Origin of the sequence: Caballeronia grimmiae (genome assembly GCF_000698555.1) — a bacterium.
Lineage (GTDB): Bacteria > Pseudomonadota > Gammaproteobacteria > Burkholderiales > Burkholderiaceae > Caballeronia > Caballeronia grimmiae.
The window spans coordinates 1-57,671 of record NZ_JFHE01000010.1 but is presented as its reverse complement, the minus strand read 5'-3'; the positions used below and the strand labels follow the sequence as shown (position 1 = coordinate 57,671).

Here is a 57,671-nt window from a genome sequence, read left to right as displayed (position 1 = left end):
CGCCAATGCGGACGGACAATTCACGATCCTGCGCGAATCGAAGTTCGCCGTCGGCCCCGACCCGTACATGACGCGTCAGACGCTCGGCGACTGGGTCACGAAGTTGAGCACGCGAGACTACTGACGTGAGCGCGCGCACGGACAGAGGCCAGCGAAGCCTCACGAGCTCCATCCTCGAGCGCAATGCGCGGGTGGTCGTCTTTCATCCGGACGACGACGACGGGCTGACGCTCACCAATCACCTGAGACGCATGGGTTTCGACGTCGAGCGATGCTGGCCGCCGACGGACACGCTGCCCGAGAAAACCGATCTCGTGTTCCGCGCATTGCTGCCCGAGGAACGGGCGCCGAAGGGCGAATGGTCCGGGCCGGATGCGCCGCCCGTCATTTGCGTGGTGGCCTACGAGAATCCGACTTTCATCGATCAGGCCATCAAGATGGGCTCCGACGGCATCGTCACGACGCCGATCCGCGCATCCGGGCTGCTGTCCACGGTGGTGATGGCGCTCTATCACGCGAAGCGCGCCCGCCAGCACGTGCAGCGCATCGCGAAACTCGAACAGAAGCTGCTCGACAGCCGGCACTTGCAGGAAGCCAAGAACATTTTGATGACGATGCATCGCGTGAGCGAGCGCGAAGCGTATGACATGTTGCGCGCGCAGGCGATGGAAAAGCGCGTGACCATCGACGATATCTGTCACTCGGTCATCCAGGCGGGGGAAGTACTGCAGATTGCACGCGGCATGCCGCCGGAGGATGGCCGCGAGAAGGGATGAGCGCCGCCGCGCGGCCGCGTTTTCGAATCATCGACATACAACGGAGCAACGGACATGGACCTGCAACTGAAGGGCTTGAAGGCGATCGTGACCGGCGGAACGAAGGGCATCGGCCTCGCGATCGCGCGGACACTGGCGGCAGAAGGCGCGGACGTGGCCATCTGCGCACGCGACGAAGCGGCTGTCCGGTCGACCGCGAGCGCACTGGCGCAATTGAGCGGCGCGCGGGCGTCGGGTGAGCGCGTCGATGTCTCGGATGGCGCTGCGTTGAAGGCGTGGGTCGGGCGCGTCGGGGCGGAGTGGGGCGGGCTGGATATCGTCGTGGCCAACGTCAGCGCGCTCGCGATCGGCAACGACATCGAATCGTGGCGCAAGGAGTTCGAAACGGATCTGCTCGGCACGGTCAATCTCGTCGATGCCGCCATGCCGTATCTCACATCGAGCAAGGCCGCTTCCATCGTCGCGATCTCCAGCGTCTCGGGCCGCGAGATCGACTTCGCGGCCGGACCTTATGGCGTATTCAAGGCGGCGCTCGTGCATTACATGCAGGGGCTCGCGAATCAACTGGCGTCGAAGGGCATTCGCGCGAACACGGTCTCGCCGGGCAACGTGTATTTCGAAGGCGGCGTGTGGGACTGGATCGAGCACAACGATGCGGCGCTGTTCGAACGGGCGCTGGCATTGAACCCGACGGGCCGCATGGGCACGCCGCAGGAGATCGCCAATGCGGTGGCCTTCGTCGCGAGTCCGGCGGCGAGCTTCGTGAGCGGCGCGAACATCGTCGTCGATGGTGCGCTCACGCGCGGCGTACAGCTTTGAGGAACAGGTCAACTCGACAAGGGGCATCGAATGAATACTGGCAGTGCAATGGACATCGATCTCGCGGAACTCACGGTCGAAGCCGTGCAGGAAGGCTTTCGGACCGGCAGCTTCACGGCGGAGCAATTGGCGCGCGCGTGCTTCGAGCGGATCGAGCGCTACAACGCGAAGTACAACGCGCTGATCTTCTTGAATCCGGCCGCCATCGACGATGCGCGCAGGATCGACGAGCGGCGCGCAGCCGGTGAAACGCTGGGGCCGCTCGCGGGCGTGCCGGTCGTCATCAAGGATCCGATGGACATGGTCGGCTTCCCGACCACTGCGGGATGGGCGAAGCTGTACAGCAAGACAGGCGGCGTCGATTTGATGCCCGAGCGCGATGCGCCGGTCGTCGCACGGATGCGGCGGGCGGGCGCGATCCTGCTCGGCAAGACGAACGTTCCCATCCTGAGCCATACCGGTTCGCACGCGAACGACAGTTGGGCGGGTCCCACGATCAACGTCGCGATGCCGGACCGCGTGCCGGGCGGCAGCAGCGCGGGGACGGCCTCGGCGGTGGCAGCAGGCATGGCCGTGCTCGGACTCGCGGAAGAGACGGGCGGCTCGATTCAGAACCCCGCATCGGCGCAGGATCTGGTCGGCATCAAGCCGACGATAGGGCTGGTGCCGAACGCGGGTGTGGTGCCGTTGTCGGCCAATCGCGATGTCGTCGGACCGATCGCCCGCAACGTGCGCGATGCCGCGCTATGCCTCGACGCGCTGGCAGGCTATACGAGCGAAGATCCCAAGACGCTCGCGAGCGTCGGCCGGCAACCGGAAGGCGGCTATGCGGCCGCGCTGGACCGCAACGCACTGAACGGCAAGCGCATCGGCCTGTATGGCCCGGGGTGGCGCGCACAGCCGCTCTCCGATGAAGCGGCGGCGCTCTATGAGCGCGTCAAAGGCGAACTGATCGCGCTCGGTGCGACGCTCGTCGACGATCCGTTCGAGGGGTCGGGATTTGCCGAACTGCGCGAGCCGACTCCGCCTTTGAAGAATTTCGATGCGCGCGGTCTCGAATCCATTCCTTACGATCTCGAGAAGTACCTTCAGCGGCTCGGCAAGCACGCTGCGCTCAAGACCTTTGCCGAGTTCGCCGAGGCAACACGGGACGAAGACGCATTCGCACCGCAAGGCGTGCTGCGCTACATGCATAGCTTGCGGGACTTCGGGGCGGCGCTTGCCAATCCGTCGCTGCCGCCGGAGATGCCCGAGTTCGTGGAACTGAAAGCGCGCTATCTGCGAATCTTCGAGCAGGTGTTCGATGAGCAGCGGCTCGATGCGCTGGTCTTTCCGCAGATGCGGTGCGAGCTTCCGCCGCTGCACGGCAACGACACGATCCAGGAGACGACGGTAGGCGAGATCAACATCGCGGGGCTGCCAGGCATCGCGGTGCCGGCGGGATATTACGAGTCGGGAGCGCCGTTCGGACTGATCTTCGTGGGCCGGCAGTGGGATGAAGCGGCCTTGCTCGGGTTGGCTTTCGCGTATGAAAGTGGCGCTGGCAGGCGGAAGGCGCCGGCGCTGGATTGAATTTCGTGTGGCACTCGGGGGCTCGTCTCGGAGCAAGTCGTATGTAGACGAGCGGGCCCGACGTACGCGGGTTGCGGCACGCGACGCGACGCGCTCGGCCGCTCGCCGACGCATTCGCCGTTCTTCGACGAAGCGACGCGAGCGCGATGAGGATGTCGAGATGGGCAGGAAGAAGCAACTGGTGGACGTTCTCTGCGCCGCCGACGTCTAACATGAGGCGTCGGCGCGCCGGGCTGGCGTCGTCCCCGGCGCCTGCTTGAACATGATTTCGATGGCGGCACAAGGACAGAAGCTGGTCTCGTCGTAACGCTGGCTTCGTGCTTCGGTTCGGTGTTAAGAGTGACGCGGGCAAGCGATGGCAAGTCAGGCGTTATTCGATGTCAAGGCGAGGTTGTGGGGAGGCGTTGGCGCGGTCGGAGATTTACAGCCGCATGGGCACATCGCGTAGTTGACATAACGCAAATTAGCGATAATTTTTGTTGTTAGAGCTTTTTAGTAATGTCCGGATTGGGCTCATTAGAAATGTCCGCTTTTGGCCAAGTTCAAACGTCGCGCTCGCCGAACGCAATGGTAACGCCAAGGCCGGCAAACGCATCGCCGGCCCGAGGCACCTCAGCCTAAGCCTTCCTCCAAGGCCCAGCCGGCGCACGCACCGTGATAACCGGCTGCGGCGCTGGCGCATACGTCTCCTTGCAGACGCTCTCGCACAACGCAATCACTCGCGCAGAACTCGCTGGATTGAACAGCGAATGATCGATATCGCCGAAGGTCATCACACGCACGCTCTTGTAACGCGCGAGCCGCGTGCCGAGCTTGCCGCAATGTGCCGCAAGCACATCCAGACCCGCGTCATAGCTCCCATAGACAAGCACCGTTTTCACCCCTTTAGCGTCCAGCGCCCGGGCGATGCTTTGAGGCGTCGTCGCCTGTTCCGGCGGCGTATGACTCAGACTGTCGAGCCTGAATGCATCAGCGATACGCGAACGCGCACGCGTCGTCACATAGTTGCCGATAAAGCCAAGCACGCGCAAAAGGTTCTTGTCGCCGCGCAGGATCGCTTTCCATTTATCGAGTTCGAACATCGACGCTGCATAACCGGCCATTGAGTTGCGCGTCGATTCACGCATCGCTTCAGCAGTCTTGTTTTCTGGCTGCTTGAACGTGGGGATATTCACTGCGACCACGCCGGTGATAGCCGTTTCGATCACCGCGGCTTTGAGCGCGTGATAGCCGCCGGAGCAAATGCCGAACGAAACGATCGACTTGTAGCCCTGGCGCGATAACCATCGTGCTGCAGCAGCCGTGTCTTGCGTCGCTACCGGGTTATATATGCGTTGATACGGCGTGTCCGATTGCTCGATACCCGGCACAGCGGGACTGTCGCCACGGCCACGCGCATCGAAACGCAATGAAGCGATGCCGCGTCTTGCCAGGTCCCGCGCAATACGCACGGACAATCTACTGTCGCCGACTCGCGAGCTCGACGATGTATTCGCAAGCAAGTACACCGAGTTGCGCGACGCTGCCAGGCGCGGCTCACACAGAATGCCAAAGATGCCCTCCTCGCCGATGCAAACCGGCCGCTCGATCGCTTCGGGCGTTTCAATGCGCAAGTCCTCTTCAGGCCACGGCGAAAATGCCTTGACCGGTTGGCGAGGCTGATCCTCCGCGATCCATTCGACCACTTTGGCAAACGCCGCATGAGGTGTCACCGTGAACGCGGATTCCTGAATGAAGCCCGTCATGTCATCGAAGACTTGCGACTGTGCATCGACGCCCGCTTGGACGAGCGCATCGCGCAGCGGATCTTTCGAGCCGATCCGTCCGTGCATCAGCAACGCGCGGCGCGCCGGTGCAACGCCCGCGCGCTTGACGCTCGCCGGCAGATCGATGGATTCGAGCGAACGCTTGAGATCGTCGCCGTACGCCTGACCGAGCACATTGAGCGGTCCGTCCTGCGGCTGTATTTCACGAAGCGGCGCAGCGAGCTGGTCGAGCCACGTCTTGCGCGTCACGCTCAGTTCACGCATGTAAGTGCGTCCGCTGACGACAGGCGCAAGCAGCACGAGATCATCGACGGGACGCTTTAGCGCCGCCTCCACCGCGAACGCGGTGCCGACGCGAAAGCCGCATAGCGTGACGTGCTCGATGCCCGTTTGCGCCTTGAGAAAATCGACGGCGGCGCCGATATCGTCGATCGAGGATTCATACTGTCCGGGCGCTGCATCTTCACCGCTCGAGTCTCCGGTGCCGCGATAGTCGAAACGCAACACCCAAACGCCACGCGCTGCGAGCGCTTCCGCAAGCACACGCATGCCGCTATAGGTCCATACATATTCGTGGCCGTATGTATTGCACAGCACCACGCCGCGCTTGCTGGCCCCCGCATGCAGCCATCCGAAACGACTGCCGAATACCACCGGTTTCATTGTTATGTCCTCGTCTCTGGCGGCGTACAAAGTAAGGGATGCCCCCGCTCCCTCTGCCTTGACTTTGCGCGCAATCGGGAATGACGCGATGCATTCCCGACGCCTAACCCGCCTTCCGAAATGAAAACGATCGGCGGGCTATTCCGTACAATGATAGGAATCGAGACGGCCTTTCAAAGTCGCCTTGCCAACATAGCGGCATAAACGACGATTGAATCGTTGATGAAGCGACCCGTTTTTTCTGGTTGATTCGTGCAACACCGATACGCAGGCGCGTACTTGCAAGCGCGTATGTGCGCTTGCCAACGCGCCACGCAGCGAAGCAGAAGCGCAATTGTCGCAGGCAAATGCAAAGCTCGGATTGAGCAGGACGGAAGTGGCGTACGCAACGCGGCCAAGGCCCGTCGCAGTTACGCGGCGATGCTTACCGTCGCAGGTTGCTCGTCGGCTGTGCGGGCGTGCGCGTAGACACGCGCCCGCTCACTCGCCACGAGGGCCTTCTTGCGGGCGAGTGTCTGTGGTTGATATTTGGGATCGCCCATCGTCTGAACGTATTCGCTGTGACGATAACGAAGATAACGCTGGAAAAACTCTGTGCCGGGTAGTCCGCTATCGAGCGCGAGAAGCACGCCATAATCAATATCACGCAAATCACCTAGCGTTTGCACGGCGGTTTCAAGTGCGGCATACCTTTGTACCAGTGGCACGCCCTTGTCACATAATGAATGAAAACGCTGATAGGTCAGCAATTGCCGATGAGACGCACAGCGTCGCAATGCTTTCGCAAGCCGTTGGCTCAGTTCCGTTTGCACGTTTCCTCCGCAAGGTCTCGGATTACAAGCGCAAAGCTTCCTCGCGTCATTCGCCATTCGAACGACGTCACTGTATATGTATGACACCTGCAAGAAGCCAGGAATAACGGCGACCCTGACCGTGCCCGTCGCCTGTGAAAAACCAAGCAAGAGGTCAGGATCAGTGGGCGTGTTGTACACAATGCACGCCAGGCGCATTGCATCGGGGAGCGGTTGTTCCGCGCGAAAGGCGAGGTTCGAAACCGTTTGCGCGCCGCTGTTATGACTACATGCTAGCAAACATACAGCATCAAACCAAGAAATGTTTGCTGTGTGACACTCCCGCAGCTTTCAGGCGTTTGAACAAGCGGAAGTTATTTCCGGCGAGCAACTCTGTCGGATCAGGTGAGCCAGACCGGCGCTGGAAAAAGAAGAGTAACGTGCGGGCGCAGTGCGCTGAAGACGGCTAGACGAAATGGGCGGATATATATTCCGCATCAATGACCGCGCCGCTTAAGCCTGGTTTAAGCGACAGTATCTAAAACTATATGGACGGTTATTTCGATTTCGAATTTGTCCACGCGGATGATCAGACCGGGCAACGCCTTTAGCGCACGCAACGGCGTTTGAGGCGCAGGCGACGATCATCCCCTTTTGGCCCGGCAGTTCTGCCGGGCCTTTTTTATATAGCGTTAAGCACTGACAGCCGTCGACGTGCAGTGCAACTCAATGCCCAAAATAGACAGACTGATTGCTGTCGTTCATCGGGCGCATCGAACGCATGCCGGCTGCCGAGCTTCCGCCGTTGGCGCCGCCGTACTCGCTTTCGTCGCCTCTCATCGCCCCGTTCTGCTGAGAAGCGCGGCGCTCGGCGGCTTGTACATCGTTCGGGTAGGTGGTGCGGTCCGACTGTGCAGGGTTATAGCCCGCGGCTTCCACCTGCCGCAGGTCCTGCTGCACTTGCGCACGCGTTATCGACGAATTGTCCTGAGCGAAACTCATTGCCGGCGCCACCAGAACGGCAGCGGCGGCCACAGCTTTCACGAATGACTTCATGGCGAAGCTCCGGTTTGTAAGGCAGCACGTCTTAAATACGTGCTTGCCCCAAAACTTCAGCATCGCCCGTGCCCAGCCTTAGCGTTTCTCGCGTTCGGCTTCCAGTAGCTTGACGAGCACATGCAGCATGCGATTAGCCGGCGTCGGCACGCCTAGCGCCTCTCCGCGGCGCACGATCAATCCATTCAAGTGATCAATCTCACTGCGTTTGCCGCGCGCCATGTCCTGAGCAGTCGACGAATACTGATTGGGCATCGTCTGTGCGATCCCGCGCACTGCTGCATCCACGTCGCCGGGAATGGTGACGCCATCGGCGTTCGCCACAGCGAGGCATTCGTCGACGATGTCGCGCATCACCCGAGTGACGCCCTCTCCCTGAACCAGGCGTCCATACGGTGTCTGTGCAATCGCCGATAGCGCGTTGTAAGCGCAGTTGAGGACGAGCTTGGCCCAAAGCGCGCCGCGCACATTATCGGAGATTTCAGTGGGAACCGAGGCGGCCGACAGCGTGCGAGCTACTTCCTCACTCATGCTCGAAGGCTCGATCACGAGTTCACCCCTGCCGTGATGCCGGACATGCCCCGGCCCCGCCAGTTCCGTCGCTACATAAACGACGGCCGCGGCGACTTCCTGCGGCAACAGTTCACGCAAGCGTTCCGCGTTCTCGACGCCGTTTTGCAGCGACACCACGAGCGTGCGTTCATTCAGATACGGTTTGAGCGCAAGCGCCGCGCTGTCGGTATCCGTCGACTTCACGCAAAACAGCACGACATCCGCGCCTTCTGCAGCCGAAGGTTCGGTGCTTGCGGACAGACGTACGTGCTCGTCGAATGACTTGGTGTCGAGCCTCAGACCATCCCGTTGAATGGCCTCTACATGTTGCCGCCGTGCGATCAGCACGACATCGTGACCCGCGCGGGCCAGCATGCCGCCGTAATAGCAGCCCACCGCGCCCGCACCCATTACCGCAAATTTCATAGCCTGTTCCTCGTAGCTTTGTGACTGCATCGGCGGCATCAACAATCGATGCCTTCATCCATGCGACGAGAAAATAACATAACGTTTGCCTCGGCACGTGTTGCGACGCCTGTCAGGCGCAAACGCTTGCGCAACCGACGATGCCCTTGCTTTGTGGGCGGACGCACGATAGTCAGTCGAATTCGCCGTGAACCATATTGTTAAACCGTAGCGCGGGACGATACGCTTGCTTCAGCGGATCGACGGGTGGTTTCCAACAATGGCCGACCGCTATGGGGCATGTGCTGCGCCGGTCCGATATTGGCAACGATTGTCGAACGGCGATCGCGGCACTGGAGACCAACTCTCGACGCACCGAGGCGTCACATCAGGAAAAACAAAATGCGGCGCGGCCTGTCGACGGGCAACGCGCAGCCGAAGCGTGGGCGTTTTCACGAGAACAAAAAATGAACCATGGATATGAAGCATCGCTCGTCAAGCGCGTGGTCAATCAGCTTGTCGCGAGCATCGTCAACGGAGAATACAAAGACAATGTCCTGCCCCCACAAGTAATCCTCTCGAAGAAGCATGGCGTGTCCCGCACCATCATGCGCGAAGCATTGAGCGTCCTCATCTCGCGACGCATGCTCGATGTACGACCCAAGACAGGCACACGAATCAGGCCGGCAAGCGAGTGGCTGATCATCGATGCCGAAGTCGCCGAATGGCGCCTGCGCGCCCTGCCCGAGCCCGACTGCATGCGCCGGCTCATTCACTTCCGTTCACTTGTCGATCCTCCCGCCGCCGAACTTGCCGCGACGCGTGCGAACCGGCATCAGCGCATCGGCATCAATGCAGCTTTTCAGCGGCTCGTGCACGCCTCGCCGTCCGAGGACTTGCAGTCGCAGGCAGAGGATGCATTGCTGACGACCATCATCGATGCAAGCGGCGATGAAATCTTGCGGCAGATGGGAAGCGTCGTACGCGTGGGCCTCAGGGCGATGAAAGCGTCCTTGCGCGTGCAGCCGCATGCCCTTGCGCGCGTCTCCGAATCGCAACTGAGCGACTATGGCCGCGTCGTGCGTGCAATCGATACAGCCGATGGCGGCGGCGCTCGTCTTGCGATGTGGCAAGTGCTCGGGCGTGCGTCGATGTGGGTGGAAGAACCGGTTTGAGCGCGTCGAGCGCGCCAAGTGAAATCAATGACTACAATGTTCGAGTGTCCTGACTGGCCGTAACGCGCTTTGCAACGCAATGACGGAGGCAACGATGGCGGAACTCGACAAGGAAGAGGTCGTTGGCGTATTGAACCGGATTCTCGAATCCGAACTCGCTGGCGTCGTGCGCTATACGCATTATTCGTTTCTCGTGTTCGGCTTCGGCCGCATTCCGATCGTGTCATGGCTGCGCGCGCAGGCGGACGAATCGCTGATGCATGCGCATCAGGCGGGCGAATGGATCACGACGCTAGGCGCTTATCCGTCGCTGGAAATCGGCCCGCTTCTCGACAATCACACGTTTGACATCGCGACGATTTTGCGCGAATCACTGCAAGCGGAAAACGTTGCGCTCGACCTGTATCGCCAATTGCTTAAACTCGTCGAGGATCGTTCGGTGGCGCTGGAGGAGTACGCGCGACAGATGATTCAGACCGAAGAAATGCATGCCGGCGAGGTCGACAAGATGCTGCGCCGCCCCGGCGAAGTCGAAACGTCGCCCGAGAGACGAAACGGGCATGTGTAAAAGAAAGCGCGCAGCCCTTGGACGGACAGCGCGCTCTCAGAAACACAACGAGCTTACTTGGGCTGCGCCACCGTGCGGAGATAAGGCTTGAGCGTCTTGAAGCCTTCCGGATACTTCTTCTTTGCGTCTTCGTCGGATACGGACGTCGGAATGATCACGTCTTCGCCCGGCTTCCAGTTCACGGGCGTCGCCACCGTATGCTTCGCGTTCAGTTGCAGCGCATCGAGCAGGCGCAGCACTTCGTCGAAATTGCGGCCGGCGCTCATCGGATAAGTGAAGGTCGCCTTGATCTTCTTGTCCGGGCCGATGATGAACACCGCGCGAATGGTCGCATTGTCGACAGCGGTACGCGGGCCGCCGCCGCTCGCGTTCGGATGGATCATGTCGTAAAGCTTGGCCACGTTAAGGTCCGCATCGCCGATCATCGGATAGTTCACGGCTGCGCCCTGCGTTTCCTCGATGTCCTTCGCCCACTTCGAATGGTTATCCACGGGATCGATGGACAGCCCGATGACCTTCGTATTGCGCTTGTCGAACTCCGGCTTCAGCTTCGCCATGTAACCGAGTTCCGTGGTGCAGACGGGCGTGAAGTCCTTGGGATGCGAGAAAAGAATCGCCCATTGGTCGCCGATCCATTCATGAAACCGGATCTGGCCTTGCGTGGTCTCTGCGGTGAAATCGGGGGCTTCGTCACCAATACGGATGGACATATTTGATCTCCACGTTGAAATGTAATCGGAGAGCGTTCCGCGCCGTTGCGAAACGGATTCCGGCTGTGAGAGCGCAACAGACAAGCCGATTATAGTGCGCCGCGACCGCCCGGCGGACCGGCTTGCGAATTCCCCCGCTGGCGAGAGGGTCAGGGGCATAAGAAATGCTGGCGCGAACGGGCGTTCAGCGCAGACGCCTCGTGCAAACTCGTATTCCTCGGGGAAATCTGCTATCACGGAACAGCGTTTATCTCGACAGCCAGCGGCTGTCACCCAGGAGGCGATCGTGACCGTCATGCGAAAGAAATCCGTTGCTGCGCTGCAAAGCGAGGCGGCAGAAACCGATGAGGTGCTCCAGGAAACGCATGGCGGACATGCACTGAAACGTTCGCTGTCTTCGCTCGATGTCACCTTGCTCGGCATCGGGTGCATCATCGGCGCGGGGATTTTCGTGCTGACGGGTCATGCGGCGGCGACGAATGCGGGCCCCGCGATCAGTATTTCGTTCGTGCTCGGCGCAATCGTATGCGCGCTCGCCGGGCTCTGCTACGCGGAGATGGCATCGACGGTGCCGGTGTCCGGCAGTGCCTATACCTATGCGTATGCCACGATGGGCGAACTGATCGCCTGGCTCATCGGCTGGGATCTGATACTCGAATATGCCGTTGGCGCAACGACGGTCGCGATCGGCTGGTCGGGCTACGTGGTGAGCTTTCTACATTCTTTGCATATCGATATACCCCCGCAATTGTCTCAGGCCCCCTTCGCTTACGAACCGGGCAAGGGATGGAGTCATGCGGGCGCAATTCTCAACGTGCCAGCAATGGTGATCGTCGGGCTCATCACGATGTTGCTAGTCATAGGCATTCGCGAATCGGCGCGCGTCAACAGCATCATCGTAGTGATCAAAGTGCTGATCGTGCTCGCGTTCATCGCGGCGGGCATCGGTTATGTCGATACGAGTCACTGGGTGACGGCCAGCAATCCGACTGGCGCATTCATTCCACCGAATACGGGCGAATCCGGTGTGTTCGGCCTGAGCGGCGTCTTGCGCGGCGCGGCGGTGGTTTTCTTCGCGTACATCGGTTTCGATTCCGTGTCTTGCGTGGCGCAGGAAACACGCAATCCAAGGCGCGACATGCCTATCGGCCTGCTTGGTTCGCTTACGATCTGCACGATCCTGTATGTGCTCGTCTCATACGTGCTGACCGGCATCGTGTCCTACGACAAGCTGAACGTCGCCGACCCCATCGCCGTCGGCGTCGATGCAATCGGCATGCGCTGGCTTTCGCCCATCGTGAAGCTCGGCGCCATTTTCGGCCTGACTTCGGTGATTCTCGTACTGCTGCTCAGCCAGCCGCGCATCTTTTATTCGATGGCGAGAGACGGCTTGCTCCCGCCGTTTGCATCGAAAATTCATCCGCGTTTTCATACGCCGTACATCACCACGGTCGTGACCGGACTCATCGTGATGGTTCTGGCGGGCTTGCTGCCGATCGGTCTCGTCGGCGAACTCGTCAGCATCGGCACGCTGTTCGCATTTGCGGTCGTCTGCATCGGCGTGCTTGTCCTGCGCATCACACAGCCGGAACTCAAGCGCGCATTCAAGACGCCTGCCGTATTCATCGTCGCTCCGCTCGGCGCGCTTTCATCGGTCTTTCTGATGACGGGACTGCCTGCCGATACGTGGATACGTCTCATCATATGGATGGCCATCGGCATCGTCATTTACTTCGTCTACGGCATCCGCCACAGCAGGCTGCGCGACGCGCGACAGACGCCGCCGGGCCACACTGCGAGAAACTGACGATAGATAGCCTCAGCCGGAGCGTCGCGTGCTGTGCTCGCGCGCTTCTTGCGCGCTTTCATAGATGTACGGCGCGACGCCCCGTTGCTTGAGCGCATCGCCGAGTTTCATGCGCAGAAAACTGCTGGTGGTATAGCGTGTAACGCCGTCGTATAGGCCGCTGACGAGTCCCGTGACCATTTCCGAATAGGCATCGAGCATCTCGGGGCGAATCGAAAAGTTGTCGTAGTTGACGATGACATGCGGCTTCGTGTTCACGTCCGCGAGTTGCTTCTCCACTTCGCGGCGTATGTCTTCCACGTCTTGCAGTGTGGCGACCTCGTGCCCTTCGAAGTTGATGAAGAATAGATTCTTCTCCGCGTCATAACTGAAGCGTTCGGCCAGGCCGAGGCCGAGCAGCACGTCGCGCAGGCCCATCGGCGTATCGTGGAAAATGCGCTCGTTCATCAGGCGCGGCGCCGACTTGATCACGGGCCTGAAGCCCATTTGCGCGACGATATCCCGCTCGATATCGATGCCCGGCGCGACTTCGGTCAGCACGAGCCCTTCTTCAGTCAGTTCGAACACACAGCGTTCGGTGACATACAGCACCGTCTGCCCGCGCTCGACAGCATAGCGGCCGCTAAAGGTGCGATGCTCGACGGCATCGACGAACTTGCGGCAATCGCCGTCGCGACGAATGTTCAGCTTGCCGGCGTCGATCGCTATATCGAGCTTGCCCGCGTTGAACGTGCCGACGAATACGACTTTTTTCGCGGACTGACTGATATTGATAAAACCGCCGGCGCCCGCGAGTTTGGGCCCGAACTTACTGACGTTCAGATTGCCTTCGCGGTCCGCTTGCGCAAGCCCGAGAAAAGCAATGTCGAGGCCGCCGCCATCGTAGAAGTCGAACTGATACGGCTGATCGATGATGGCCTGCGTATTCGTCGCCGCACCGAAATTGAGTCCGCCCGCGGGAATGCCGCCGATCACGCCGGGCTCGGTCGTCATCGTGAACAGGTCGATCACCTGTTCCTCGTTCGCCACACTCGCAATTCCTTCTGGCATGCCGATGCCGAGATTCACGACGCTATTCGCCATCAATTCAAACGCGGCGCGGCGTGCTATGACCTTGCGTTCATTGAGCGGCATCGGCTGCACGGAACTCGCGGCGACACGCAATTCACTGGAAAACGCCGCACTGTATTGTTCGCCGAACGTCTGCCAGTGATTCTCCGGACGCGCGACAACGACGCAATCGACCATCACGCCGGGAACCTTCACTTGTCTTGCACTGAGTGTGTTGGATTCCGCAAGCCGTTCCACTTGCGCGATGACGATGCCGCCTGAATTGCGCGCGGCCATCGCGATGGAAAGTGCTTCGAGCGTAAGCGCCTCCTTCTCCATCGTGACGTTTCCGTTGAGGTCGGCAGTCGTGCCTCTCACGATCGCGACATCGATTGGGAAAGCCTTGTAATACAGATATTCGACGCCGTCGATCTGCATGAGCCGAACGATATCCTCGGTCGTGCGCGCATTGAGTTTGCCGCCGCCATTGCGCGGATCGACGAACGTGCCGAGGCCCACGCTCGATAGCTGTCCGGGCCGATGCGCGGCGATATCGCGAAAGAGTTGAGAAATGACGCCCTGAGGCAGGTTATACGCCTCGATGCGGTTCTCCATCGCGAGCTTTTGCAAGCCCGGCACGAGTCCCCAATGTCCGCCAACGACTCGCTTGACCAGTCCTTCATGCGCGAAGTGGTTCAGCCCTTTGCTGCGGCCATCGCCCTGCCCTGCGGCATAAACGATCGTGAGATTTTCGACTGGCTCGTGTGGATCGGATGACGCCTTGTCTTTGCTTTCGAGGAACCGTGCTTCGAGCGCAATGGCCACTTCTTCAGCGAAGCCGACACCGACGAAGCCGCTCGTCGCGATGGTGTCGCCTGAACGAATCAACCGGACGGCCTCACTCGCGGAAACGATCTTGCCGCGTTCCACGAGGCGCGCCGACGATGGAAACGGATGACGAGGCGTGGCGGTCATGGTGTCTCCTTTATTCGATGCTCGTGATGGTCACGCTCACGATGCTTCGCATCACGGTATCACCAAATTGCAATCAATGACTCGCGCCGAGATACGCCGCCTTGACCGAAGGATCGTTGCGCAACTGCTCCGCTGGCCCATGCGTCGCGACGCGACCGTTTTCGAGCACATAGCCGTAATCGGCGACATTCAGCGCAGCAGCGGCGAACTGTTCGACGAGCAGCATCGTCACGCCGTCCTGCTTGAGGCGCTCGATGATACGAAAGACTTCTTCGACGAGGATCGGCGCAAGACCCATGGATGGCTCATCCAGCAGCACGAGATCGGGATTGAGCATGATGGCGCGCGCCATCGCGAGCATTTGCTGTTCGCCGCCGCTAAGCGTCCCGGCGAGCTGGTGCCGGCGCTCCTTGAGTCGCGGAAACAGCTCGATCGCCCGTTCGAGATCGGCAGCGACGTCGCCTTTGGGACGCGCCCACGTCAGGCGCGGAAATGCGCCCAGCAGCAGATTGTCCGTGACGGACATCGTCGCGAATACGCGTCGTCCTTCGGGCGAATGCGCCAAACCCAGACGCGCGATCTTGTGAGAATCCAGTGCGTCGATACGTTTTGCCGCAGTGCCGACGCCCATGGTTATCTCGCCGTCAGTCGGCTTGATCATGCCGGAGATCGCGCGCATGGTCGTCGTCTTTCCCGCGCCGTTCGAGCCGATCAGCGTGACGACTTTCGCCTTCGGCACGTTGAGCGATATGCCGTGCAGCACTTTGACCTTGCCATAGCCCGCGTGGAGGTTATTGATCGTTAGCATCGGTGATCCTTCTCGTGGCGTTGCTCTGCGATTGCCTGAGCGTATTCATCAAGCCGTTTCCGCGGCCTTGCCGCCCAGATACGCTTCAATCACTTTCTCGTTAGCCTGAATGTCGGCAGGCTTGCCTTCCGCGATCTTTTGCCCGAAGTCGAGCACCGACACGGTATCGCACACGCTCATCACCACATCCATATGATGCTCGATCAGCACCAGCGTAATGCCATGATTGCGCACCTTGCGAATGATCGCAACGAGCTCGCGAATATCCGGCGCAGTGAGTCCGGCGGCAGGCTCATCGAGCAGAAGCAATTGCGGATCGAGCGCGAGTGCCCGCGCGATTTCGAGCAGACGCTGCTTGCCATAAGGAAGATTGCGCGCCTCTTCGCCCGCGACGTGCTCCAGCCCCACGAAACGCAGCATGTTGAATGCGCGCTCGCGTGCGGCCTGCTCTTCCCGCCGATAACGCGGGCTCATTGCACCGACATCCGCGAAATTCGAGCGAAACGTATGATGCAGACCCACGAGCACGTTCTCGAGTGCGGTCATCTCGCCGAATAGCTGCACGTTCTGGAAAGTGCGCGCGATCCCCGACAGCGCGATCTTCGATGAAGTACGGCCGCCCAGCGACTCGCCCTGATATTCGATGACGCCCGAGGTCGGCACATAGATGCCCGTCAGGACGTTCATCATCGTGCTCTTGCCCGATCCGTTCGGTCCGATCAGGCCGTGAATCGTGCCGCGTTTTACCGTCAGGCTGACGTTGTTCAGCGCTTTGAGGCCGCTGAACTGCATCAGTACGCCGCGCACATCGAGAATGGCATCCGCGCCTTCGCGTGCGACGGCGGCGACTGCATCGTCTTCGCGTGTATCGCTTGCAAGGGCGTCGGTATCGACCTTGGTGACGCGCACGCGCCCGAGGTGCAGCGTCTTTCGCACGAAGCCGACGATGCCGTCCTGCAAGTAATAGACGACGAGCAGAATCATCAGGCCGAAGATCGTGAGACGCCAGTCGGTCAGCGCATCGATCCAGAACGAGAATGCGGCAAGGCCCGCAGTTCCGATCACCGGGATCGCCACGCGTTGCGGCGTCGTTGTCTTGCGTGCCAGCGCAAGCGCGGCTCCTGCAACGACGAGCACGGCAAGTGCGGTAGCGACGATCCGAAAGTTCGCTATGTCGTCGAGCAGCTTGGGCAACAACACGATGACCGTCGAACCGATGATCGCGCCCGTGCGAGTCTTGCGGCCGCCCATGATGATCGCGAGCAAGAAGAGAATCGTCAGCTCGAAGTTATAGGTATTGGGCGAAATGTATTGCTCGGAATAGGAATAGAGACAGCCAGCCAGTCCGGCAAAGCCCGCACTAATCACGAACGCATACACCTTGTAGCGATAAACCGACACGCCCATGCAATCCGACGCGATGGGGCTATCGCGCAAGGCTTCGAAAGCACGCCCGAGATGCGACTTCAACACGCGATGCACTACGATCAGCGATGCCACCAATAGCGCGGCAACAAGCCAGTAATACTCGACTTCATCGAGCTTGTGACCCGCCAGCGTAGGCTTGGGAATCTTGAGTCCCATCGGGCCGTTCGTCAGGAAGTCCATCTCGTTGATGAGAATCTGGATGATCGTGCCGAACGCGAGCGTGACCATCGCGAGATAAGGACCGGACACGCGCAGCGCGGGCAACGCGAGTATGGCGCCGAATGCGGCAGTCACGGCGATCGCGAGCGGCGCGGTCACATAGAACGGCATGCCGAGCTTCGCAAACAGAACCCCCGCCGTATAAGCGCCGACGCCAAAGAGGCCCGCGTGACCGAGCGATACCTGACCGGTGTAACCCACCACGATATCGAGCCCGAACAACAGGATCGCGTAAATCATGATGGTTTCGACGAGATGGATGTAATACGGATTTCCCGACACGACCGGGAACGTCGCAAGCGCCGCGAGGCCGATCAGGGCCGCAATCCAGTTCTTTGCTTTGTTCATGGCCGCCTCAGACTTTCTTGATCGCTGTCTTGCCGAACAGACCCGCAGGCTTGACCGCAAGCACGATCAAAAGCAGCACGAGGCCGGGCACATCCTTGTAGCCGGTGGAGATATAAAAGCCCGTTGTCGTCTCCGCGATGCCGAGAATCATGCCGCCGACGATGATGCCCATGCCGCTCGACAAGCCGCCGATGATCGCCACCGCGAAAGCCTTGAGGCCGAGCACCGCGCCCATCGTCGCGCCTGTCAGCGTAAGCGGCGCAATGAGGACGCCCGCGAACGCCGCCGTCAGCGACGACAACGCATACGAGAACGTGATGACGAGTCCCGTATTGATGCCCATGAGTGCCGCGGCATCGCGATCGTTCGCGGTTGCCACGACGGCCTTGCCGAAGATCGTTTTGCGATTGAAGAATTCCACTGCCAGCATCATCACGAGCGCACCCGCCACGACAAGCAGTTCCATCGGCAATACATTCGCGCCGAACACGTGAAGCGGCGATTCGGGCAGCGGTGAAGGAAAGCGCAGATCGTCACGCCCCCACACGTTTTCCGCGACGTTCTTGAAGATGATGCCAAGCGCAATCGTCGACATGATCCAGCCGAATTCCGACTTGATCTTGATCGCCGGCCGCACGCCGATTCGCTCGACCAACGAGCCTTGCAGAAGCCCGAACAGGCACACGAGCGGAATCATCAGCCAGTAGTTGACGCCTGCCGATACGAGCGTCAGGCCCACGAGTGCGCCGAGCATGAGCGCATCGCCCTGACCGAAGTTCAGCGTGCCGGACGTCGCGAAAGTGAGCTGATAGCCGAATGCGATCACCGCGTAGATCATGCCAAGCGCGATGCCGCTGTAAATGAGCTGAAGAAGAATCATCGTCTGGACGCCTTTGGATCGGAACACCAAGCGCATGCGTCAAGCCGCGCCCGCCATCTGCGGCGGGCGCGGCTCTTACCCTCGGAATGGAACTCGTGCCTCAGTTCGAAGCGGTCGTCGTCTGCTTGGTGCGCAGCGTGCTGCCGCCTTTCTTGTCCGCGTCGTATGCGTAGACGACCCGCCCGGCCTTCACTTCGCCGATCACAGGCACGTTCGGGCTGATCGCTTCGTGGTCTGCCTTGGTAAAGGGCTTGTCGTAGGACATCACCACGCCGTCCACCTTGGTGCTCAGGTTTTCGAGCGCTTCCTTCACCTTCGGGCCATCGGTGGAACCGGCTTGCTTGATGGCCGCTGCAAGCAGATAAACCGAGTCATAGCCTTGCGCCGCCGACACCGGCGAATCGATGCGATCGTTCTTCGGCTTGAATTCCTTCAGATACGCTTCGATAAAGGCTTTACGCTTCGGCGTATTCGCGTCCTGAATGAAGGTCTGCGGCATGCGCGCGCCTTCGCCATTCGCGCCGGCGTTGTCGATATAGTTCGCCATGGAAAGCGTCCAGCTGCCGATCAAAGGCACTTTCCAGCCGAGCTTCGCCATGCCGTTCGCAATCTGCGCAAGCTCGGGCCCGATGCCATAAGTAAGGACGGCTTCCGCGCCCGCCGCCTTTGCCTTGAGCAATTGAGCGGTCATGTCGACGTCCTTGATATTGAATTTCTCGACTGCCACAGGCTTGATGCCCTTCGACGAGAGCGCCTTTTCAAGGTCTTCGCGGCCAAGCTGGCCGTAGTTCGTCGAATCGGCGAGAATCGCGACCTTCTTGAAGCCGCGCTTGGTGATGGCTTCCTCGACGATCATCGGCGCCTGAATGCGGTCGGCTGCGGCGTTGCGGAAGACATAGTTGTCGGGCTGATCGTCGAACTGTTTGGTGACGACCGAACCCGTCGCGACATTGTTGAAGACGGGAATCTTCGCTTCCTGGAAGAAGCGTTGGGAGGCGAGCGCGACGCCGGTATTGATATAACCGACCACGGCTACGACCTTCTCCTTGTTGATCAGCTCTTGCGCGATCTGCACGCCGCGTTCGTTCTTGGCTTCGTCATCGCGTTCGACGAGCACGATCTGCCGCCCGAGCACGCCGCCCGACTTGTTGATTTCCGCAGTCGCGAGCCGCACGCCGTCGCGCATGCTGACGCCCATCGACGACGAGCCTCCCGTGAACGGGCCGTCGACGCCGATCTTGATCGGATCAGCCGCATAGGCCGACGAAAAAACGCCGAACGCGAGCATGCCCGCGATGAGCTTCATCTGCATTCCCATTTCTGTCTCCGTCGCTTGAACCGCTTTGTGAAAGCCTGACCGCCCGATTCTTTTAGCTGTCGCTCTAATTAGGCGCTTGGTGACCGAGTTTAGAAAAATGTAAGGATCAGACCATATTCGGACATACCCGAACGGCACGAGCGTTAGCGCACATCGGGACGCAAAACGGCGGCATCCCGAAGCGGCCGCTTCGGGATGCAAAGGAACAGAGAAGGTACGATGCACTGTTTTAGCGCGGCGTGCCCTGCTCGACGGCGTGCGTGAACTGGCGCAAGACCGAGGCGGAAGCGTCAGTCACGGCCCAGAACGTCATGCCGTCGCGATTCCAGCGGGCAAGCGCATAGCCATCGTCGGACTGAGTGACGACGATCTGTCCATCCTTAAGCGGCGGCTTCTCAGGAAACACATAAACGTCGATGGGATGCTTCAGGTATCGATAAACAACGACGGCGACCGGCCGATGCCCGACGTAATCGAGCCGTCCGCCAACGAGCGCGAAGCCGGGTCCAGCCGGATCGACTACAGGCGGCGCATAGTCGATGCGGCCGTTGAACCACGGCTTGACCGTGTGCTTGTCGCTCGACAATACATCGATGGGCCGATCCGACATCAACGCGCGCACGTGGCTCGACACGATCTCCTGCGCGAGCGGTGCATCGCTTGCAGGACGCGGCGCGGTCTGGAACCACAGCATCGCGCCCAGCACCATCGCGGAGAGTGTCGCGCCCGTGAATGCGCCGCCGAAGAACGGCCCCGGTAAAGCAAGCCCCAGACGCCAGGGACGGCGACCTTGCTCAGGCTTTTGCGAGCGCTGACTTTCCTCGCGCACGCGCGCCAGCACTTGCGCGCGCAAATGCACCGGCGCGTGCTGATAAAGCGAGCCATCGTTGAGCCTCGTATCGAGCGAAGCGGCTTCGTTATTGTCCATTGCCCGACTCCTCGGAATGACCCGGCCCCGACTTGCGCACGAGCCTGACGCTCGGTCTGTCGCATTGCGCCGCGCGCACGGCCCCGGCCAGCATCTTGCGGCCTCGCGCAAGCCGCGACATCACCGTTCCTATCGGCACGCCCGTGATGGCGGCGACTTCCTTGTAACTCATGTCTTCCAGTTCACGCAGCACCAGCACCTCGCGAAAGGCGAGCGGCAACGCCTCCAGTGCGCGATGCACGAGGTGGACTTCGTCCTTACGCACTGCAAGCGTCTCGGGGTTCACGCCGGCTTCATCGGACCAGCCAGGCAAGGTTTCATCCCCGGCGATGTCTTCATCGTAGGGCGTCCCATCGGCCATGTGCACGCGCTTGCGCCACTCGGTGAACCAGGTGTTGCGCACGATAGCCAGAAGCCATGCACGCGCATTCGCTTCTTCGCCGCCTTCGAAGCCGCTAAAGAAGCGGAATGCGCGTAAATAGGCTTCCTGGACGACATCATCCGCGTCGCTCGCGCTGCCGGATAGCCAGCGCGCAAGGTTGTATGCGGCGTCGATATGCGGCATCACGGTCGCCTCGAAGCGCGCATGCGGGGACTTCTCTGCTCTCGACCTGCTGGGCCACATCGCGCGGGTCTCCTCAAGGCGGATCAACGCACGCCCGGTGTCGCGCGTGCACATCCTCCTTTACTTGTTGCAGGACCGCTTTATTCCCTTCCCCTGAAGAAATTTTCCAGGAATATCGCGCCGCGTAAGCCGGTTCGATGGACGGATGCCCGCTGCGTCATTCATTCCCTCTTACATCACTCGCAAAGGAACCGTCATGAATACCAAACCCACGGACTTGCCGCCCGCGTCCGAACTGGACGATCACGGCAAGCGCCGGCGCACCGCTCTGTCCTGCATGGCGTGGGCGGGCGCAGGTGTGCTGTGGACGATCAGCGGCGGCGTGCCGCGCTCGAGCCTGATTTCCTCGGCTCATGCCGACGAAAGCGCGCATTCCTTCAGCTTCGTGCAGATCAGCGATAGCCATATCGGATTCAACAAGGACCCGAACACGGAACCGGCGAGCACGCTCGAAGCAGCCATCGGCCAGGTGCGAAAGATGCCTCAGCGCCCCGCTTTCATGATTCATACCGGCGACATTACACATCTCTCGACGCCGTCCCAGTTCGATACTGCGACGCAGATCATCGGCAATGCGGGCATGCCGGTGCATTACGTTCCCGGCGAACATGACGTGCTTGTCGATAACGGCGACCCGTTCTTTGCGCGCTTTTCCGTGCAGTATGGACGCGGCAGTATGCGTCACTGGTACAGCTTCGACGAAGGCGGCGTGCATTTCATCGGCTTGACCAATGTAATTGACCTGAAGGGCGGCGGCCTCGGCTTTTTAGGCGATGAGCAACTCGCATGGCTCAAGCAAGACTTGCAGGGAAGGACGAGCAGTACGCCCATCGTCGTATTCGCGCATATACCGTTATGGGCGCTGTATCCGGCATGGGGCTGGGGCACCGACGACAGCGCACAAGCACTCGCTCTACTGAATCGCTTCGGTTCGGTGACGGTCCTGAATGGACATGTGCATCAGGTCGCGCAGAAAGTAGAAGGCGACATGCGGTTTTATTCGGCGATGTCGACCGCGTTTCCGCAACCCGCGCCGGGCGCAGCAACCGGCCCCGGACCGATGAAAGTCGGCGCGGACCGCTTGCGATCGATGCTCGGCTTGCGCGCCGTGACGCACGTTGCGGGACGCGAGCAGTTGGCTATCGTCGATACCTCGCTGGCGGAGGCAGGAGCATGAACATCACGCTCATTCGACAATGCGCCCGGCAGCTTGCAATCGCACTCGCGATCAAGGGCCTCGTTGGCGCGATGCCATCCGCTTGCGCCGAAGAACCTGCACAGCAAGTGGCCGCCGTGAGCGCGCCCGTCGTGTCCATCGACAATTTCGCGTTCAACAAGGACACGCTGACGGTCCCTGCCGGCACGAAGGTGACATGGACGAATCACGATGACATGCTGCATACGATCGTCGACGAGACAAAATCATTCAAGTCCGATCCGCTCGACAGTGGCGACAGCTTCTCGCATGTATTCGATAAGCCGGGAACCTATAAGTATTTCTGTTCGCTGCATCCGCACATGACAGGAACGATTATCGTGCAATGAACGCGCGACGCCACGGCGCGGTCTGTCAGCTTCGCGCTTTGGCGATCGCATCGAGATTGCCTTCGCCGAAGCCATGATGTCCGCGCCGCTCGACGATTTCGAAGAACATGTCGCCCGGCTCGCGTTCGATGAAGGTCTGCAAGAAGAGTTGCGGCGTGCCGTCGGGAAGAATCTCGCCATCGACCAGAATTCCGCGCGTGCGCAGCTTGTCGATATCGAGGCCATGACCGGGCAGGCGGGCGTCGATCTCATCGTAATAGCGTTGCGGCGGCATCAGGAAGCGCACGCCCCGCGCGCTGAGGGCGTCGACGGAAGCGAAGATATCGGCGGATGCCAGCGCGATGTGCTGCACGCCCTCGCCTTCATGATCGGGCAAATATTGCTGCATCAAGTCCGTGCGATACGTGCCCTTCTCGTAGACCGTAATGCGAATGGAGCCGCATGGCGAGACCGTAACAGCGGAATCCTGCGACACGTGCCAGTCCGGATGCACTTGATGAATTTCGCGGAAATGCAGCACGTCGTCATAGAAATCGAGCCATTCGCGAATGCGGCCAGCGCCGACCGTCTGCGTGAAGTGATCGACTTCGAGCAGGCCCGCGCCCTTGAGATCGGCATTCGCATCGGGAATCGCGCGGAAATCGATGTCGTATATTGATGTTTCGCCGCTATTCTTGCCCGGCCAATGATCGACGAAATAGATATGTGAATCGCCAATGCCTTGAATGGCCGGTATTGCCAGTTCGTTGGGGCCGATCTTCTCGCCTTCGAAATCCCATGCGCCGTAATCGACGGCGCGTTCATGCGCCGTTTGCGCATCCAGCACGCGAATGCCGATGGCCGCGATGCCGACGCCATGCGTCTGGGCGAACCGCGTCGCGAATGAATCCGGCTCGGCGTTCAGCAAAAAATTCATGCTGCCCTGCCGATACAGCGTGACCGCCTTGCTGACGTGCTGCGCAACCGGCGTGAAGCCCAGCCGCTCGAATAATGCGGCGAGCCCTTGCGGATAGGGACTCGAAAACTCTACGAACTCCAGCCCCGCAATGCCGAGCGGATTCTCGCCGATCTGAGATTCGGCGGCCGTGCTGGCGGACGGAGAAAAGTCAGCGGAGTCAGGCTGGGTCATCGGCAATACCTCGAATTGTACGAACTGGTTCACGGATGCGAAAACTACCATGACTGCCGCATCGCGTGCCACCATCGCGTTTGCGTGGCACATCTTTGCAGCTAGAGTAGCGGCAGCGTGTCGTTCGTGTCAAAGCGGGGCCCGCCCGCGCCTCAGGCGGCCAGCCGCGCGGGACTCATCGAGAGACGCCTGACCTGCGGCGGAAATACATTCCAGGTGCCATCTTCGTGGCGGAAAAAGATGATCGCAATGGAGCCGCCCGCATGCCACGCCTCGATGCGAACAAAGCGCATGCCCGTGAGATGCGAACGGCACAGTTGCACGACGCGTGCCGGATGCGCCGGCGATGGTGCGAGCCATTTATCGACGGCCCAGTGAAGCGAATTTTCGGGGGTGTCCATGATGGTCTCCTCACATGGCTAAAGACGTATTCAGTCCGCTATTTGCAAACGCGCTTGCACGGCGGCGCCGTTCGGCCGAAACATAGGCCTTCAGCAGTCCCTTGAGTGCATCGAGCGCGACGCCTGGATGAACGAGGCACGCGCGCACCTGACTGCTGCGGGCTTCACCGAACAGGCACCATGAAACGAAGTGCTCGCAGTTATTGGTCAACAGGCGGTAACGATCCTCGCCGAGCCTGCTGCGCGCGCGCCGCACCGCTTCCATGCCGATAAAACGCGCAGCCGCATGCTGGCGCATCGTCACGCCATAGCCGCCCGCAAACTGCGCGAGCGTCACTTCCTCGATGGGGCCGCGATGCAGTGACTTGGCGAAGCCGGCATAGTGGATAACCATGCCGTTACCCGCATATATTCCGTGATGCTCGTACCCGGAGCGGCGCGTGACGACTTCGGCGCCGAGGGAAAAGCCGTGCTCGGCGGCTGTTTCATCGAACGATCCGGACGTTTCGCTGCTTGACATGACTCGCTCCGCTATGAGTTCTTAGGCTGGCGCTGGGTGTTTGTACGGCGCCTGGTTGCGATGTCATTTGCAGCTTTCTTGCCAGTTTTATAATCCCTTGATTCGATTGAGTTTATTGATTTTTGTCGACTCGGAGTAATGGCGTAGTGTTCGGGTCCAACAAACGGCGTTGGTCCGTTTCTGTTGGGGTTTGGCCATCTGGCGGTAAGCGCCCCGCGTGTCGGTAGGAAACTGACTGCCGGATCGCGAATGTCGGTGCGCGCCCAACGCCATTCGACGTAAGCCCGCGTCGAATGGGCCTCGAGCGCCCGCCACGACGTCGGCATACGACTTGCATTGGCTCACGCGTCCCTCAAAGCGCTTTGCGGAGAATGAATATGAGCGTCCTGTCCGTCACCGATCTCGAATGCAGTCGCGAACTCGACGACGCGGCGATGTCGGCCATCAGTGGCGGCGGCGGCGCGCTGTGGATCTTTGGCTGGATCACGCCGTACATCTCGGGGCGTCAGGAAGGCTTTGGCGGCGTCGTGAATATCTACGACATCACGAACAACTTCACTGCGGACCAGATGATCAATCAGTTCCAGTCGGTCAATGTCCATAATTCCGGCAACGGCGCGAATCTCAATGTCAGTCCGAACGCAGCGTCGGCAAACAGCGCGGGATAGCGCCCATCGCGTTTAGCGCGCGCATTCTGGCGCACAATCGGCGGATTGCGTGCGCGCTTCAGGACCAAGGGAGGTTGTCGTGACCTTCACGGCTGAATTTAGATGGACATCGGCTGCCCGCTCCGATGTCGGATGCGTTCGGCAAATCAACGAAGACGCCCTGCTCGATTCACCCGAGCGCGGTCTGTGGGCCGTCGCCGATGGCATGGGCGGACACGCTGTCGGCGATCTGGCGAGCCGTATGGTCATCGAGAGCCTGTCGGCTATCTCGTCGAATGGCGGGCTTGCCAGTGTCATCGCGGATGCGCGCGAACGTCTCATCGACGTCAACGGCAAGCTGCGCGTGGAGGCCGCCAGACGGCTGGTATCGCGCATCGGCAGCACAGTGGTCGTGCTTGCCGCTCGGAATGGTGCATGCGCTTATCTCTGGGCCGGCGACAGTCGAATCTATCTTTTCCGGAACGGAAAGCTCGTGCAATTGACGCGCGATCATAGCCACGTCGAAGAACTTAAAGCACGCGGGCAGTTGACCGCGGAAGAAGCGCTGCATCATCCGGCGCAGCATTTGATTACACGCGCAGTGGGCGCGCTCGACGTTCTCGATCTGGATGAAAGCACCGTCGCGCTGAACGACGGCGATACCTTTCTCCTGTGCAGCGATGGCTTGTCGAACGAGATCAGCGAAGCGGAAATGGCAAGCGAACTCACTGCGGGCAACTGCGAGCTTGCCGCGCAAAGACTGCTTGAAAAAGCGCTGGAACGCGGCGGGCGAGACAATATCTCACTGGTCGTCGCGCATGCGGAAGACGTGATGGCGATGGACAGGACTCAGGTCAATCCGTCGATCTAGCGTCTCTCGCCTTTTGCGCTGCAAGCCGGAAATCCTTCGAGTGCAGCCCGTGCTTTTTCAGTAGCATCTGCAGGTGCGACCGGTTCATCTCGTAGCGCCGCGCGAGTTCCGCTACCGTGCCGCCCACTTCCTGCAAGCCGCGTTCAAGAAAGGCGCGCTCGGCTTCGTCGCTCGCGACGCGCTTGGCTTCGCTCAGGGAACTCGCTGTAGCAATTCCGTCGCCGCTTGCCGATGCTCCGCCAATGGCGAGTGACAGCGACGACTTCGGCCTGATATCCAGCGGAAGATGCTCGATATCCGCCATTTCGCCGGCCAGACAAGCAAGCCGGTACACCACGTTGCGCAGTTCGCGGATGTTGCCGGGATACTCGTAGTGGCGCAGAAAATCGCGCAGCCGGGGCGACATTTTCACGGGCCGGCGTTTGAGCGTGGCCGCAGCTTCATCGCCGAAATAAGCAAGCAGAAGCGGTATCTCGTCGCGACGCTCACGCAGTGCCGGCAAGGTCACGTGTATCACACTCAGGCGATAGTACAAGTCTTCGCGAAAGCGCCCTTCATCGCAAAAGCGCCGCAAGTTGCGGTTGGTCGCGGCGACGATGCGCGTGTCGACCGCTATCGGCTCGTCGGAACCTACGCGCTGAATCTCATGCGCTTCCAGCACACGCAGTAACTTCACCTGGCCTGACAGCGGAAGCTCCCCAATCTCGTCGAGGAAGATAGTGCCCGTATGTGCGCTTTCGAATTTCCCTTTGCGGTCGTTCGTTGCGCCCGTAAAAGCGCCTCTGCGATGCCCGAACAACTCCGATTCGAGAAGATTGTCCGGAATCGCGCCGCAGTTGACGGAGATATAAGGCTTGTCCGCACGCGAGCCGTTGGCGTGAATGACTTTAGCCATCAGTTCCTTGCCGGTGCCGCTTTCGCCATCGATCAGAACGGGAAGATCCGTCGGCGCAGCTTTCTCCGCAATTTCCAGTGCTTCCAGCAGTTTCGGGTTGTCGCCGAACGTGCCTTCGAAAACGAAGCTGCGTTCGATCAGCGCCTGCCGCCGGGCCGCAGCCGATAGCTCGCGCTTGGGCTCCGAGGCTGCGGCTTGCACGAAGCGCTCCTTGTGCGAAAGCTGCATGACTTCGTCGCGCAATGCGCTCGCCTGACGCAACAGCTTTTCGATTTCCGGACGCTCGAGGCGGGAAGTCCATCGCAGCGTCGAACGCAATATCTCGATCTTCTCGATGATTCCCGCATACGAGATCGCCGATGCGGGCACGCTGTCGCTTTCAGGCTGGTCGAGTATTTTCATGCTGCGCTCAGTTGCTTCTGCACGAGTTGGTAATACATGCCCTTTCTTGCGACGAGTTCGTCATGCTTGCCTTGTTCGACGATGCCGCCTTCATAGAGCACAAGAATCTTGTCGGCGCGCATGATCGTGGAGAGTCGGTGCGCGATGATGACCGCCGTACGTCCCTTCAATATCTCCTGCATGTTTCCGAGGATATTGCTTTCCGATTGCGTGTCGAGTGCGGACGTGGCCTCGTCGAACACCAGCAGACGCGGATCGTGATAAAGCGCGCGTGCGATGCATAGCCGCTGAATCTGTCCGCCCGACAGCCCGACGCCCCGCTCGCCCACCACTTGCTCATAGCCGAGCGGCATGCGCGTGATGAACGCGTGGGCATCGGCCATCTTGGCGACTTCCTCGATGCGTCGGCGGTCCGGCGCTTCGTCGCCGCTCGCGATGTTATCTGCGATGGTTCCTGAGAACAGCAGGTTGCTTTGCATCACGTAACCGATCTGCGCGCGATAGAAACCTTTGTCGATCACGTTGATGTCGTAACCATCCACCGTCATCTTTCCCTCGCCCGGCGCATAGAAGCCGACCAGCAATTTTGCAAGCGTCGTCTTGCCCGATCCGCTTCGGCCCACCACTGCAATCAATTCACCCGGCTTGATATCGAAGCTGATGTTTTCGAGCACATAGGGCGTGTCGCCATCGCCATAACGGAAGTACACGCCGTTGAAGCTGATATTGCCCTGAAGGTCCGGCAACATCACGCGCTGCTGCATTTCAGAAGGTTTCTGCTCCGGCTCGATGTCGAGTACATCTCCGAGTCGCTCCATTGCGACGCCCGCATCGTTGAGCAGGCTCCATAAGCCGATGAGTCCCATGAGCGGCGACAGCACGCTTCCCATGAAAGCGTTGAATGCAATGAGTTGTCCAATAGTCAGTTCGCGTGAGAGCACGAGATTCGCACCGACCCATAACACCGCGATGGTCGTCGCGGCATTCAATAGCTGACTGCACAGCCCCACGACGATATTGAATCGCTGCGACTTGTACTGCACTTCGAGGGACTTGGCGTACTTCTTCTCCCATTTCAGGCGTACCGCCCGTTCAATGCCCATCCCCTTCACCGTTTCGACGCCGCCCAATGCCTCCATCAGATAAGAACGCGCGTCCGTGCTGGAAGAGAACATCTCCCGCGCGTTGTGTTTGATGCGCGGCGTCGCCAGCACCGTCAGCGCCATCAGCGGAATCACGAATGCGATGAGCAAGAGCGTGAGCTTCACGTTGTAGAGAAACATGATCGTGAAGTAGATGAACACCATCAGCAGATTCAGCACCGTCGTGACCGTGGACTCGGTGAGAAACGCGCGGATCGTATGGTTTTCCTGAAAGCGCGCGAATACGTCCCCTGTCTTGCGCTTCGCGAAAAAGCTGAACGGCAGCGAGAACGTATGCTTGAAGAACTGCGACATCATCGAGAAGTCCATGTTTCGCACCATGAAGTTCGCGAGATAGGCGCGTATGGTGGACATGAGTTGAGAGAAAACGTTGGATACGATGAGTCCCGCAATCAGCACATGCAGCAGCCCGACGTTCTGATGCACGATCACGCCGTCGAGAATGTTCTGGATGATGAGCGGCGGAACGACGCCCAGCATCTGAATGACGAACGTCGCAAGAAAAAGGTGCAGCAGTATCTTGCGATAAGGCTTGAGATAACCGACGAAGCGTATCCACGGCGAATTGGACACCGCCTGTTGCACGAGATCCTGCGCTGGCGTGAAGAGCAGACATGTGCCGCTCCAACCACGTTCGAACTCGCCCGCTGTCATCTTTCTGAAGCCGATAGCCGGGTCCGCGACCCAGACGTTCTCGCTCGATATCCCATAGACGATGATGTAGTGATAGCCCTCCCAATGCGCGATGAACGGCAATTCGAAACCACGCAGCGATTCATAGGTGCACTGCATGCCGCGCGTCGTGAATCCGAGTGCTTCGCCGGCGCGCGCAAGGCTGTCGAGCGTCGCGCCTTGTGTCGTCACATTAGCGAGTTCACGCAGCTTGCCGAGCGTCATGCCGACGCCGTAATGCCGGCATATCATCGCGAGGCACGCAGCGCCGCAATCCATTTCTTCGGCCTGCTCGACCCATGCAAAGCGCTTGATGACGCGCTCGCCGAATTCCGGCTTCGACTGAAGATCGAGCATCGCCGGCAGCTTGCGCCGTTCCGCCAGCTTTCTTTGCCGCTGCAATTCACGCTCGATGTACCGGATGCGCTCTTCGAGCACCTCGCGCAGTTTGACATTGCGCTCGATGATGAAATGCACGGTCTTTTCAGGTATGACGAGCAGGCGCGTATCGACGCTCGCAATGGCCGACGCCATCTGCTCCTGACGCATCACGCAAGCCTTCTCGCCAAAGATCTCGCCGGGGCCGAGCGTCGCGATCACATGTTGCTGGCCGCCTTCATCGCGCACGAGGCGCACTTCTCCTTGCCGCACAACGTAAAGGCGTCTGTCGTCGCGCGTGTCCTGCTTGAAGATCTCTTTGCCTTCGCCGATGCGCTTGACGCCGACGCTGCGCACGCACTCTTCGAGTTCCGCCTTGTTCAGCTTGCCGCGCAAATCGAATAGCTTCGCGACGAAACCTCCGGCCGAAGCAATGGCGACGTAGCTGGTGACAAACGCAAGCGCGGCGGGATTCCTCGCGATGACCGGCTCGATGACCTTGCGCGGAATGAACAGCAACTCTGTCTTGCCGGAGGAACGCACCGACGACTCATGCCGATACTCGCGCAACATGGCGATATCCGCGAACGTCTCGCGCTCCTTCTTGACCCCCATGCTGATTTCCTTGCCGTGCTCCTCCGTGAAGATGCGCACGGAGCCGGCCCTGACGATGAACAGGCCATCGGCCGGATCGCCCGCATTACATACGGTCTCGCCGAAAGCATAGCGGCGCGACTCTGCGTGCGCGGCGAGTTGCTCCGTTTCCTCGCGCGAGAACGGAGAGAGTATCTCGACTGCCGCAAGAAACTCGGCCGTCGAATCGAAGGTGGAAGGGGCGTCCATCGGCGTGGCGGCGCTTTAGCGCGCTTCGATCACGTGCTCTTGCGCACGCGCAAGCAGCCATTCTTCGCGCAACAGCCGGCGTATTTCGGCGGTAACGTCTTCGTCGAGCGTCGCGGGATAGGTGGCCGTCACCGCGAAGATTTCATAGGCGGAGCCATCGGCGGATACGAACGGGCCAAGAAGATCGCCGGGCGCGGCGTTGAAGACTTTGGCTTCGATATCCGGCTTGAGTTGCCCACGCATGACACGTCCAATGACACCGCCACTCTCGCGCGTATCGGCCAACGAATGCTCGCGCGCCATGTCTGCGAAGCTATCGGGGTCGTCGCTGAGATACGAGATCATTTCTTTGGCGCTTCCCTCTGTGTCGAGGACGATATGACTGACTTCGATGCTGTCGAACTTCGGCGAATTCAGTTGAAAATACTCTTCGATGGCCGGCTGCGTGCCGACGTTCTCCAGCATCTTTTCCTGATAGAGCGTGTCTGTGATGAAGACTTCGAATTCGTCGAGACTTACATTCAGCGCATCGAGATAGTTATTCATATCCGCCGCGCGATGCAGCCCGCGTATGCGCCGGAACTGATCGGCACGCGTCTGAATCTCATCGGCCGTCAGTTCGATCCGTGCTTTCTTGGCCGCACGTACCGTGAGCTTGTCGCGTACCAGTTGCTCGATGAGGCCGTCGAACTGACCATTGAGTTTGAGAAGCCGAATGAATTCGCCCACATCGACCACTTCATCATCGATACGCACAATTGCCGTCATATCGTTCTCCGTTTGGTTTAGCCAGCCACGTTGCGGAATGGATCGAGGCCCATGTCGATGAGCCGCCGTTCACGCACGACGACTTCCGCTGCCGCGGTCATGCCGTAGCGCAGCGGATATCGCGTGCCGCCAATCTGGTAGTAGTCGCGATCCAGCGTGACGCGACCTTCGTACACGGGCTGTTTCGTCGCCGGGCTCGGTTTGGCAGCGGGCGAGATGAACGCGAGCGTGCCGTCGATCACGCCATAGCGCTGATAAGGGAATGCATTGAACTTGATCTTGACGCGCTGCCCTTCTCTCAGGAACGCGCGATCATGCTCTGCAATTTCAATCTTCAAAACAGGACGGGCATTGGCGGGCGCTATGCCGCCAAGCGGCGTATTAGCCTGAACCTTGTCGCTGGGCTGCGTGGAAGTCACATCCGTGACGACGCCCGACACCGGGGCCAGGATCAACAAAAAATTGTCCTTGTCGATGTTCTCAAAGCGAATGCGCGCCGCGGCGTCCGCGACGAGCCGCGCCGTCTGCAATTGAAGACGCAACTTGTCTTCCGTGCTTGCGACTTCCCGCATCGCCGCCTCGTATTGCAGCCTGAGATTCGTCGATTCCTGACCGCTCGTTTCGAGTTGCGCCTTGGCCTGAGTGAATTCATGACTCAAACGGAAGTCCAGTTCCGCGAGCTTCGCCTGCTCGACGCGATAGGCCCCGTCCGCTTCGAGGTAGATATTGCGTTTGGCATCGACCTGCGATTCGGACACGCCGCCGCCGCCCGGCAACGCGAACAGGCGCGTGAAACGATCGAGTTCGTTCTTCGCGGCATCGCGTGCGCGCCGGGCGTTCTCGAGTGTGCTGCGCAGCTCCTGCAGTTGCGCCTTCTGCCCTTCCGCGAGCTTGCTGGTGCCCTCGGTCACGCGCTGTTGATGCTGATGCTCTTCCACTTCCATCTGATTCCTGAGCGCCACGATCCTGCGTTCCATGAGCAGCTTCTTTTCCGGAAACTGCTTCCATTCACGCTCGGCATCGTCGAGCTTGAGTTGCGCTTCGAGCGCGTTCGTGGCCGCTTCGATCGCGCCGCGCGCGTTGAGACGAGCGACGACATCGTCCTTGCGCACGGGTTGCCCTTCGGCAATGTACAAGTCGGCGAGTTCGCCATCGATCGGCGCATAAAAGCGGCGCACTTCCGACTCCGGCGCGAGCGTGCCTTGCGCCGTCACCATCACATCGGCATGACCGACGAAGGACCACACGAGCGCAGCAGCCACGAGCAATACCATCGCGTAGATGAGCGCCCGCGTCAGCTTGAGCGGTTCGGCCGTGAGAATGGCGACGCCCTCCGCGCCGTGATCCTCCAGCGCCTCGGAGAACGGCTTAAGGGGCGCGTCGCGCTTCATCGCCTTCTCCTTTGAGCAACGCGAGCTTGCTTTGCAGCAAAGCCGGTTCGAGCACCATACGGAGGTCCTGCAGCGAACGCCGTTGCAGATCCACTTCGTTGTCGATATCGCCTTTGAGGGCGGTCCATTTATCAGGATCGCCGTTGACCTGTTTCAGGATTCGCATGCCACGCGCGGCTGTGTCTTGCGCATTTAACAAGAGGCGCGCCTGCGTGCGGAATGTGTCGGATACGCCCGATTCAAGCCGCTGTGATCCGCCAATGCCGCCGTTGGTCCGATAGTGTGTCCATAATCCTTGCGCCTGATTCATCAACGATTGCGCGCGGGACGCTGCCTTGCTCTTCAGCGCAGCAATCTCAGGTGCGACTGCTTTCGCGAAATATGCATCACTCTGTGCATCCAAAGTTTCGTTGAAAGAGAGCACTGAATCTTCGTACTGTTTCGAGCCGCGCGCTTTTTGCAAGTCAGCGAACTGCGCGGCGACCGATTGCTTATGCGCGATTTCCTTTTGAACGATTGGCGTCCACGTTCCTTGCCGAAGCTTTTGTAAAGCATCGATGGCGCGTGCGCTATTTCCGTTTGCCCATGCGGCCGACACCGCCGCGTATTGCGCCAGCACATCCGCCGGTGGCAACTGGCTCGCGCTGATTTGCGCGAAGCGCGTCTGGAACGGCGGCGTCGAGAAATTCGCTTTGCTCAAGGCCGCAACCACTGGCGCAAGGCTTGGCTCGCTCATTGCGCGCTTGAGGCTCGCGTAGGCGCTCGCATCGGCGCGAACGCGATCGAGGCCGCTTAGGCGTGGATACTTCTCCGCGTATTCCTTGAGAGTCGCGTCGATGGCATCGGGATCGTCATCAGCGAGACTCTTGACGATGCTCGCATTTAGCCGGTCGATGGCCGCCAGATAAGCTGAATCGTCGCTTTGCAGCTTTCGCAAGTGACTCAACGCGAGCGCATACGGATCGCGAAACTCGGGCACGTATCCCGCAATGCGATCGAGATCGCGTTGATGACCCGCCGCGTCCGCTTCCCAATGCTTAAGAATCTCTGCGATGCTTGCTTCATCCACGTACATGCGAATGGGCGCATCGGGTCCGCCGCGCCCGATGACGAAGCGCTCGAGCCTGCCTATCCAGCCGAGCTCATCGAGCATCGAACGCACGTCCGGATTGTGCGCGCCCAGCGTTTGTATCTGCGCAAGGATGACATCCGCATCGGCGTATTTGCCTGCACGCAACGCGTCCAGCCAGCGCGGCACGCCAGACTTCAGCACGGCCTCGGTGTTCATCGCCGTGAAGCGTGCGTCATCGGGATGCCCTTTCAGATATCCGTCGCTGAAGGCGGCGGCTTGCGCATAGTCGCCACTTGCCATCAGCGACTTTGCCCGACGTTCCGACGACCCTCCATAAATGAGCGCAATTCCGGCCGCGATCAATGCGACGACGATGGACGCAACGACGATGCGTGTGCGTCTGGCGGCGCGCGGGTCGTCGGGGGCGAACGCCTTGCGCAATTCCGCCATAAAAAGCGCGACTTTAGTGTGCCTGCCCGAATGTTTGACAGAGTGCGCGTCTTTCGTGGCGGCGTGTGCGTCCTCGTTGACTTCGTCATCGGCGGGAGCGGCTTGGTCGATGCAGAAGATATCGAGGAACGAGTGCGCCGAGCCGACGAACGTCGTCTTGTCGTTGTCCTGCTCGGCCTCGGCTTTTGCGGCCGCGGATGGCCGAACCATTTCGGTGAGCGTCGATTCGCTCTCGTCGCCATGAAGATGAACGCGATAAGCGAAGTGCGTGCCGCCGAATGCGACCGTGTCGCCGTTCTTCAACTCGACCGCGTGATCGGCGATTCGCTGTCCATTGACGAACGTGCCATTCGTGCTGCCGAGGTCTTCGACGAAAGGCGCACCGCCTTTGACGAACAAATGCGCGTGGCGGCGCGATACGTAGTTCACCTGATGCGGATATGCGTCGCGATACCGCGCGAACGTTTCATCGCTCTTGCTGAACAGAAACGGAAACCGCACGACTTCGATGGGCAGCAGCCCGCGATCGTCGTGTTGCGGCACGAGCGTGATGCCGAGCGGCTTGGGAACGCGCGTGCGGCGTTTGCGCGGCACGAACTGCACGCGATACGCGAGCCGGTTGCCAAAGGCGATTTCGTCGCCATTTCGCAGTCGCACGGGCACGTCGCGAACGGGCGTGCCATTCACCGACGTGCCGTTTTTGCTCGCGAGGTCCGCAATATAGGCGTCGCCGTGTTCAATGAAAATGCGCGCATGCCGGCGTGACAGTTGCGCGACAGTGTCGGGCGGACTCTCGTCGAAAGGCGGCTCCGCGCGGCCAATCGCGAAGAGATTTTCATCGATGCGTATTTCACTGAGCGAATTGCCCGGATTGCCGCGCGACATGGGCGTGAGAAGGACGTCGAACGCCTCGCCCACGCTTGGCTGCTGTTCCGCTATCGGATCGCCTGGGGCCATGTTCACGTCGCAAGGTTCGTCCAGCCGCCCTCGGTGCAAAGCGCATGCGGCGGCTGTCTTGAGTTTAAGTCACGCATCGTCGTAGTCAATTGGCAGCGCTTTGCACATCGACTGCGGGCCATCCGCCGCCGAGCGCCTTGTATAACGTCACCGTGTCCGAGAGCATCTGTTGATGATTCGCGAGCAGCGCAAGCTGCGCGGCCAAAAGCGTACGCTCGGTCTCGAATACCTGAAGTTGTGAAATCACGCCTTCCTTGAGTTGCGCATCGATTTGCGCCGCCACGATGGTCAGATGCGCGACTTCCTGCTGCAACTCGCCGCGCTGCTTCGTGTGCGCATCCAGATTGACGAGCGCATTCTCGACTTCTTCAAAAGCGCCCATTACCGTGCTTCGATATTGCTGTTCGACGACGGTCGTTTGCGCCTGCGTTGTCTTCACGTGAGCACGCACGCTCGGGTCGAGTATCGGAATGTTGATGCTGGGTAGAAAGCTGAACGTGAAGGACTTCAATAAGTCCGTTAGTGCGAAGCTCGCCGTTCCGCCGCGCCCGGTGAGACTGATGGTCGGCAGTTGCGCGAGCTTCGCCTGGCCGACTAGATCGTACGATTCGAGCACGCGGTATTCAGCGGCGATCAAATCAGGCCGGCGCGATAACAATTGCGACGGCAAGCCAGACGGCACAGGCGGAATCTGGACGCGCTTTTGCAGTTGACCATCGGGGACCTTGAACTCGCCTGCCGGAACGCCGGTAAGCGTTGCCAGCGCGTTGTTCGCAAGATCGCGCGAGCGGCGTAAATCGAGCAACTCCCGCGTCAGGCGGTTGAGCTCTGCTCGCTGTGTGAGCACCTGCGTATGAGGCACGAGGCCATTCTTCTCCATCCCTTCGAAGATCGTCAGGATCTGCTGATTCGTCGCGATGGTCTGCTTCTGCTGGTCGATCTGATCATCGAACTGAAGAATCTGGAAATAGGTCGTGGATACGCTTGCCACGAGTTGCAGATAGCCCGCGCGCCAGTCGGCCTCGGTCGCGTGGAACTCGGCTTTCTGCGCCTGTACGCCTTTTTCCACCGCGCCCCAGATATCGATGTCCCAGTTGACCTGCGTGCCGAGGTTGTATTGCTTCGAGAACGGCTGACCCGTGGTCTTCTCGAAGCTCACGCCCGCGCCGACATCCATCGTCGGCAGCGCACCCGCTCGCGCCTCGCCGATCTGCGCGCCTGCAACTCGTATGCGCGCGGCCAGCACCTTGATATCGAAGTTGCCTTGGATCGCCTTGTCGACGAGCGCATCGAGATAGGGATCGCGAAACTGCTTCCACCAGTCGGGCTGGATAGTGTCGGCGGCGGCGACCTTCGGGGCATCGAAGGTCGTAAAGGCGGTTTTCTCAGGCGTATCGGGACGCTTGTAAACCGGCACTTTCACGTCGATACACCCCGCCAGCAGCACGGACGCGCATACACTCGCACATCCGATGGTCCGGCACAACGATGACAACAGAGCTGGCACGATCGACTCCGGCGCTCACGTTGATGATGGGAATTCGCGCGCCAGTGACGCAGCGCGGTCACGATGCGGATCGCTCGCCGTCCCGGGAACGACGAGCGATCCACGCCGCCGTTCAAGGCGGTTCATGCGACGGAGTTCCCCGTACTCCGCTTACCGAGGCCGCGTCGCTGCGCGGCCTTCTTCTTCCGGCACGATCACAGCACGTACGGCCCGTAGACGTTGATACTGCTGTCGTTGTGCGCTTTTTGCTGCGGCTCGACTTTCGACTTGATGTCATGCGCGAATGCGTCGTTCACGCCGTTGACGTTGAACGTCTTCTGCGCCTGATTGGCAAGCTGTTGCGTGTTCGCGCTGAGGCTATAGCTCGAGCTGTAGCTCGGGAAGTACAGGCCCATGCCGCCGTGCACGGCGGACATTTCGGCGCCGTTCATTTCGGCGTGGTGGACGAGATCGTGGATGCTCAATGTGGACATGATTTCAGGCTCCTGGCTAGGCGTAGGCGGGTATGGAAAGCACGCGCGTCGTTCAGCGGACCATGAAGCCCGAACCGATGTTGATGTTGCTGGTGTTATGCGCTTCCTGCTTCGGCTTCACATTCGACGTGATGTCCTCGCCGAACGCGACGTTCACGCCGTTATGGTTTTCAGTGCTCTGCTTCTGGTCGATGAGTTGTTGTGTGTTGAAAGTCAGGTCGTACTTCGACACATAGCCGGGAAAGTAAAACGAACTGCCGCCGCGCACGGCCGACATCGCACGGCGGTCGAGTTGTTCGGTGACGGGAAGGTCCAGGATGGTCAGCGTCGTCATGGTGGTTCTCCTTGGGTGCGCATCGCGCGTTTGGGTGGATTCGAGCATCTGTCTGCTCGGGCCACTTAAACGCATGAGGTATGCCATGTTTCGCGCTTTTGGCCGTCTTTCCTTGCTGCACAAGCATGAGAGCGATTCGACAGGTGTTTCGCTTAATACCGCACTGACGTCTCACCACCAACACTTCGCAGTCCAACTGTTTCTTAATCACAGACAGGGTTCACTTCACGTAGATGGTGATCTTCTTTGAGTAGATCGGCGGGTTGTGCGGAATATGGCGGTCATCGCCCATGAGAAGCTGAAGCGTGTGCTTGCCCGGAGCAAGCTCGATCATCGCTTCGGTTTCTCCTGCTCCGTAATGCAGATGATTGCGGTCCGACGGAATTTCATGATCGAGTGGCGGCAAGTCCGTATCGACCAAAAGATGGTGATGGCCCGTGTTCGGAAACTTGACGCCGCGCGGCGCGACACCCATGAAGCGCAAGCCGAACCACACGCGAAAAGGCTTTCCGGCAGGCATCGTCTCTCCGTTGTTCGGATAGCCGATATACGCATAAGCGTTTGCGGGCGCGGGCGTCGGCCCGCCTTGCGCGAAGCTCAGAGCGAACGGCGCCGCGAGCAGCGCGACGAGCAGAAGCGAACGGGAGCGCGCAAGCGCGCCAGCCTTATGCAGTTTCATGTCGTTAGCCCTCGGCGTTACGCGTTACGCCCGCCTCACGTCACCGTGATCGTGATCTTCTTCGAATAAACGGGCGGGTCGTGCGGTACGTGGTTGTAATCGCCCATCAGCAATTGCAGCGTATGTTTTCCGGGCGGCAATTCGACGCGCGCATCGGTTTCGCCTGCGCCGTAGTGCAGATGATTTCTGTCGGACGGAATCTCCTGATCGAGCGGCGGCAAATCCGTATCGATCAGCAGATGATGGTGGCCGACGTTCGGCATGTCGATGCCCTTCGGACAGACGCCCATGTTGCGCAAGCCCATGCGCACCCATAGCTTGCCGCCGCTGATTACAGCGCCGTCGGACGGCCAGATGACGTAGGCTTCCGCATTCGCCGGCGCGGGCGTGCGGCCACGCCCCGCCGAGAAAGACCTATCGGCGGCCAGGGCGGCAAGCGAAGCCAGTGCGCCCAGCACGGTTCTTCTCAGCATGTCGTGGATGCCTCTTCATAAAGCAGCAGGAGATCCGGCAGTCGCGCGTTTTCGCGCTGAGACGCACGTCCGTGCTCGACATGCCGCGTGGAGTTCGCTTCCAGATTAGGACGTAACGTTTTAAAAAGATACGTGCGTCGGAAGGGATGCGTATGCCGCATTCGCATACCTTCTTTTGGGGGATTAGACGCCGAAAGACAGCGTGCTATCGTTGTTGGGTAGGTCAGCGCAATACGTTGCAAGGTGTTCGCTGCGCTTGCCGTTCACTCCAGCCGGACGTAAAGAATATGAAGATGTGGCGAATTCTATTCATCGCAGGCATGTTCATGATCGGCGTGGCGTTCGCCCGGTCTCCGTCGCCACCCTCTCCGCCTGCCGTGCGTAACCTCGCGATTGTCATCGGCAATGCTGATTATGCGGAACATGCGTTGCCGGGTGCGCAACATGATGCCGGGGATGTGAGCGCCGCACTCTCGTCGCTGGGCTTTGACGTGACGCAGCTGAGGGACGCCGACGCAGACGCAATGCAGCATGCAATCGATGCATTCATGGATCGTCTCGGCCCCCGCGATAACGCGCTTGTTTATTTCGCCGGCCACGGCATTCAGGCTGGCGGCGACGCAATGCTGCTGCCGATCGACGTTCACGAGAATGCGCCGCTTCAACTGATGACAAAAGGCGTTGCGGTGCGAGATCTAATCGCGAGACTCGCGCATCGAAGGCCGCTCGCGAAGAACATCGTCGTGCTCGATATGTGCCTCAATGACCCCTTCGGCAAAACGCCCCCACGCACGCTGCATTTGCCGCCGCGTACGCTCGTCGCGTTTGCAGCATCGCCGGATACATTGGCATCCGAAAGCGAACATAACGGCGTGTTCACCGCAGCGATTCTGCGGCAACTGCGCGGACAACGGCATCTATCGCCCGCATTGTTCGATGCTGCCGCACTCGACGTCGCTCGCCAGTCGCATGGCGGTCAGCAACCGTGGATCGCATCGACTTTACGCAACGAGGTCTCGCTCGGGCGGCAAGTATCCATCATGCAAATGACGGCCGCCGACGAAACACCGGTGCGCACGCGCGGCATTCTTCCGAAGGACAGCAACGAGCAATATGAGTTGACCTTCTGGGATTCGATCAAGGACAGCACGTATCCCAGCGATTACGAGGCCTATCTGAAGGCGTATCCGAACGGGCGCTTTGCGGCGCTTGCGAAGGCGCGCATCGACCGGTTGCGTGCGAGCGCAACGGCGAAGCCCGCTGTGCCGCCGCCCGGCAAGCCTGCCTCTCCCGCAGTAACGGCAGACAAGCCACGTCAGGATGCCGCCGCCTCTGCAGCGGTCGCGACAAAGCCCGCCACCAACGCGAACACGACCGTCAAGGCCGCCGCCAGCGAAATCAAGGACTGCGCTGCGTGTCCGCTGCTGATCGCGATCACGCCCGGCAGCTTCACGATGGGCAGCAATAACGACGATCCCGCCGAGAAGCCGCCGCATCACGTGACGATTGCGCGGCCCTTTGCTATCGGCAAATACGAAGTGACGGTCGAACAATGGAACGCCTGTGCGGATGCGGGCGCATGCACGCGCATCGCACCGGACAGCAGCGCCGCCGCGCCGGTCGCCAATTCGCCGATGCGCAATGTCAGTTGGGACGACGCCCAGGTCTATGTGAAGTGGCTGAGCAAGGTGGGCGGCAAGCCGTATCGCCTGCCAACGGAAGCCGAATGGGAATATGCCACGCGCGGCGGGACGCAGAGCACTTACTGGTGGGGCGAGCAGATGAAAAAAGGCACCGCCGATTGCAAGGATTGCGGCGAGCCGTATCGCGCCGACGCGCCGACGCCGGCCGGCTCGTTCGCCGCCAATCCATTCGGTCTATACGACACGAACGGCAGCGTATGGGAATGGGTCGCCGATTGCTGGCATAGCTCGTACAAGAACGCCCCCGCCGATGGCCGTGCATGGGACGACCCTTCCTGCTCCGTGCGCGTGATTCGCGGCGGATCGTGGCGCGAAGGAGCGGCCTATATGCAATCGGCGACGCGCTTCAAATACAGCGCAAGCGTGCGCCAGTCGCAGAACGGCTTCCGCGTAGCACGCGATGCGCAGTGAAGTCACTCATCGTACGGATGACTTAACAATGATCTGCGCTTGCGTATCCCGCTCTATTTTCTTGAAAGCGGGTAACGCCGCCTGAAAATCGTCGGGCGAGCAGACCTGCTTGCCAAAGCGCGCATCGAGTGTGCGCGACACCTGAACCACGTTCGTCGACGCATCGAACACATAGCGCGAACGATACTGAAAGAATTCACTCGTCACGTCGACATCGTCGGGGACTTCCACGACTTGCATCGCCCTGGGAAGCGCAATCTGCGCGACTTCGTCGTAAGCGCCGCCGACGCACAAGTACGGCTGCGTGCGCGTGCGTTCGGCAAGCCAGTTGCGCGTTTGCGTCGCAATGCCGCCTGACAGGCTCGTCAGGGCGGGCAGCGCGGTCGTGCCCGTCGGCCATACGATTTCGTCGAGCGTGCCGCGCAGCGTCGTCGCGAACGGGCCGCTGGTGGCGTCGACATCGCTCGTGGTGAGCGCGCCCGCACCGCGCAAGTTCGTGTATCGCAAGCGGTCTGCCGCAATCTGGTCGCGCCGCTGGCTGCTCGCAAGCCGAAGATTCATCCGCTCGATTTCAGCGCTCCATCCCGCATCCTCGACCCAGTAGGCGAAGTTCGCGACGCCCTCCGGCGCGACATCGATCTGCAGCCGCGCCGTGCGAGAAAGCGGCTGCGTCGGTGGCGTGCGCGACAGCACGCCCGATTCGACGAGCACCGTCGGCCTGTCCATATCGGCAAGCGGCAGGAAACCGAACTCGACGCTCGACGCCGTGCTGTCCGCATACATGCCGAGATCGTGCAGATACGTGATGACGTGATTGATCGCGCCCGCTCCGTAACCCGGCACCGATGGCAGCGCATACACCGAGCCGAGCCCGATCAGCGCGGCTTCGTTGCGCACGCCGACGGCATCGAGCAACGCACCGTACAGCGCCACATGGTCCTTGCAATCGCCATAACGGTTCGCGAGCACTTCCGTCACGCGATGCGGCGCCGCCGGGCTCTGGCCGATGAACATCGCCACGTAGCGGATATTGCGGCGCACCCAGTCGTACAGCGTTTTGGCCTTCGCGCGGGCATCGGCGTCGCTGGCGGTCAGCGATAAGGCGAGCGCGCGTATCGCCGGATCGGTTGCGGTGGCGTCGACGGCCGGCCCGCGATAGCTCGCCGCAAAGGCCGCGTAGTCCGCGAACGTGGAGACCATCAGCCGGTCGCCGTACTGCGCATAGCCGACGGAGCCGCTCTCGATGCGCGCCACGCGCTCGCGGCGATAACCGAACGCATAGCGCGTGCGGCCGTTCGCGGTCACGGGCGGATCGGCGGCAAAGCCGCGAGCATCGGCGTAAAGCGGTTTGGCCGCCGGAAGATCGAACACCAGGCGCTGGTCCAGCACGGGCCGCTGCCCCGGCTCGACGAAATAGTTGAACTGTCCGGGGATGACCGGGCTGGCCTGGCTCTTTCGGAAATGCAGATGCACCGTCGAGCCGACGCCTACCGCCGGAAAAATCACCGCGCGCAGTTTCGCGTCCTGAAACGTCGGCGCGCCCGCCGAACGCGGTTCCTGAATGTCGCGGATCTGATCGGGCGATACATCGTGACGCGCGCCGTTCGCATCGACGGAATACGCCTCGACGATCTCCACCTTCGACACGCTGCGGTCGTACCAGACATATCGCTGGGCGATTTCGTCGATGCCCGCCGGCGTGTTCGCGCGCAGCACGGTTTCGTCGTCCTCGGTGACGGAGCCGTCTTCCGCGACGATGAACTCGTGAACGTCGCTCACGATGGTCGAAGGATCGTCGCCGCCCTGCGCGACGGGAGGCGCGGCGAACGCGGGCAGTGCGGCCATCAGCAACGCCAGTGCATGCGGGAAGCGCTTCATGGCGGATCGACGAAAGGAACGGTGCGAGCGTCCATCGTACAGGAGCCGAACCGGTCGCGACAATTTGTATCACGTTGCGATATAATTTCACGCTTTGGCGAGCACCGTCCGGGCTCGCCGTCCAAATTCGACACCTTCAATCTCACGATCAAGCAACGTGACGCGCCCCGTCTTGCTCCGCTGGTTACACGGCTTTCTTCCCGCTCCGGTCACGCTCCGATGGACCGAGCGCCTGCGCGCCGGCGTCGGCGCGCTTATCGGCATTGCGCTGACGGGCGGCATCGCGCATCTGCTGGTCGGCGATGCATCGGCGATTCCGTTCCTCATCGCGCCGATGGGTGCCTCCGCCGTGCTGCTGTTCGCGGTGCCGGCGAGCCCGCTCGCGCAGCCGTGGCCGATCATCGGCGGCAATCTCGTCTCGGCGATCGTCGGCGTGACGTGCGCCGCATTGATCCACGATCCCGTCGATGCCGCCGCCCTCGCCATCGCGCTCGCGATCTGCGCGATGTTCGCGCTGCGCTGCGTGCATCCGCCCTCGGGCGCGGTCGCGTTGACGGCGGTGCTCGGCGGGCCGTCGATCCACGCGCTCGGCTACGGTTTCGTGCTGGCGCCGGTCGCGATTCAATCGTTCGCGCTGCTGTGCTCGGCGATCGTGTTTCATGCGCTGACGGGCCACCGCTATCCGCACGTCGCGCAAGCCGCGCCGAAATCGCCCGATGCGGCGTCGTTCCTGCGCGCCGATCTCGAAGCCGTGCTCGCGCGCCGCAGCGAAATGCTCGACATCGATCCTGACGATCTCGAAGCGCTGCTGCGGGAAACGCAGTTGCAGGCGTACGCGCGCCGCTTCACCGAGTTTTCCTGCGCGGACATCATGTCCCGCGCGGTCGTCGCCGTATCGCCGGAAACGAGTGCGCAGGAGGCGCTTGCACTGCTCGCCAGGCATCGCGTGAAGGCGCTTCCCGTGATCGATGCGACGCGCCGCGTGATCGGCATCGTGACGCGCGCCGATCTCGCACCGGCGCACCGTGCGACGCCGCGCCATCCGTTCAGACGCGCCGTCGAGCGGTTGATGCGCGGGCCATCGGCGACGCCGCCGCGCATCGCGTCGCTGATGACCACCGACGTGTGCACCGTGAGCGCGCGCACCGCCATCGCCGACCTGGTGCCGATGTTCGCGGACTTCGGCCATCACCACATTCCGGTCGTCGATGGCGACGAACGGCTGCTCGGCATGATCACCGAAACCGACCTTATTTCCGGGCTGTATCGCCAGAGCTTTGCGGGCGAACGCCGGAGCGCCTGATGCAACGATGAAACCGCCCCGCACCCTCGCCAAGCCCGACTTCGAGCAGCTATCCGAGTTCCGCTATCAGATGCGGCGATTCGAACGATTCTCCGAGCGCGCGGCGCAGGAGGAAGGCATCACGCCGCTGCAATATCTGCTGCTCCTGCATATCAAGGGCTATCCCGGCCGCGCCTGGGCGACGGTCGGCGAGCTGGCCGAGCGGCTGCAATCGCAGCATCACGGCGTGGTGGCGCTGGTCACGCGCTGCGAGGCGCTCGGGCTCGTGCGGCGCGAACCGAGCGCGGAAGACCGGCGGCAGGTGCAGGTGCATCTGGAGCCACGCGGCGAGCAAGTGCTCGCGCGGCTGGCGGCGCTGCATCGCGCGGAGCTGAAGTCGCTGGAAGGCGCGTTTCGCGTGCCGCAGATCGACCTCTGAGTTATCCGCAGTTTTCTGGTTCGGGAGCGAAGGCATGAATCATCACAAACGCGACTTCTCCGTCAACGACAGGCTGCTGCGCATCTGCGGACTCGCGGCGATCATCGGCGGCATCAGCACGCTCGCGGCGGTCGTGCTGCTCGCGCTCATCCACCTGTTCACCAACCTGTTCTTCTTCGGAACGTTGTCCATCGCGGACCGCTCGCCCGCGCTGAACACGCTGGGCGCGTGGGTCATCGTGATTCCGGTGATCGGCGGGCTGATCGTCGGCATGATGGCGCGCTTCGGCTCCGAAAAAATTCGCGGACACGGCATTCCCGAGGCAATCGAGGCGATTCTCTTCGGCAAAAGCCGCATGTCGCCGAAAGTGGCGGTGCTCAAGCCGCTGTCGTCGGGGATCGTCATTGGCAGCGGCGGACCGTTCGGCGCGGAAGGGCCGATCATCATGACGGGCGGCGCGCTCGGCTCGCTGATTGCGCAATGCATCGACGTGACCGCCGCGGAGCGCAAGACGCTGCTCGTCGCGGGCGCGGCGGCCGGCATGACGGCGGTGTTCGGCACGCCGGTCGCGGCGGTGCTGCTGGCCGTCGAACTGCTGCTGTTCGAATGGCGGCCGCGCAGTTTTCTGCCCGTCGCGCTGGCGTGCGCGGTGGCGGGCTTCGCGCGCGCGATGGTGTTCGGCACCGGCGCCCTCTTTCCGATGCAGACCGAACCGCCGCAGATGCTGTCGCTCTTGTCCTGCCTCGTCGCGGGATTGCTGTCGGGCGCGCTCGCGTCGGGATTGTCCGCGGCGCTCTACAAGCTCGAGGATGCGTTCGGCAAACTGCCGCTGCACTGGATGTGGTGGCCGGCGATCGGCGGACTGGTCGTCGGGATTGGCGGATTCATCGAACCGCGCGCCCTCGGCGTCGGCTATGACGTGATCGGCGATCTGCTGCATCAGCACATTGCGATTCAGGTCGCGCTCGCGATTCTCGCCGTGAAGGCGGTGATCTGGGTCGTCGCGCTGGCGTCCGGCACATCGGGCGGCGTGCTCGCGCCGCTCCTGATGCTCGGCGCGGGACTCGGCACCGTGCTCGGCGCGGTCCTGCCCGGCCACGACGCCGCGCTATGGCCGCTCGTCTGCATGGCCGCGACGCTCGCCGCCACGCTGGGCGCGCCGCTGACCGCCATCGTCTTCGCGTTCGGCCTCACGCACGACAGCAACGCGCTCCTGCCGCTGCTCACGGCGACGCTCGCCGCGCACGGCTTTGCGACGGTCGTCATGCGGCGTTCGATCATGACGGAGAAAATCGCGCGGCGCGGCTATCACATCTATCGCGAATATGGCGTCGATCCGCTGGAGCGTCATCACGTCGATGAAGTCATGACGCGCGATGTCCACACCATCGACGCCGCCACGCGGATCGACGACGTGCTCGCGCAGCACTTCGGGCCGCAGCAGGCGCACCGGGCGTATCCGGTCGCGCGCGACGGCGCGCTCGTCGGCGTGCTGGATCGCGCGGCCCTGCTCGATGCGTCCGGTGCGGCGACCGCCGGCGAAGTGCTGTCGCGCCGCGCGGATGCGCCGCCGGTCGTCGCGCTACCCGGCGAACCGTGCCGCCTCGCCGCGACGCGTCTCGCCGTGCATGAACTAGAGCGCCTGCCGGTTGTGACGGACACGGCGTCGATGCGGCTCGTGGGCATCGTGTCGCGTAGCGATCTGGTGAAGCCGGCGCGCGCGCACTTCGACGAGGAGCATCGGCGGGAACGGTTCAGGACGTTTCGACGCGCTCAGGCGCTGAAGAAGTCCTAGGCGCGCTTTTCCGCGGCGAGTTGCGCGAGTTCCGCGGACATGTCGGCGAGCGGAACCGACCAGTCGCCGAGACGTTCCTGACGATAGAGCCGCATCGACGCATACCACGGCGTATAACGCCGGCAGTCGTACCAGCGGTGGTCGCATGCCTGCGAGAGCAGCACCCATACCGGACGATTCAGCGCGCCCGCGAGATGCGCGGCGCCGGTATCGATCGAGATGAAGAGATCGAGTTGCTCGTACGCGCGGCCGGTGTCGCCGAAGTTGTGCAAGTACGGCCCGAGATCGACGACGTCGTGTGCCTGCATCAGCGCGCGCTCGTCATCGCTCAGGTCGCCGACTTGCAGCGAATAGAAGCGGCAATCTGGATTGCCCAGCACTCCGGCGAGTTGCGCCAGTTGCATCGAGCGATACGGCTCGTGGCGCGCGCCGCTCGTGCTGCGCCACACCAGCCCGACTTTCAGGCGCGACGATTCCTCGGCTAGCAGCGCGGCGGCTTCGGGCGGCAAGGACCGAACGGCGTCGAGCGAAATGAGCGCAGCGGGGTTTTCTTGCGGAAAGTACGGCGAAGACTGATAGCGCGCCCACAGGTGGAACGGGCTGGCGACGCGGTCGCATCGCTGTGCTTCGTCCGTGCGCGCCTCGGCAGTCATCCGGGCGACGCGCAAGCCCGGACGCGGACGAATGACATCGGCCCAGAAGTCGAACGCTTCGAGCTTCACTTCTCGCGCGCCTTCGCGGAACAGAGCGTCGATGTATCGGGAGAAGAGGACCATATCGCCGAAACCGCCTTCCCCCAGAAGCAGAATCGATTTGCCGGCGACCGGCTCGTCGATGCCGAGCATCTTGGGTTTCAGCAACTCCACCCAGGTCTGATTGCCGCTGAAAAGCGTGGCGAGGAGCGACTCGGCGCGCGGCAGATCGCGGTTGATGCGGTGCAGTGCAAGCGCTTCGTGATATTTGCCCTGCGCGTACAACGACATGTACAGTTCTTCGGTGATCGTATAGCGGACGAAATCGCTCAACGAACCGAGCAAGCCGCGCCGGATGCATTTCTCCGCTTCGGCGTGCATGCCGAGAAAATTCAGATCGACGCCCAGTTGACCCGGCCAGATGCCGCCCTGATTCGGCGAATTGACAATTTCCCGTAGCATCGTTTGCGCTTCCGCTGCGCGGCCCGCGAGGCGCAAGACGCGAACATTGTCGATGGTGGTGGGCAGCGTTGAATTCATTTCAGGCGTTCCGGCCGAGGCGATGGCCGATATGTTAGTTCGACGTATCGGCCCGAATGCAACAAAACGTGAAAAGGGTCGGCGATAGTGACTACACGTCCGGCGTTGTTGATTTGGTCGCTGCGCGGTTCAAGCGGTATTCAAAAGGGCTGACTTTGCGTTGCATCACTGAAACTGTTTCGCTTGCGCGCATTAACGGCTCTCGGTTCAATCGGTTTTCCTTCAATTAGCTTGATGCGATTGCTCGAATCTCTATACGACCGAAAGGAAAATTACAGAGAAGCGCTCGAGAACTCATGTCGCACTGTCTCGCCGCTTCGTTGTAGGTATCATCGCGGTCATCGTCAGATAAACGGTGACGCAACTTGCTCGATAACCATTGAGGCCGGCCGTGTTACAGTCCCGCCCCGCCAGCGACTAGCAGCACCGATTCATGATGGAATACCTGCGTCAACGCGCGCCCATTATCGCGGGCACAGCAGCCCTCTTTCTCGTCACGCTCGTCGCGAACGAACTGCTCTTTCCTTCTTCGGAATATGTGCGAGGCGCAAACTGGATTTATCTGCCCGCAGGCATGCAGCTTTTATGCACACTGCTTTTCGGTGAAGCGGGTGCAATCGGCATGTTATGCGCCGCGTGGATCAGTTGCATCTTTCTTTATTTCCCGAACGATCCGGTGCGCTCGCTCATGTACGGCACCATCTCGGCGCTCGCCCCTTACCTGATCTACCTCTTCGCAACGCGCGTGCTCGGCTTGCGTACGTCGCCATCGAATCTCACCGCTCGCAGGCTGCTTTTCCTTATCGTGCTCTATGCAATTGCGAGTCCATTGCTGCATCAGTTGTGGCTGGCGATGCAAGGTGAAATCGCCGGGGCGGGCAAGCGCTTCGTCGTGATGGTCGTCGGTGATTTATCCGGCAGTCTGATCGTCATCTATACGATCAAGGTGACCTTGTGGCTGATGGTCAGGCTTGCACCCTTGCGCCGCCGCCCGGGCGATTACTGACCGCATGAAGCCGCAAGACACCAAGCGAGCATGCAAAAAAGACGCCGCCTCGCTCGAAGCGAGGCGGCGTCCAGTTCACCACGTTCTCTCTGTTCTCTCAGGTCCTCGCGTAGACGATCATGTGTGCACATCATCGCCAGACGGATCAACGCATGATAACAGTTGCTTATCAGTTTGATAAGTTATTTTGTGCCGGGGCGCGAACGAGTATGATGAGCCGCACCCGCAAAGCAACGAAACGCAGCGCCTAAGGAAGTGCAAGATCATGGCGAATAAACACCTTGTCGACGCCTATTTCCGATTCCTGAACCTCGCGCAGGCGGTGCAGGCCTTGCCGTCCGTACCGAAGCTGGATGCCGCCGAAGAACGGCTGCTCGAAGCGCTCACCGCTGCGTGGCACGCGGGCCGCGCGCTGACCGTGACCGAGACGATGGCGCTCTCGACGGCGGGCGCGCCCGCCACCGTGCATCGCAAGCTCACGCGGCTGAAGGAGCAAGGCCTCGTCACGCTGGACGAAACGGCCGCTGACCTGCGCACCAAGTCCGTCGTGCCGACGCGCAAGGCGCTCGCGTACTTCGAGCAGCTTGCCGCTTGTCTGGAAGAAGCCAAGAAGAAGTAGCGCGCCCGGTCCGGCGTGGCAGGTTATGCTGAGGTTCGACCGCGAACGAACCTGACGCCATGAGCCGCGCCGCGAAACCGACCGCTTGCAACCGAACCCAGGCCGCCCGGCGCGGCTTTCTGCGCACCGCGACCGGCGCGGCGCTCTATGCGCAATTGCCCCGCCTGTCGCCGGCGGCGTCCGCCGAACTCTCGCCCATGCACAAGCGCCCGATTCCATCGACGGGCGAAGCGTTGCCGATCGTCGGATGCGGCACCTGGCGCACGTTCGACGTCGGCGACGATCCCGCCCGCCGCGCCGAACTCGCCGCCGTGTTGCGCGTGCTGTTCGCGGCTGGCGGTTCGGTCATCGATTCCTCGCCGATGTACGGCACTTCCGAAGCCGTCGCCGGCGCGCTGCTCACGGAGCTTTACGCGCGCGACAAGGCGTTCATCGCAACGAAAGTCTGGACGGAGGGCCGCGAGGAAGGCATCGCGCAGATGCGGCAATCGATGCAACGCCTCGCCGCCCCGCGCATCGACCTGATGCAGATTCATAACCTGCTCGACTGGCGCACGCAGCTTGCCACGCTGCGTGACTGGAAGGCGGCGGGACACATCCGTTATATCGGCGTGACGCATTACACGTCGAGTGCCTTTCCGCAGGTCGAAGCGGTATTGCGCTCCGAGCGCGTCGACTTCGTGCAGATCAATTACGCCGCCAACGACCGCGACGCCGAAGCGCGGCTCCTGCCGCTGGCGGCGGAACGCGGCGTCGCAGTCATCGTGAATCAGCCGTTCGGCGGCGGCTCGCTGCTGTCGAGCTTGCGCGGCCGCCCCTTGCCGCCTTTCGCGGCGGAACTCGGCTGCACGAGCTGGGCACAGCTTCTGCTGAAATTCGTGCTGGGCCATCCGGCCGTCACGTGCGTGATTCCGGGCACGGGACGGCGGGAATACATGATCGACAACGTGCACGCGGGCATCGGCGTCTATCCGGATGCGGGGCTGCGCGAGCGCATCGCGCAAGCGGTAGCGTGAACGAACGCACGCATGACGGGAGACATACGATGAGCGATCCGTTCAACCTGCAACGCTTCGTCGATGCACAAGCCAGCGTCATCGACGACGTGCGCGCCGAACTCCAGGCCGGCCGCAAACGCACGCACTGGATGTGGTTCGTGTTTCCGCAGATCGCGGGGCTCGGGCATAGCCAGATGGCGCAGCATTACGCGATACAGTCGTGCGCGGAAGCCGAGGCCTATCTCGCGCATCCGGTGCTGGGCGCGCGCCTCGTCGAGCTGACTGGCATCGTCAATGGCGTGCGGGACCGCAGCGTCGACCAGATTTTTGGCTATCCCGACGACATGAAGTTTCATTCGTCGATGACGCTCTTTGCCCACTGCGCGCCCGACCCCGCCCCGTTCGAAGAAGCCCTAAAGCGATACTTCGGCGGCCGCCCGGACGACGCGACGCTCGCGCGGTTGCGTTGACGGGCACGGCCGTTGCACTGGCTGCAGCGTCACGATCATTCTGGGAAAACGTCATGAGTCACAGCCTGAAGCTGCACGATCACGTAAGCTGGAACACGCCACAGGGCGAAACGACCGGCCGCATCGTGCGCGTAATTTCCGAGCGCACCAAGGTCGACGGCCACACGGTCAACGCATCGCACGACGATCCGCACTACGAAGTGGAAAGCGACAAAAGCGGCAAACACGCGGTGCACAAGGGCGATGCGCTGAAGCGAATCTCGCACTGAGCCTCGCCGCCGCGCCCGGTGCGGTGCGGTGCGTCACATTTCCTGCAAAAGCCACGGTAAACGGTCACACTGCTACCGCGCTACAGGCTTGCTCATCGGTGAAGCGTGGGCGAGCACCGGGCGCGTCAAGTCGAGAACCGTCTGCCAAATCTTTTGAGGAACAACAGATGAACTTGAAACTCGTGGCATCGCTCGTCGCATCGTCGGCCATTGGCCTCGTTTCCACACCCTCCTTGGCTCAAGTTGCAGGCGCACAGCCGCTCGGCGTGTCGGTCGAAGTATCGACCGCGATCATCGACGGCTGGAGCGTCAGGAAGTCCATTCTCAACAAGCCCGTTGTCAACGATCAGGGCGCGCGCGTCGGCGTGATTCACGACATCATCGTCGCGCCCGACCGTTCGGTTTCTTTCGCGATCATCGCGGCAAACCAGTTCCTCGGCGTGTCGCGCCACGATGTCGCGATTCCGATCGAGCAACTCGACTTCAAGAACGGCAAGCTCGTGCTCGCGGGCGCGACGAAGGACGCCATCAAGGCGCTGCCGGAATTTGAGTACACGAAGGTCAAGGCAGCGCCGGTCCCGCGCGCGCAATTCGAGCATCATTGATACGCACGCGATGTGTGCGGGCAGCGGCGCGGGTCGCCGCTGCTTTTGCATCGCCGTCCTTCAATCGCCAACCGGAATCCGTTCATGTTCAACGCACTCTTGCTCGACAAACAGGAAGATCGCACGGTCGCGTCCATTCAGTCGATCGACGAATCGCGGCTGGGTACGGGCGACGTGCTCGTGCGCGTCGAGTATTCGACGCTCAATTACAAGGACGCGCTCGCGATCACCGGCCAAGCGCCGGTCGTTCGCACCTTTCCGATGGTGCCGGGCATCGACTTCGCGGGCATCGTCGAGGAAAGCACGCACGCGGACTACCAGCCGGGCGACGCGGTCGTGCTGAACGGCTGGGGCGCGGGCGAAACGCATTGGGGCGGGCTCGCGCAGAAGGCGCGCGTGCCGGGCGATCATCTGATCCCGCTGCCCGCCGGCATCACGACGCAACAGGCGATGGCCGTGGGCACGGCCGGCTATACGGCGATGTTGTGCGTGCAGGCGCTGGAGAAGTACGGCGTCGCGCAGGATGGCGACGTGCTCGTGACGGGCGCAAACGGCGGCGTCGGCAGCTTCGCGGTGGCGATTCTGGCGAAGCGCGGGTATCGCGTGATCGCGTCGACGGGACGGCCGGAGGAAGCCGTGCGGCTGCGTGAACTCGGCGCGGCGGAAATCATCGACCGGACGACGCTCTCCAAGCCAGGGAAGCCGCTGCAGAAGGAGCGTTTCGCGGCAGCGGTCGATTGCGTCGGCAGTCACACGCTGGCGAACGTGTGCGCGAGCTTGCGTTATGGCGGCGCGGTTGCCGCGTGCGGACTTGCGCAAGGGATGGATTTTCCGGCGACGGTCGCGCCTTTCATTCTTCGTGGCGTCGCGCTGCTGGGAGTGGATAGCGTTTATGTGCCGCGTGCACGGCGCATGGCGGCCTGGGATGCGATTGCGAATGAGTTGCCGGTGGCGGTGATCGAAGGCGTCGCTGCGACGATCGGGCTTTCTCAGGCTGTGGAAGTCGCTGGACAGTTGTTGCGCGGGGAGATCAAGGGGCGCGTCGTCGTAGACGTGAATCGTTGATCGGTTTCGGGCTTCCAGCAATGCGGCGCGGAGGAACGGTCAGAGGTCTCGTGTGCGGAGGGTTTCAGCTTATGTCAGCGGACCTGCCACAGATCTTTTGTCCCGAGGCCGCTTAAATGATCTCAGCTTATGGCGTTGGTAAATCGCTCGTCAAACAGAATGGCGAACTGATGACGGCTTGCCGCCCGCTGACAGGCTCGCTTCGGGAAAATTGCGCTGCCAACGAGCCTGTTCGCGTAGCTGCCCGTTCTCAAAACACGGCGCGGACGAAAATCATCCGCGCCGTGTCTCGCAGGCCGTTCCCGCGCACCCTCACACCACGAACACCTTCACCACCTCGTTCAGCTTGCGCCCCTGATCCTCCAGCGCCTGCGAGGCCGCCGCCGCCTCTTCCACCAGGGCCGCGTTTTGCTGCGTCACCTCGTCCATCTGGGTGATCGCCTGATTGATCTGCTCGATGCCGCGCCCCTGCTCCGCCGACGCCGCCGCGATCTCCTCCATGATGTCCGTCACGCGTGCGATTGCCTTCGTGACTTCGCTCATCGTGTTGCCCGCTTCGCCCGCCAGCGTCGATCCGCCGCGCACCTGATCCACCGAGTTCGCGATCAGTTCGCGAATTTCCTTCGCCGCCGTCGATGAACGCTGCGCCAGACTGCGCACCTCGCTCGCAACGACCGCAAAGCCGCGTCCCTGTTCGCCCGCCCGCGCCGCTTCCACCGCCGCGTTGAGCGCCAGAATGTTCGTCTGGAACGCGATGCCCTCGATCATTCCCGTGATCTCCGCGATCTTCGTCGAGCTGGCGCTGATGCCCTGCATCGTCGATACCACGCGGTCCACGACATCGCTGCCCTTTCTCGCCACCTCCGACGCATTCGATGCCAGCGCGCTCGCCTGCTGCGCGTTCTCGGCGTTCTGACGCACCGTCGACGTCAGTTCCTCCATGCTCGCCGCCGTCTGCTCGAGCGACGCGGCCTGCTCTTCCGTGCGCTGGCTCAGGTTCGTATTGCCGCTCGCCAGTTCCTTCGCCGCGCCGCCGACCGCACCGCTGCTTTCGCGCACGCGACCGACGGTCTCGGTCAGGCGCGCGTTCATCTCGGCCAGCGCACGCAACAGGTCGCCGGTTTCGTCCTTCCTGCGCGCATCGATGCGGCTGCGCAAATCGCCGCGCGCCACCGTCTGCGCGATATCGACGGCAACGCCGATCGGCGCCGTGATCGAACGCGTAATCGCCATTCCCGCGAGCACCGCAAACAGCGCGCCGAGCGTGCAGAGCGCGATCAGCATGTTGCGCTGGGTCCGAAAGTTCGCCTCGTATGCGCGGACCATCTCGTCGCGGCGGTGGTCCGTGTAGGTCAGGTAATCGTCCGTGGCCTTCACCAGTTGCGCGAGCAGCGGCCGGCAGGCTTCGTCGAGCTTGACGATGGCTTCCTCGCGATGCCCGGAGAGCGCGAGATTCGCGATGTCCGTCGCGACCGGCCCGTAGAGCGCCTCGACGCGCATCATTTCGGCGACCATACCGCGCGCCTGCTGGCTCGCGTCGGGCGCGGCCGCGATCATGTCGTCCAGTTGCTTCAGGCGCGTCTTGACGTCGTCGTGCGCCCGGAGCGCTTCGGCCTCTTCCATGTCGATATCGGCGGGCTTCGTGACGAGCACGAGATTGCGCGCCGCGATCGCGCGACGGTCGACGGCCGTGCGCACCTGGACCGCCATATTCGCCCGCGCGGTGATGCCGTGGACATAGTGCGAGAAGTCGTCGGTGGCGACGGACAGCGCGTGCAGGGACATGCCTGCGACCGCCATGACGAGGACGGCGAGCACGCCAAAGCCGGCAATCAGCTTGTTCTTGATCGTAACGTTCTGCAGATTCACTTGTGGCCTTTTCCCTGGATGGGTCGGAATGGACTGGCGCCAGTCGTCCCCGGACACGCGCAACCGCATGCGGTAACGTTTGCCTGTACGGGAACGCGGGACGCTCTTCTTTTCCCTATTACGGCGCGTTCGCGTCGCTCTTGATGCCCCACCGCGCGAAAGAACAGAATTTGTCCAACCTTCGCTTCTGCGCATCGGCGCTTCGGAGATTAGGCGATACTGAGCGACTTCCTCTTCCAGACAACAGCACATGTCCGATTTGCTCGACATCCGCACCCCGGAATTCGAAGCCGCCATCGCCACGCTTCCCCCTGCACCCGCGCTCGCCGGCGACGAAACCAATTGGGACGCCGTGCGCGGCCTGTATCGACAGTCGGATGCGCTCGTCAATCTGGAAAACGGCTACTGGGGCGCAATGACGGAGCCGGTCAAGTCGGTGTTCCATTACTGGACCGACCGCGTGAACCACGAAACGACGATGCTCGTGCGCCGGCACTGGTCCGCCATCCACGATGGCCTGCGCGAGCGCGCGGCCGCGGCGATGGGCTGCGGCGTCGACGAGATCGAGCTGACGCGCAACGCGACCGAGGCGCTGCTCGCGCTCATCAGCGGCTACAACCGCCTCGCGCCCGGCGACACGGTGCTCTATAGCGACCTCGATTACCCCTGCGGCAAGGACGCGATGGAATGGCTGCGCGAGCGGCGCGGCGTCACGCCGGTGCAGATCACGATTCCCGAACCGGGCGCGTCGCAGGACGAATTCCATCGACGCGTGATCGACACTTACGCGGCGGCGCTGCGCGCGCATCCGCGCACCCGGCTCGTGCTGCTGTCGCATGTCTGCTTTGCGACCGGGCTCGTCATGCCCGTGGCCGATATCGCGGCGATGGCGAAGAATGCGGGCGCGGACGTCATTGCGGACGCCGCGCATTCCTGGGGCATGCTCGATTTCGACGTGCCGTCGCTCGATGCGCCGTTCGTCGCGCTGAATCTGCACAAGTGGATCGGCGCGCCGCTCGGCTGTGGCGCGATGTATATCCGCCGGGGACATGTCGACGCCATCGATCCTTATCTGGGCGACCGCACCTGGCCCGCCGGCGACATCCGCGCGCGCGTGCATACCGGATCGCCGAACTTCGCGGCGTGGCTCACGCTGCCGGCGGCGCTGGAATTGCATCGGCGAATCGGCGCGCATGCGAAGGAAGCGCGTCTGCGCGCGCTGCGCGATGCGTGGGTCGAACCGGCGCGCGCGCTGCCGGGCGTGCAAATCCTGACGCCGGACGGACCGGCTATGACAGCGGGCATCAGCGCGTTCCGGCTGCACGGCCAGTCGCCAAAAGCCACGTGCGATGCGTTACGCGAGCGCTTCGGCGTGTTCACGGTGACGCGGCCGGGGCCGGATGCGGGCGAAGTCGTGCGTGTCACGCCGGCGCTGTTCACGCACGTCTCCGATGTCGAAAAACTCGTCGAAGCGCTGACCGTGCTCGCGCGCGAAGCAGGTTAGCGGACCTCTGCGGCCCGCGCGTCGAGACGCTCGATCAGTTCGCCCAGCGCCTCCGAGCAAGGCGCTTCGACCTTCAGCGCGAGCAGCGAATCGGCGCGCGTCTTGCCGATGTTGATCGCCGCGATCGGCTTGCCGCGCTTCGCCGCCCATTCGCAGAAGCGAAAGCCCGAATACACCATCAGCGACGAGCCGATGACGAGCATCGCGTCCGCCGCGTCGAGCGCGCTCGCGGCGTCGTGGACCAGTTCGCGCGGCACGCTCTCGCCGAAGAACACGACATCGGGCTTCAGCATGCCGCCGCAATGCGTGCAGCCGGGGACATCGAAGGCGGCGAAGTCGAGATCTTCGATTAGCGCGTCGCCATCCGGAACCGCGGGCGCGGTGTAGCCGACGAAATCCGGATTCGCCGCTTCGAGCCGCCGCTGCACCGCCGCGCGCTCGTGCCGCGCGCCGCACGCCATGCAGCGCACCCGGCCGATGTTGCCGTGCAGCTCGATCACGTCGGGATTGCCGGCGCGCGTGTGAAGTCCATCGACATTCTGCGTCACCAGCCGATGCACTCGCGAGCGCGCCGCGAGCGCCCGCACCGCATGATGCGCGGCGTTCGGCTGCGCGTTCGCCACCACCGGCCAGCCGATCATGCTGCGCGCCCAGTATCGCCGGCGCGCGTAGTCGGAATCGAGAAAGTCCTTGAGCATGATCGGCGCGCGGCCGGTGCGCTGGCCCTCGCGATCGCGATAACACGGAATGCCGGATTCGGTGCTGATGCCCGCACCGGAAAGCACAAAGAGCCGCGGATGGCGCTCGACGAAGTCATGAAGTGAAAGCACGTGCGGTCCCTGAGGCCGAAGTATCGTGAAAATATACGGGCAAATGCGCGGGCGCGCTCGGCGGAGGCTCGGCGTCGAAGTGGCCTTACCAATTGCATCAGGGGAATAACTGGCTTGACCAAACTCCGGCACACCGTTAGATTGATACGCTCCCCGCCCTCACACAGAAACGAGACCCACGATGCTGACCGTCATCTGCGAAACCCCCGGAACCCTGAAGGCCGAACAGCGCGACAAACCGCAGCGCGGCGAAAACGAAGTGCTGCTGCGCGTGAAGCGCGTCGGCGTGTGCGGCACGGACCTGCACATCTTCACCGGCAATCAGCCGTTCCTGTCGTATCCGCGCGTGATGGGCCACGAGTTGTCGGGCGTGATCGAGGAAGCGGATGTATCGAGCGGTCTCAAGGCGGGCGACACCGTCTATGTGATGCCCTATCTCTCGTGCGGCAAGTGCATCGCGTGCCGTCAGGGCAAGACCAATTGCTGCGTGAACATCCAGGTGCTCGGCGTGCATCGCGACGGCGCGTTCACCGAATATCTGAACCTGCCCGCGCAATTCGTCCACAAGGCGGAAGGCGTCACGCTCGATCAGGCCGCGATGATCGAATTCCTGGCGATCGGCGCGCACGCGGTGCGTCGCGCGGATGTGCAGCCGGGCCAGCGCGTGCTGGTCGTTGGCACCGGGCCGATCGGCATGGCGGCGATCACGTTTTCGCGGCTGCGGGGCGGGAACGTCACGGCGCTCGATACGCGCGAGGACCGGCTGGCGTTCTGCCGTCGCGAGCTGGGTGTCGATTCCACGGTGCAGATCGGCGAGCGCGACAAGGAAGAGCTGTCGCAACTGACGAACGGCGAGTTCTTCGATGTCGTCTTCGATGCGACCGGCA

The 57,671-nt window shown here is 61.6% G+C and carries 53 protein-coding genes (1 of these 53 running past the window's edge); 24 read left to right on the top strand and 29 right to left on the bottom strand.

The genetic code is table 11. The features are described from left to right. The 4 genes in view from BG57_RS13170 to BG57_RS13155 are tightly spaced (at most 54 nt apart) and all read left to right on the top strand, a layout consistent with a single transcriptional unit that may run on beyond the window. On the top strand, positions 1-124 hold the final stretch of the coding sequence (locus BG57_RS13170) for a transporter substrate-binding domain-containing protein (protein ID WP_035963712.1). It extends 1,031 nt beyond the left edge of the window; only the last 124 of its 1,155 coding nucleotides appear in the window; its start codon lies beyond the left edge, outside the window; it ends in the stop codon at positions 122-124. Between the two features lies 1 nt (position 125). Beyond that, a complete protein-coding gene (locus tag BG57_RS13165) occupies positions 126-776 on the top strand; it encodes an ANTAR domain-containing response regulator (protein ID WP_035963711.1) in 651 nt (216 codons plus the stop codon). A gap of 54 nt (positions 777-830) precedes the next feature. Beyond that, positions 831-1,595 carry an SDR family NAD(P)-dependent oxidoreductase gene (locus tag BG57_RS13160; protein ID WP_035963709.1) on the top strand — a complete coding sequence of 255 codons (765 nt, stop codon included), beginning with the start codon at positions 831-833 and terminating at the stop codon, positions 1,593-1,595. 30 nt (positions 1,596-1,625) lie between these two features. Then, positions 1,626-3,167 carry an amidase gene (locus tag BG57_RS13155; protein ID WP_035963707.1) on the top strand — a complete coding sequence of 514 codons (1,542 nt, stop codon included), beginning with the start codon at positions 1,626-1,628 and terminating at the stop codon, positions 3,165-3,167. A gap of 617 nt (positions 3,168-3,784) precedes the next feature. Here BG57_RS13155 and BG57_RS13150 read toward each other — a convergent pair. The 4 genes from BG57_RS13150 to BG57_RS13135 form a co-directional block, all read right to left on the bottom strand. After that, entirely contained in the window at positions 3,785-5,596 is a 1,812-nt protein-coding gene (locus BG57_RS13150; protein ID WP_035963705.1) for an alpha/beta hydrolase, read from the bottom strand. A gap of 410 nt (positions 5,597-6,006) precedes the next feature. Beyond that, a complete protein-coding gene (locus BG57_RS13145; RefSeq protein ID WP_035963972.1) occupies positions 6,007-6,408 on the bottom strand; it encodes a hypothetical protein in 402 nt (133 codons plus the stop codon). Positions 6,409-7,113: 705 nt separating this feature from the next. Then, the gene (locus BG57_RS13140; protein ID WP_035963703.1) at positions 7,114-7,443 is read right to left on the bottom strand and encodes a DUF4148 domain-containing protein; all 330 of its coding nucleotides are present in this window, start codon (positions 7,441-7,443) and stop codon (positions 7,114-7,116) included. 78 nt (positions 7,444-7,521) lie between these two features. Then, positions 7,522-8,421 carry a ketopantoate reductase family protein gene (locus tag BG57_RS13135; protein ID WP_035963966.1) on the bottom strand — a complete coding sequence of 300 codons (900 nt, stop codon included), beginning with the start codon at positions 8,419-8,421 and terminating at the stop codon, positions 7,522-7,524. A gap of 446 nt (positions 8,422-8,867) precedes the next feature. Between BG57_RS13135 and BG57_RS13130 the strand changes: the two genes are divergently transcribed. After that, a complete protein-coding gene (locus tag BG57_RS13130) occupies positions 8,868-9,575 on the top strand; it encodes a FadR/GntR family transcriptional regulator (protein ID WP_035963701.1) in 708 nt (235 codons plus the stop codon). A 94-nt stretch (positions 9,576-9,669) separates the two neighbouring features. Further along, the gene (locus tag BG57_RS13125; protein ID WP_035963699.1) at positions 9,670-10,143 is read left to right on the top strand and encodes a ferritin-like domain-containing protein; all 474 of its coding nucleotides are present in this window, start codon (positions 9,670-9,672) and stop codon (positions 10,141-10,143) included. A 53-nt stretch (positions 10,144-10,196) separates the two neighbouring features. Here BG57_RS13125 and BG57_RS13120 read toward each other — a convergent pair whose 3' ends face one another. Further along, positions 10,197-10,853 carry a peroxiredoxin gene (locus BG57_RS13120; RefSeq protein WP_035963697.1) on the bottom strand — a complete coding sequence of 219 codons (657 nt, stop codon included), beginning with the start codon at positions 10,851-10,853 and terminating at the stop codon, positions 10,197-10,199. Between the two features lie 295 nt (positions 10,854-11,148). Between BG57_RS13120 and BG57_RS13115 the strand changes: the two genes are divergently transcribed. Beyond that, positions 11,149-12,660 carry an amino acid permease gene (locus BG57_RS13115; protein ID WP_035963695.1) on the top strand — a complete coding sequence of 504 codons (1,512 nt, stop codon included), beginning with the start codon at positions 11,149-11,151 and terminating at the stop codon, positions 12,658-12,660. Between the two features lie 12 nt (positions 12,661-12,672). Here BG57_RS13115 and BG57_RS13110 read toward each other — a convergent pair whose 3' ends face one another. From BG57_RS13110 to BG57_RS13080, 7 genes are all read right to left on the bottom strand, one after another. Next, positions 12,673-14,685, bottom strand: coding sequence for an acyl CoA:acetate/3-ketoacid CoA transferase (locus BG57_RS13110; protein ID WP_035963693.1), 2,013 nt, complete (start codon positions 14,683-14,685; stop codon positions 12,673-12,675). A gap of 73 nt (positions 14,686-14,758) precedes the next feature. Further along, positions 14,759-15,493 carry an ABC transporter ATP-binding protein gene (locus BG57_RS13105; RefSeq protein WP_035963692.1) on the bottom strand — a complete coding sequence of 245 codons (735 nt, stop codon included), beginning with the start codon at positions 15,491-15,493 and terminating at the stop codon, positions 14,759-14,761. A 48-nt stretch (positions 15,494-15,541) separates the two neighbouring features. Continuing rightward, entirely contained in the window at positions 15,542-17,488 is a 1,947-nt protein-coding gene (locus BG57_RS13100; protein WP_035963690.1) for a branched-chain amino acid ABC transporter ATP-binding protein/permease, read from the bottom strand. A 7-nt stretch (positions 17,489-17,495) separates the two neighbouring features. Then, positions 17,496-18,368: a branched-chain amino acid ABC transporter permease gene (locus tag BG57_RS13095; RefSeq protein ID WP_035963688.1), complete on the bottom strand. Its 873-nt coding sequence runs from the start codon at positions 18,366-18,368 to the stop codon at positions 17,496-17,498. A 100-nt stretch (positions 18,369-18,468) separates the two neighbouring features. Next, positions 18,469-19,680 (bottom strand): ABC transporter substrate-binding protein, encoded by a 1,212-nt coding sequence (locus tag BG57_RS13090; RefSeq protein ID WP_371875848.1) that lies wholly within the window; start codon positions 19,678-19,680, stop codon positions 18,469-18,471. Between the two features lie 235 nt (positions 19,681-19,915). Further along, entirely contained in the window at positions 19,916-20,614 is a 699-nt protein-coding gene (locus tag BG57_RS13085) for an anti-sigma factor family protein (RefSeq protein ID WP_035963685.1), read from the bottom strand. Further along, positions 20,604-21,239 carry an RNA polymerase sigma factor gene (locus tag BG57_RS13080; protein ID WP_035963958.1) on the bottom strand — a complete coding sequence of 212 codons (636 nt, stop codon included), beginning with the start codon at positions 21,237-21,239 and terminating at the stop codon, positions 20,604-20,606. Before BG57_RS13080 ends, BG57_RS13085 begins: the two co-directional genes overlap by 11 nt. Before the next feature lie 196 nt (positions 21,240-21,435). On the opposite strand from BG57_RS13080, the gene BG57_RS13075 reads away from it, so the two are divergent. Both BG57_RS13075 and BG57_RS13070 read left to right on the top strand, forming a co-directional pair. Then, the gene (locus BG57_RS13075) at positions 21,436-22,416 is read left to right on the top strand and encodes a metallophosphoesterase family protein (RefSeq protein ID WP_052005794.1); all 981 of its coding nucleotides are present in this window, start codon (positions 21,436-21,438) and stop codon (positions 22,414-22,416) included. Continuing rightward, the gene (locus tag BG57_RS13070) at positions 22,413-22,784 is read left to right on the top strand and encodes a cupredoxin domain-containing protein (RefSeq protein ID WP_081850895.1); all 372 of its coding nucleotides are present in this window, start codon (positions 22,413-22,415) and stop codon (positions 22,782-22,784) included. Before BG57_RS13075 ends, BG57_RS13070 begins: the two co-directional genes overlap by 4 nt. Before the next feature lie 25 nt (positions 22,785-22,809). On the opposite strand, the gene BG57_RS13065 is transcribed toward BG57_RS13070, so the two are convergent. From BG57_RS13065 to BG57_RS13055, 3 genes are all read right to left on the bottom strand, one after another. Beyond that, positions 22,810-23,913: a 4-hydroxyphenylpyruvate dioxygenase family protein gene (locus tag BG57_RS13065; RefSeq protein WP_035963936.1), complete on the bottom strand. Its 1,104-nt coding sequence runs from the start codon at positions 23,911-23,913 to the stop codon at positions 22,810-22,812. A gap of 152 nt (positions 23,914-24,065) precedes the next feature. Beyond that, positions 24,066-24,314 carry a hypothetical protein gene (locus BG57_RS13060; protein WP_035963682.1) on the bottom strand — a complete coding sequence of 83 codons (249 nt, stop codon included), beginning with the start codon at positions 24,312-24,314 and terminating at the stop codon, positions 24,066-24,068. 10 nt (positions 24,315-24,324) lie between these two features. Continuing rightward, the gene (locus BG57_RS13055; RefSeq protein ID WP_035963680.1) at positions 24,325-24,834 is read right to left on the bottom strand and encodes a lecithin retinol acyltransferase family protein; all 510 of its coding nucleotides are present in this window, start codon (positions 24,832-24,834) and stop codon (positions 24,325-24,327) included. A 377-nt stretch (positions 24,835-25,211) separates the two neighbouring features. On the opposite strand from BG57_RS13055, the gene BG57_RS13050 reads away from it, so the two are divergent. After that, a complete protein-coding gene (locus tag BG57_RS13050; RefSeq protein WP_035963678.1) occupies positions 25,212-25,502 on the top strand; it encodes a hypothetical protein in 291 nt (96 codons plus the stop codon). A 79-nt stretch (positions 25,503-25,581) separates the two neighbouring features. After that, positions 25,582-26,352, top strand: coding sequence for a PP2C family protein-serine/threonine phosphatase (locus BG57_RS13045; protein ID WP_035963675.1), 771 nt, complete (start codon positions 25,582-25,584; stop codon positions 26,350-26,352). Here the strand turns inward: BG57_RS13045 and BG57_RS13040 are convergent. The 10 genes from BG57_RS13040 to BG57_RS12995 form a co-directional block, all read right to left on the bottom strand. Then, a complete protein-coding gene (locus tag BG57_RS13040) occupies positions 26,336-27,649 on the bottom strand; it encodes a sigma-54 interaction domain-containing protein (RefSeq protein ID WP_035963673.1) in 1,314 nt (437 codons plus the stop codon). The genes BG57_RS13045 and BG57_RS13040 overlap by 17 nt on opposite strands. After that, entirely contained in the window at positions 27,646-30,705 is a 3,060-nt protein-coding gene (locus BG57_RS13035) for a peptidase domain-containing ABC transporter (protein WP_035963671.1), read from the bottom strand. The genes BG57_RS13040 and BG57_RS13035 overlap by 4 nt, the downstream gene beginning before the upstream one ends. Before the next feature lie 15 nt (positions 30,706-30,720). Next, positions 30,721-31,473, bottom strand: a complete 753-nt coding sequence (locus BG57_RS13030) for a peptidylprolyl isomerase (RefSeq protein WP_035963669.1) — start codon at positions 31,471-31,473, stop codon at positions 30,721-30,723. Positions 31,474-31,490: 17 nt separating this feature from the next. Further along, a complete protein-coding gene (locus BG57_RS13025; RefSeq protein WP_035963667.1) occupies positions 31,491-32,864 on the bottom strand; it encodes a beta-barrel domain-containing protein in 1,374 nt (457 codons plus the stop codon). Next, a complete protein-coding gene (locus BG57_RS13020; protein WP_035963929.1) occupies positions 32,842-35,343 on the bottom strand; it encodes an FHA domain-containing protein in 2,502 nt (833 codons plus the stop codon). Before BG57_RS13020 ends, BG57_RS13025 begins: the two co-directional genes overlap by 23 nt. A gap of 85 nt (positions 35,344-35,428) precedes the next feature. Next, on the bottom strand, positions 35,429-36,841 hold the full coding sequence (locus BG57_RS13015; RefSeq protein WP_229753877.1) for an efflux transporter outer membrane subunit: 1,413 nt from the start codon (positions 36,839-36,841) through the stop codon (positions 35,429-35,431). Between the two features lie 203 nt (positions 36,842-37,044). Then, a complete protein-coding gene (locus BG57_RS13010; protein ID WP_052005793.1) occupies positions 37,045-37,323 on the bottom strand; it encodes a hypothetical protein in 279 nt (92 codons plus the stop codon). A gap of 52 nt (positions 37,324-37,375) precedes the next feature. Beyond that, complete coding sequence (locus BG57_RS13005) at positions 37,376-37,657, bottom strand: hypothetical protein (RefSeq protein WP_035963663.1); 282 nt, start codon at positions 37,655-37,657, stop codon at positions 37,376-37,378. A gap of 220 nt (positions 37,658-37,877) precedes the next feature. Further along, positions 37,878-38,336, bottom strand: coding sequence for a DUF4399 domain-containing protein (locus BG57_RS13000; protein WP_052005792.1), 459 nt, complete (start codon positions 38,334-38,336; stop codon positions 37,878-37,880). A 35-nt stretch (positions 38,337-38,371) separates the two neighbouring features. Then, the gene (locus tag BG57_RS12995) at positions 38,372-38,809 is read right to left on the bottom strand and encodes a DUF4399 domain-containing protein (protein WP_035963661.1); all 438 of its coding nucleotides are present in this window, start codon (positions 38,807-38,809) and stop codon (positions 38,372-38,374) included. Between the two features lie 293 nt (positions 38,810-39,102). On the opposite strand from BG57_RS12995, the gene BG57_RS12990 reads away from it, so the two are divergent. Beyond that, entirely contained in the window at positions 39,103-40,923 is a 1,821-nt protein-coding gene (locus BG57_RS12990; RefSeq protein WP_052005800.1) for an SUMF1/EgtB/PvdO family nonheme iron enzyme, read from the top strand. Between the two features lie 6 nt (positions 40,924-40,929). On the opposite strand, the gene BG57_RS12985 is transcribed toward BG57_RS12990, so the two are convergent. Next, a complete protein-coding gene (locus BG57_RS12985) occupies positions 40,930-42,801 on the bottom strand; it encodes a DUF3857 domain-containing transglutaminase family protein (protein ID WP_035963657.1) in 1,872 nt (623 codons plus the stop codon). A gap of 157 nt (positions 42,802-42,958) precedes the next feature. On the opposite strand from BG57_RS12985, the gene BG57_RS12980 reads away from it, so the two are divergent. From BG57_RS12980 to BG57_RS12970, 3 genes are read left to right on the top strand one after another with little or no spacing between them, the layout of a single operon-like run. Beyond that, the gene (locus BG57_RS12980; RefSeq protein ID WP_035963655.1) at positions 42,959-44,104 is read left to right on the top strand and encodes an HPP family protein; all 1,146 of its coding nucleotides are present in this window, start codon (positions 42,959-42,961) and stop codon (positions 44,102-44,104) included. Positions 44,105-44,111: 7 nt separating this feature from the next. Further along, positions 44,112-44,522, top strand: a complete 411-nt coding sequence (locus tag BG57_RS12975; protein WP_035963654.1) for a MarR family winged helix-turn-helix transcriptional regulator — start codon at positions 44,112-44,114, stop codon at positions 44,520-44,522. Positions 44,523-44,556: 34 nt separating this feature from the next. Continuing rightward, the gene (locus BG57_RS12970) at positions 44,557-46,317 is read left to right on the top strand and encodes a chloride channel protein (RefSeq protein ID WP_035963651.1); all 1,761 of its coding nucleotides are present in this window, start codon (positions 44,557-44,559) and stop codon (positions 46,315-46,317) included. Here the strand turns inward: BG57_RS12970 and BG57_RS12965 are convergent. Further along, on the bottom strand, positions 46,314-47,549 hold the full coding sequence (locus tag BG57_RS12965) for a glycosyltransferase family 9 protein (protein WP_052005791.1): 1,236 nt from the start codon (positions 47,547-47,549) through the stop codon (positions 46,314-46,316). The two genes, BG57_RS12970 and BG57_RS12965, sit on opposite strands and share 4 nt — an antisense overlap. A gap of 433 nt (positions 47,550-47,982) precedes the next feature. Between BG57_RS12965 and BG57_RS12960 the strand changes: the two genes are divergently transcribed. The 7 genes from BG57_RS12960 to acuI all read left to right on the top strand — a co-directional run bounded on the left by BG57_RS12960 (position 47,983) and on the right by acuI (position 52,581). Further along, positions 47,983-48,555, top strand: coding sequence for a hypothetical protein (locus BG57_RS12960; protein ID WP_229753865.1), 573 nt, complete (start codon positions 47,983-47,985; stop codon positions 48,553-48,555). Between the two features lie 265 nt (positions 48,556-48,820). Further along, positions 48,821-49,174 (top strand): hypothetical protein, encoded by a 354-nt coding sequence (locus BG57_RS12955; protein ID WP_035963908.1) that lies wholly within the window; start codon positions 48,821-48,823, stop codon positions 49,172-49,174. Positions 49,175-49,233: 59 nt separating this feature from the next. Then, on the top strand, positions 49,234-50,190 hold the full coding sequence (locus BG57_RS12950) for an aldo/keto reductase (protein ID WP_052005789.1): 957 nt from the start codon (positions 49,234-49,236) through the stop codon (positions 50,188-50,190). A gap of 29 nt (positions 50,191-50,219) precedes the next feature. Beyond that, positions 50,220-50,642, top strand: coding sequence for a DUF1810 domain-containing protein (locus BG57_RS12945; RefSeq protein ID WP_035963902.1), 423 nt, complete (start codon positions 50,220-50,222; stop codon positions 50,640-50,642). A gap of 53 nt (positions 50,643-50,695) precedes the next feature. Further along, positions 50,696-50,911 carry a hypervirulence associated TUDOR domain-containing protein gene (locus BG57_RS12940; protein ID WP_035963646.1) on the top strand — a complete coding sequence of 72 codons (216 nt, stop codon included), beginning with the start codon at positions 50,696-50,698 and terminating at the stop codon, positions 50,909-50,911. A 167-nt stretch (positions 50,912-51,078) separates the two neighbouring features. Continuing rightward, positions 51,079-51,516: a PRC-barrel domain-containing protein gene (locus BG57_RS12935; RefSeq protein ID WP_035963645.1), complete on the top strand. Its 438-nt coding sequence runs from the start codon at positions 51,079-51,081 to the stop codon at positions 51,514-51,516. An 84-nt stretch (positions 51,517-51,600) separates the two neighbouring features. After that, positions 51,601-52,581 carry an acrylyl-CoA reductase (NADPH) gene (gene acuI, locus BG57_RS12930; RefSeq protein ID WP_035963642.1) on the top strand — a complete coding sequence of 327 codons (981 nt, stop codon included), beginning with the start codon at positions 51,601-51,603 and terminating at the stop codon, positions 52,579-52,581. 312 nt (positions 52,582-52,893) lie between these two features. Here acuI and BG57_RS12925 read toward each other — a convergent pair whose 3' ends face one another. Next, the gene (locus BG57_RS12925) at positions 52,894-54,450 is read right to left on the bottom strand and encodes a methyl-accepting chemotaxis protein (RefSeq protein WP_035963641.1); all 1,557 of its coding nucleotides are present in this window, start codon (positions 54,448-54,450) and stop codon (positions 52,894-52,896) included. A gap of 250 nt (positions 54,451-54,700) precedes the next feature. Here BG57_RS12925 and BG57_RS12920 point away from each other — a divergent pair, with 250 nt between their 5' ends. Next, on the top strand, positions 54,701-55,954 hold the full coding sequence (locus tag BG57_RS12920) for an aminotransferase class V-fold PLP-dependent enzyme (protein ID WP_035963639.1): 1,254 nt from the start codon (positions 54,701-54,703) through the stop codon (positions 55,952-55,954). On the opposite strand, the gene BG57_RS12915 is transcribed toward BG57_RS12920, so the two are convergent. Beyond that, positions 55,951-56,784, bottom strand: a complete 834-nt coding sequence (locus tag BG57_RS12915) for an NAD-dependent protein deacetylase (protein WP_035963637.1) — start codon at positions 56,782-56,784, stop codon at positions 55,951-55,953. The two genes, BG57_RS12920 and BG57_RS12915, sit on opposite strands and share 4 nt — an antisense overlap. A 181-nt stretch (positions 56,785-56,965) precedes the next feature. Here BG57_RS12915 and BG57_RS12910 point away from each other — a divergent pair. Then, a partial coding sequence (locus tag BG57_RS12910) for an alcohol dehydrogenase catalytic domain-containing protein (protein ID WP_035963635.1) occupies positions 56,966-57,671 on the top strand: 706 nt, incomplete at its 3' end.

Bases quoted from the DNA above. Each gene is read 5' to 3' on its own strand.
- BG57_RS12955 (WP_035963908.1), top strand. From the start codon at position 48,821: ATGGCGAATAAACACCTTGTCGACGCCTATTTCCGATTCCTGAACCTC.
- BG57_RS13020 (WP_035963929.1), bottom strand. From the start codon at position 35,343: ATGGCCCCAGGCGATCCGATAGCGGAACAGCAGCCAAGCGTGGGCGAG.
- BG57_RS13065 (WP_035963936.1), bottom strand. From the start codon at position 23,913: ATGACCCAGCCTGACTCCGCTGACTTTTCTCCGTCCGCCAGCACGGCC.
- BG57_RS12975 (WP_035963654.1), top strand. From the start codon at position 44,112: ATGAAACCGCCCCGCACCCTCGCCAAGCCCGACTTCGAGCAGCTATCC.
- BG57_RS13060 (WP_035963682.1), bottom strand. From the start codon at position 24,314: ATGGACACCCCCGAAAATTCGCTTCACTGGGCCGTCGATAAATGGCTC.
- BG57_RS13055 (WP_035963680.1), bottom strand. From the start codon at position 24,834: ATGTCAAGCAGCGAAACGTCCGGATCGTTCGATGAAACAGCCGCCGAG.
- BG57_RS13120 (WP_035963697.1), bottom strand. From the start codon at position 10,853: ATGTCCATCCGTATTGGTGACGAAGCCCCCGATTTCACCGCAGAGACC.
- BG57_RS13070 (WP_081850895.1), top strand. From the start codon at position 22,413: ATGAACATCACGCTCATTCGACAATGCGCCCGGCAGCTTGCAATCGCA.
- BG57_RS13130 (WP_035963701.1), top strand. From the start codon at position 8,868: ATGAACCATGGATATGAAGCATCGCTCGTCAAGCGCGTGGTCAATCAG.
- BG57_RS13105 (WP_035963692.1), bottom strand. From the start codon at position 15,493: ATGCTAACGATCAATAACCTCCACGCGGGCTATGGCAAGGTCAAAGTG.
- BG57_RS13115 (WP_035963695.1), top strand. From the start codon at position 11,149: ATGCGAAAGAAATCCGTTGCTGCGCTGCAAAGCGAGGCGGCAGAAACC.
- BG57_RS12940 (WP_035963646.1), top strand. From the start codon at position 50,696: ATGAGTCACAGCCTGAAGCTGCACGATCACGTAAGCTGGAACACGCCA.
- BG57_RS12950 (WP_052005789.1), top strand. From the start codon at position 49,234: ATGAGCCGCGCCGCGAAACCGACCGCTTGCAACCGAACCCAGGCCGCC.
- BG57_RS13135 (WP_035963966.1), bottom strand. From the start codon at position 8,421: ATGAAATTTGCGGTAATGGGTGCGGGCGCGGTGGGCTGCTATTACGGC.
- BG57_RS13160 (WP_035963709.1), top strand. From the start codon at position 831: ATGGACCTGCAACTGAAGGGCTTGAAGGCGATCGTGACCGGCGGAACG.
- BG57_RS12985 (WP_035963657.1), bottom strand. From the start codon at position 42,801: ATGAAGCGCTTCCCGCATGCACTGGCGTTGCTGATGGCCGCACTGCCC.
- BG57_RS13140 (WP_035963703.1), bottom strand. From the start codon at position 7,443: ATGAAGTCATTCGTGAAAGCTGTGGCCGCCGCTGCCGTTCTGGTGGCG.
- BG57_RS13010 (WP_052005793.1), bottom strand. From the start codon at position 37,323: ATGTCCACATTGAGCATCCACGATCTCGTCCACCACGCCGAAATGAAC.
- BG57_RS13075 (WP_052005794.1), top strand. From the start codon at position 21,436: ATGAATACCAAACCCACGGACTTGCCGCCCGCGTCCGAACTGGACGAT.
- BG57_RS12965 (WP_052005791.1), bottom strand. From the start codon at position 47,549: ATGAATTCAACGCTGCCCACCACCATCGACAATGTTCGCGTCTTGCGC.
- BG57_RS13080 (WP_035963958.1), bottom strand. From the start codon at position 21,239: ATGTGGCCCAGCAGGTCGAGAGCAGAGAAGTCCCCGCATGCGCGCTTC.
- BG57_RS12995 (WP_035963661.1), bottom strand. From the start codon at position 38,809: ATGCTGAGAAGAACCGTGCTGGGCGCACTGGCTTCGCTTGCCGCCCTG.
- BG57_RS12945 (WP_035963902.1), top strand. From the start codon at position 50,220: ATGAGCGATCCGTTCAACCTGCAACGCTTCGTCGATGCACAAGCCAGC.
- BG57_RS13085 (WP_035963685.1), bottom strand. From the start codon at position 20,614: ATGGACAATAACGAAGCCGCTTCGCTCGATACGAGGCTCAACGATGGC.
- BG57_RS13100 (WP_035963690.1), bottom strand. From the start codon at position 17,488: ATGAACAAAGCAAAGAACTGGATTGCGGCCCTGATCGGCCTCGCGGCG.
- BG57_RS13040 (WP_035963673.1), bottom strand. From the start codon at position 27,649: ATGAAAATACTCGACCAGCCTGAAAGCGACAGCGTGCCCGCATCGGCG.
- BG57_RS12935 (WP_035963645.1), top strand. From the start codon at position 51,079: ATGAACTTGAAACTCGTGGCATCGCTCGTCGCATCGTCGGCCATTGGC.
- BG57_RS13005 (WP_035963663.1), bottom strand. From the start codon at position 37,657: ATGACGACGCTGACCATCCTGGACCTTCCCGTCACCGAACAACTCGAC.
- BG57_RS13090 (WP_371875848.1), bottom strand. From the start codon at position 19,680: ATGCAGATGAAGCTCATCGCGGGCATGCTCGCGTTCGGCGTTTTTTCG.
- BG57_RS12970 (WP_035963651.1), top strand. From the start codon at position 44,557: ATGAATCATCACAAACGCGACTTCTCCGTCAACGACAGGCTGCTGCGC.
- BG57_RS13150 (WP_035963705.1), bottom strand. From the start codon at position 5,596: ATGAAACCGGTGGTATTCGGCAGTCGTTTCGGATGGCTGCATGCGGGG.
- BG57_RS13035 (WP_035963671.1), bottom strand. From the start codon at position 30,705: ATGGACGCCCCTTCCACCTTCGATTCGACGGCCGAGTTTCTTGCGGCA.
- BG57_RS12990 (WP_052005800.1), top strand. From the start codon at position 39,103: ATGTGGCGAATTCTATTCATCGCAGGCATGTTCATGATCGGCGTGGCG.
- BG57_RS13030 (WP_035963669.1), bottom strand. From the start codon at position 31,473: ATGACGGCAATTGTGCGTATCGATGATGAAGTGGTCGATGTGGGCGAA.
- BG57_RS12960 (WP_229753865.1), top strand. From the start codon at position 47,983: ATGATGGAATACCTGCGTCAACGCGCGCCCATTATCGCGGGCACAGCA.
- BG57_RS13000 (WP_052005792.1), bottom strand. From the start codon at position 38,336: ATGAAACTGCATAAGGCTGGCGCGCTTGCGCGCTCCCGTTCGCTTCTG.
- BG57_RS13025 (WP_035963667.1), bottom strand. From the start codon at position 32,864: ATGAAGCGCGACGCGCCCCTTAAGCCGTTCTCCGAGGCGCTGGAGGAT.
- acuI (WP_035963642.1), top strand. From the start codon at position 51,601: ATGTTCAACGCACTCTTGCTCGACAAACAGGAAGATCGCACGGTCGCG.
- BG57_RS13125 (WP_035963699.1), top strand. From the start codon at position 9,670: ATGGCGGAACTCGACAAGGAAGAGGTCGTTGGCGTATTGAACCGGATT.
- BG57_RS13095 (WP_035963688.1), bottom strand. From the start codon at position 18,368: ATGATTCTTCTTCAGCTCATTTACAGCGGCATCGCGCTTGGCATGATC.
- BG57_RS12920 (WP_035963639.1), top strand. From the start codon at position 54,701: ATGTCCGATTTGCTCGACATCCGCACCCCGGAATTCGAAGCCGCCATC.
- BG57_RS13110 (WP_035963693.1), bottom strand. From the start codon at position 14,685: ATGACCGCCACGCCTCGTCATCCGTTTCCATCGTCGGCGCGCCTCGTG.
- BG57_RS13050 (WP_035963678.1), top strand. From the start codon at position 25,212: ATGAGCGTCCTGTCCGTCACCGATCTCGAATGCAGTCGCGAACTCGAC.
- BG57_RS13155 (WP_035963707.1), top strand. From the start codon at position 1,626: ATGAATACTGGCAGTGCAATGGACATCGATCTCGCGGAACTCACGGTC.